We start from the raw sequence: 57,671 nt of genomic DNA, 5'->3' as shown, positions 1-57,671 counted from the left end.
AAGCAACATTTACAATTTCAATTTGGGAAGGATGAATACAAGTTTTCCCTGAAAATCCGTTGACCACATCTAGTTGCACTTCATTCCACAAAATAGCTTCAAAATCAGTAAAGGTATGTGTAGATTCTATGTGATTTGTCGGTCTAAAATAGTCGTAGACAGGACCAGAAATGACAAAATTATCTTCTTGTCGCATAAATGTATTTAAAATGGAAGTTAAACAATCTGCAATCAGTTTTATGTCATATACAGTCCGATCGCCCGGACGTCTTAAACTGAACAGGCTTGTAAAATCGGTTGCACCAACACGAATGGTTAAGATGGTGTCTTCAAATTGCTTGAATAACTTGTATAGATGTTGGAGTTCTTGTTCCCTAGTTTCCGAGTAAATTATTTCTTTTGTTTCTAAAATAGGGAGGGCATATAAATTGGTTGAATAATGTAGATTGATCGTCCGTAAACAAGCTAAAAATCTTTCTGCATTAGCAGCAGTACATTTTGGAAAAACGATTCCAGTAAATAGACCGATTGTGTGACCTAATTGTTCTGCTAGTTTTTGAAGTTGCTCTACATTTCTAATACGAAGGAATAGAAGGGGGAGTTCCTGTTCCAAGTTAACTCCTTTTTCAAAACCTTGGTCTATTAGTCGGAGCTCATGGATTACGTTGTTCTCTGCTTCGATAAGTTCAAAGTCGGCAATAGAATCTTCTAAACAAATAATTGTATTCGTTAAATTTTTTAAGTGAATGTTCGTTAATTTGGTTGTAATATTGGGCATGGAACCTGGAATATACAAGGTAGCTCCCAGTGCGATGCCTAATTTTTTTCTCTCGATGTTTCTAGAGAATTCTTTAGGTGGTACATGAAAAAAACGGTGTATTTCCTCCTCATGCACTCCTCTAAAATGTTTCATAACTTTCACTCCTAAAATATGAAGAAGGCGCTGTTAGGTTCACCCAGATTCCATTTTTGATATAGTTTTTGTAAAATAAAAAGCAAGGAAAAGTACCCTTGCTTTTTGTTCGTAGCGTTTTAGTTTAGGCCGAAGTCAGAAACTAATGCTCCTAAACCGCCTTGGTATCCACTACCGATTGCGTTGAACTTCCACTCGCCACCATGACGATACAATTCACCTACAACGACAGCAGTTTCAATAGAGAAGTCTTCCCCAAGGTCGTAGCGGATTATTTCTTCTCCGGAATCAGCATTTAAAATACGTACATAGGAGTTACTTACTTGACCGAAGTTTTGCCCACGTGTTTCTGCATCGTGAATCGTTATGCTGAATGCGATTTTTTCGATGGAAGCTGGAACAGTTGATAAGTTAACATTTACTTGCTCATCATCCCCGTCACCGTCTCCAGTACGATTATCTCCAGTATGGACAACAGCACCACCGGCACCTGTTGTATTATTGTAGAATACGAAGTCACTTTCAGAAGCACATTTTCCGTTGCTTCCAAGTAAGAATACAGATGAGTCTAAATCGAAATCATTACCACCGTCGTATTTGTTTGTATCCCAGCCTAATCCTATTGTTACATTCACTAAACCTGGGTTTGTTTTTGTTAAATCTACCTTTTGTCCTTTTGATAAGTTAATGCCCATTAATAAACCACTCCTTATAAGTATTTGTTTGCAATTGAACCAATGTCTAAATCAGATGTACCTTCACCGACAGCTGAGAATTTCCACTCAGAGCCGTGGCGGTATAATTCTCCAGGGAAAAGAGACGTTTTTCCAGCATAGTTTTCGGATAAGTTATAATGTACTAACTCTTCTTTACTGCCGTTATCCACGAGACGAATGAAGGCATTTTGAATAAGTCCGAAATCTTGCTTTCTTTGGCTTGCTTGATAAATATTCACTACAAACACCAATTTATGTACAGATGGTGAAATAGCATTTAAATTCACGTTAATTACTTCGTCGTCACCATCGCCATCGCCGGTGCGATTATCGCCGGAATGAACCACACTACCGTCTTGACTCGTTTTGTTACCAAAATATACTAGATTTTGTTTGGATAATAATTTTCCTTTTTCATCTAAAAGTATTACAGAAGCGTCACAGTCTATTTCAGCGCCACCACCAGAAGCACCGCCACCTAATAGTCCACCTAAAAATCCACCGCTTTTTTTCTTTTCTTTCACTACTGGGTCCCAGCCTAGACCAACCATAACACTTGATAAGGAAGATCTTCCTTTTGTTAGATCTATTTTTTGACCTTTTACCAAATTAATACCCATTCATATCCCTCCATTTAAAAATAGCCTTATAAATGATACGTTTTTACATGCAAAAAGTTTCAAAAAATAGAACTAATAATCCATTCTGATTTTTTGTTAAAGCAGTTAAAGAATGCTTTTCAAAATTTTTGACCTATTACTATTATTAACACAAAAAGAGTTAAACTTCACTTAATATGAAGTTGTTTTTAGTGATATATGTTGCTTAATTTACTTTTCTATTAGTAAGATGACGATAGAGGTTTAGGAGGTGACTATTATGGATGAGCGATTAAAGGATTTTCATCTACGGATACAGAAAATCGGTACCGTTGAACGTGAAGTAAATCGTGGAATCGAATTTGTTCTTGTAATTGAGGGTAATCTTATGATTGAAACGAGTAATAGAATTTATCAAATGAAAGAAAAGGATTTACTTGTCATTAATCGAAACGAGCTTTTTGAAATGAAGGGAAACAAAGAGAACAGCATTCTACGTTTTACTATCTCGGATTCGTATATGGAACAATCCTATAAAGAGTATCGACATCAACGGTTTGAATGCTTTTCACAAGAAATTGATATCGGTAGAGAAGCATTAATAGATCAGCTCCGTACATTCTTTGGTGAAATGGTTATCACATACTTCCGTAAAGATGATATTTATACAATTGAAATGCAAAGAATTGTGAGTGAAATACTTCTTATACTGATTCGTCGTTTCAAAGAGGAAGGAAATGCCTTGGGACAGTTAGATACGGAAGATGATAGACTTGTTCAGCTTATTGAATATATGGAGAGGCATTATCAAGACCCAATTACTTTAGAACAGATGGCTCATAAGTTATATATATCTCCTGGTTACTTATCGCGATATTTCAAGCGGAAAATGGGGGTAGGGTTTATTCGCTTTTTAATGGATATACGATTGAAACATAGTGTAAAAGACTTGCTTTATACATCAGATTCCATTGCATTTATCGCCATGAACAATGGTTTTCCAAACACAAAGTCCTTTACGAGTTTTTTTAAGGGAATTTATGAGGAAACGCCAAAAGTATATCGAGAACGTCATATAAAAGAGAAAGTAAATATTGATCATACAGCCAACATTAAAGGTGTTGAAACGCTTACAAATTTTTCAGCTATTTTTCTTCAGATAGGCTCCATGCTGGCTGAAACAAATAAAACATATAGCAATACAGAAACTCGTTACGAGGAGTTGCATATTGATGTATCAGTTCCATCAAGAGACAAAATTACACATCCAGATCATGTCTTAATCATTCGGGAATTAAAGGAGCTGTTAAAAGAGGATGTGCGGGAACAAATATTACTTGTTAAAGACGAATTACGACTTAGCTATATAGGTATTCAAAATTTAGTCAGTAATACTTCATTTCTTCCAACTGTTGAAACAGATGAAGCGATTGCCACTTCTTCTCCATATTTCAAAGCAGATATGGCGATTAACTTTCTGAAAAAACATGATCTTGCCATATTTAGTCGCGTCAGCTACCAGGATATCTCTACTGACGAAGCATCCTATTTTAAAAAATTGGATAGTTTTTTAAGACATTGTCTCCAAGTGTACGGCGAATCTTATGTTAGTAAATGGCATGTTCTCTTTTATGAGTCCTATTTTTCGGCGGTTCATCAAAAGGAACTGCGTCGTGTGTATACGAAATTATATAATAATATCAAAAAAATTGTACCTGGAATCCATATTGGTGTCTATTTGCCGTTTTCTTATGAAGAAGAAAGCACAAGTGATCGTCATGCGTGGATTTTACAAGAAGATGAACGCATGGATTTTATTGGTTTCGGTGCTAATCAAAAAGAAGTGATCGATTTTGAAGATACTAGTAATGACCGATTTTTGCTAGCGAAGGATTACATTAAAGAGAAGACGAATAAGGTAAAATATTATTTGAAGCAGCATCGCATCGACAAACCGCTCCATTTAATAACGTGGAATACGCTATCTGGAAATACCCGTTATACAAATGGTACGTTTTTCCGAGGAGCATTAGTGTTAAAAAGTGCATTGGATATTTCAAGCGATGTCCAATCTCTTGCGTTTTGGATTAACACCGAATTGCATGAAGTAGGTGATCAACATCACCGCATTCAATTGGAAGGGATGGAATTGTTTCATTACTTTAATGGGAAACGTCCGGCTTTTTATGCTATGTTGTTTGCAGAAAAACTATCTGGATGCATAATTGCACAAGGGCCAGATTTTATTATGACCGAGTATGAAAGGGGCTATCAATTAATACTAATGAATTGTATTAATGTAAACCCGTATTTCTCTATTGAAGATGCATTTTTAAAGCAGTTGAATAAGGATGTCCGTGTCATCATTTCAGGGGTGAAGCATGGCGAATATCAAATTCGAAAGTATACGTATGATAAAGATAATGGAGCGCTCTATACGAATTGGTGGAACTTGGGTAGTAAACATGGAGTAGATATAGAAATTGCTGAATATATTAATCGATTAAGTCATCCATCTTTGCAAATTTTTGATGAAACAATCGATGAAGATTGGTCTTTCTATTCATATTTAACGATCAACGCCATTCATTTTTTTGATATACGCAAATCTTATATGTAACAATTTTCATATAGTTGTTCCTGTGCACACCGGTAGATACTAGCATAGCTAGTGTCCACCGGTGTGCTTTTTGTATTTTAAGGAATTGTGAAATATATGGTTTTATAAACAGTGTGTCACTTTTTGGGGGAACGCGTCTTAAGGAAGTTAACGCTATGATTTCCGCCGGGTGAGCGATGAACCATCCCCGTCGCCACACGTTCGCCTGCGATCTATTCGCATATTGGACAAACTAACCTTTGAAGAAAGTCTCTTAGACCAAATATTACTCAAAGGTAAAATATTAACCACCTTTTTTGTACCTATCATTTCTCCAATCAAATTAATATCCACTTTTATAAAGAAACACATCAAAAAAGGCATGATAAAGAAAGGATTTTTCTTTTAGAATATAGCTATAGGAAAGCTTACCTAACAACTTATTAAAGGGCCTTTAATTATATTCTTAAGTATTTTGCATGAACCTGAACTTTTAACAAATAATCAATAAGATAGTGAAAAAAATTAAGGAGTGAGTATTATGGAATCAACCTACAAAGGTACAAATAAAATGATTACAGGTATTGTTTTTGGGGTATTAACATTTTGGCTATTTGCGCAAGCAATGGTTAACGTCGTTCCTGCGATACAACAAGATTTAGGAGTTTCGATGGGAACTTTAAATATTGCTATAAGCTTAACGGCATTATTCTCAGGTATTTTTATCGTAGCAGCAGGTGGTCTTGCTGATAAAGTAGGACGCAAGAAAATCACTAATTTTGGTTTAATTTTAAGTATTATCGGTTCACTTTGTATAGTATTGGCAAATGGTGCGACCTTACTCATTATTGGTCGAATTATTCAAGGGATATCAGCAGCATGTATTATGCCTTCCACAATTGCATTAGTGAAAGCTTATTTTGAAGGAGCGGACCGTCAACGTGCGCTAAGTTATTGGTCTATTGGCTCATGGGGTGGATCTGGTGTCTGTTCGTTGTTGGGCGGGGCTATCGCAACATATATGGGATGGAAATGGATCTTCATTTTCTCTATTATCTTCGCAATTCTTGCATTATGGTTAATCAAAGACACACCGGAAAGTAAAGCAAGAAATACTGGTAATTCGAAATTTGATGTTAAAGGATTAATTATATTCATTATTACTATGTTGGCGTTAAATATTTTCATCACACAAGGTGCTGAAATTGGTTGGACAAACTGGATTACGATTGTTTTAATAGCTGTGACAATTATTGGTGCAATTATCTTTGTAAAAGTTGAAAATGGTAGATCGAATGCGTTAATTGACTTTGGATTATTTAAAAATGCCCCATATACAGGTGCGACAGTTTCCAACTTCTTACTTAATGCCGTTGCCGGAACACTTGTTGTTGCAAATACGTATGTGCAAGAAGGTAGAGGATTCACATCTTTCCAATCGGGTATGTTATCAATAGGCTATCTAATTGCTGTTCTAGGTATGATTCGTGTTGGTGAAAAAATTCTGCAAAAAATTGGTGCGAAAAAACCAATGCTTTGGGGCTCATTCTTGACGTTAATCGGTGTTGGAGTAATGGGCTTAACGTTCTTACCAGACGTAACTTATACAATTGTCGTATTTATCGGTTTTGCATTGTTTGGTTTAGGTTTAGGGCTTTATGCAACACCATCTACAGATACAGCTGTATCGAATGCACCAGACGATAAAATCGGAGCAGCTTCCGGTATTTATAAAATGGCTAGTTCGCTCGGCTCAGCTTTCGGGGTTGCGATTTCTGCAACAGTATATGCAATGATCGCAGCCAAAAGTGGAGTTGATGCGGCTGCAACTGGCGGTATTATAGTAAATGTAATTTTTGCAGTCATTGCATTGTTATCAATTCTCTTCATGGTTCCTAATAATGCTGGTAAAAGTGAAGCTAAATAAGGGAGAGTGCAACTAATGAAAGAACAATTAATGAAAATGTTAGAACAACGAGAAGAAGAAATTATTCAAATTCGTCGCTACTTACACGAAAATCCGGAGTTGTCATTTAAAGAAGAAAAAACGGCCAAGTATATTGAGGACTTTTATAAAGGAAAAGATGTTGAAGTTCAAACAAACGTAGGGAATGGATACGGTATTATTGTAACGATTAAAGGGGCTAAACCTGGCAAAACAATTGGGCTACGTGCAGATTTTGATGCACTCCCAATTGTGGAAGAAACACCAGTCCCATTTAAATCGAAAAATGAAGGTGTTATGCATGCCTGTGGTCATGATGGACATACGGCGTATTTATTAGTATTAGCTGATTGCTTAATCCAATTGAAATCAGAACTTTCTGGAACGATTAAAATTATCCATCAACATGCAGAAGAAGTTCCACCAGGTGGGGCAAAAAGTATTGTAGAGTCTGGATTGCTTGATGATTTAGATGAAGTGTATGGAATTCATTTACTTCCAATGGGACCAGCAGGATTAGTTGGCTACCACGCAGGATTTTCATTTAACGGAAGAGCGTATATGAAATTGAAAATACAAGGTAGAGGTGGACATGGATCCTCTCCGCATTTAGCAAATGATGCAATTGTTGCGGGTGCTCATTTTGTTACGGCAGTTCAAACGATTATTAGTCGCAGATTAAGTCCATTTGAAATTGGTGTTATTACAATTGGTTCTTTTGATGGAAAAGGTACATTTAATGTCATTAAAGACAGTGTCGAGCTAGAAGGCGACATTCGTTATATGACTGTTGAAACGAAAGAAAAAATTGAAAAAGAAGTAAAACGAATTGTTAAAGGGTTGGAAGAAGAGTTTGGTGTCACTTGTGAATTAACGTATGAAACGGACTATCCGCCAGTATACAATAATCCTGAATTGACAGCGAAAGTGGCTGAGACGCTTAGAAATGCCAATGACCCACATATTAAAGAAGTGAAAGAATTCCCTGCACTAGCTCCATCGGAAGATTTTGCTTATTATGCAGAAAAATTCCCAGCATGCTTCTTCTATATTGGTTGTACACCTGAAGGGGTGGAAGATCCATATTTCAATCATCATCCTAAGTTCGATATAGACGAAGCATCCTTGTTAGTCGCAGCAAAAGCGGTAGGACAAGTTGTATGTAGTACGCAGGAATAAATAACAAAAGCGGAAACATCTATGTCTGCCCTGGCAGGCAAGGCGTGGAGTCTAGATGAAGAAATGCTTGATCTTCAAGTGATTGGTTTAATTGTTTCCTAAAAAATGAACAAGGCTATCTCAAAGTTAACTTTGAGATAGCCTTGTTTTTATAGCTTAGAAAAATTATAAAGTTATTGAGATATGGATGATTTTTTTAGTGGGATATAGTATGCAGTCTTTTCCGTTACGCGCAATAAAGGGATGTTGCGCCGTAGTGAGGCGAATAAAGTGTCCGCTGTGATTTTCACTGCAGCCGTACGCTTTCCGCCGGGTGAGCGATGAGCCATCCCCGCCGCCCTTGGGCGTACGTTGGGATGTCTCATTAGCCCACTCATCTGGCAGGAGTCGACGGCTGCGGCGAAAATCAAAAGAAATTGCCCAATTATCTATACCATCCGGTTAAAAAACAAAATTTAAACCAGTTTTTCCATTGCATTCATCCAATAAATGGCTTAGGGCAACCAACCGATGACTGGGAGCAACCAGTTCTACTACGAAAGCAACTAAATCAGCACGAGAGCAACCAAATTACTCGTGAAAGCAACCAATTCTCAAAGTGGCAAGTTTACTAGGATTGAGACGTCTTATTGGAATGGCGCATCCTATTAACCGCTAAGATTTTCACTGTCTGGCGGGCGACTTCCACTGGGTAAAGTGTAAATAAACGGAAAATACATATTTATCGGTGCAGACCAGTTGAAAAAACAAAAATTTACCCATTTTTTCCATTGCAAGTATCCAGTAAATGGCTTAGGGCAACCATCCGATGACTGGGAGCAACCGGTTCTACTACGAAAGCAACTAAATCAGCACGAGAGCAACAAAATTACTCGTGAAAGCAACCAATTCTCAAAATGGCTCTTTACTTGTTGTGGGACACCTATAATTCCGACATATTATAGGAAATATATGTCTTAAAGCTCGCCGAACACGCCTGGCCGGCATCTACTCGACCGGTTTGTCGTGTTCAGCTGCCTGATTGTCGCGTTCGCAGTGGATATTGTCTCGTTCAACCATTTATTGTTAATAAGGGATCTCAATAATCTAGCAATTTCCATTGATTTTCGCAGTAGGCGGCGACTCCAATGGAGGCCAACACGATGTTGGTCACGAAGGCGTTGCCACACGATGTGGCGTTCTTAGCCTTTGTTCCTCTGCCTGAGCATAATGAGACTTCACAACGTACGCGCAAGCGGCGGTGAAGGCTCATCGCTCACCCCGTGGAAAGCGTCCGACCTGCAGCGAAAATCCCAGCGGACACCTCATCCAACTCATTACCACGCAGTATCCTATACCGTAAACTTAGAAATTCTATGTTGTAATTCTTCTGCAAGATTAGCCAATGAAACGGCTGCGGCTGTAACTTCCTCCATAGAAGCTAATTGTTCTTCGGATGCAGCTGCTACAGAATTTGAACTATCTGCGGTTATTTTTGCAACATTGGACATCTCATGTGCATGGGTAGATACTTGTACCATTTGATCATTTATACTGTTCGAGACGTTTGTAATATTACTTACTTGTTCTTTTACGAGCTCCACGGAAGCCAGAATATCACGGAAAGTTTCTTCTGTGTGATGGGCAATTTCAAGCCCTGCATCCACTCTTTCTTTTACATCATTAATCGAAGCAACGGTCTTTTCAGTGTCGAGTTCAATTTCTGACGCAATGCCAGAAATACTAGAAACGGAATTTCTTGTTTGCTCGGAAAGCTTTCTCACTTCATCGGCTACAACGGCAAAGCCTTTTCCTGCTTCTCCAGCTCTTGCTGCTTCGATTGCTGCGTTTAGTGCAAGTAAATTTGTTTGTTCCGCAATATCGGTAATTAGTTGTAATACGTGAACAATTTCCTTGGTACGATCATTTAGTGTAATCAGTGCTTTATCTGTTTGCTCCACAGATGTACTGATTGATTTCATCTGTGAAACGGTTTCTTGAACGAACTTGGCACCCTGTTCTGTTTTTTCATTTGTCGATACAGAAAGTTCCATAACGGCCTTAGCTTGTTCCGCTATTTGGGTGACAGCATTGGAGCTTTCTTCTGCTGAACGCGCTGATTCATCAGACATGAACGTTTGCTGGTCTGCTCCATCTGAAACGAGTTGGATGGAAGAAGAGATCAGTTCCGTACCTTTCATCGTTTCATCCGCACTTGCCATTAACTCTTCTGCGGAAGCGGCAACTTGGTTGGAGCTATCAGAAACATGCGTAATGACATCCCTTAAGTTGATCGTCATTTGTTGGAAGGAGTTTTGTAAAGCAGCGACTTCATCACGAGTCGTAACGTTTATTAACTTGACAGCTAAATTTCCTTTTGCAATCTCTTCCGCATTTTGGGTAATTTGTTTGATCGGGTGAACAATCCGGTTCGTAAAAAAGAAAGTAGTTAAAATACTTCCGATTAAAAGAAATGCAACTGAAATAATCGAAATAGATATAATTCCATTAATCTTAGTTTGTAAGTCAGCCTGCATCATCAAATATTCAGATGTAATACTTCGTTTTAGTTCAATTACATCATTCATCATTCCTTTTGTTCGAAGAGATTGACGCTTTATTTCTGCAATATTTTGCGCATTTAATGCTTTATTTGTCTCTGTTACTATTTCCTCATATTTATAATAGAGTTGTTGCGAAATAGCCTGCTGGTCATTATTCGTTAAAGAAGGGCTTAGCAAATCATACAGCGATTTCATATTTGCTAAGTCGGTGTCGATATCGTTTTTATTGCTTTCGGAAATATTTAACGAGTATGCACTTAATGACTTTTGGAGACTTTTCGCTGTACTATTCAGTTCCTCTACTTTCACTAAAGCGTCGACAATTTCCTCGGTGGAAGACTTTAGTGCAGTTAATTGCGTAATATTATATCCAATAATGCAAGCAGAGAGCAGTAATGGGATAAGGGAAATCATTAATATTTTTTGTTTGAGTTTCATCTATTTTCACCTAAATTCCTATTATTGGATTGTAATCGATCCGTTTGAAATATCTTCTCGTAGTTTTTCGAGCTTACTTTGTTCAGCCGGCGATAGATTAATGACACGAATAGGAGCTAAATTTACCCCGTTTTCTTTAATACCTAACACTGTATTTTTTTCAGCAAGTTTTCCAGTATCAACAAACTCTTTTATCGTATTAAAGACAGCGATATCGACTTGTTTTAACATGGAAGTAACGATGCTATTTTCAGCCAAATAATATTGATCGCTATCCACTCCGAATGAATAAATACCAGCATTTTGAGCTTTTAAGATCGCTCCTACTCCTGTAAATCCAGCAGCCGGATAAATAAAATCAGCTCCAGCAGCAATCATATCTTTTGCAATACTTGCACCGAGCTTATCGTCACCAAAACTATTTGCATATGTAGAAAGTACTTGAGCTTCTGGATTTTGAGATTTGACACCTGCAGTAAAACCCTTCTCAAACTTTTGTATAAGTGGGGTATCCATTCCACCGATAAATCCGACGATATTACTTTGCGTCTTCATCGCAGCCAAAGAACCTAATAAGTAAGAGCCTTCGTCTTCTTTAAAAGTGACGTTATATATATTAGGCACATCAGATACGGAGTCGACAAGTACAAAACTCGTATCGGGATATTTAGGGGCAACCGTTTCCAATGCCTCTTGTAAAGAAAATCCTAATCCGATGATTAGATCATTTCCTTGAGCAATCAGCTCTTCCAGTCCTTGTTCATATGTTTTAGTATCCTTAATTTCCCGGTAATCAAAAGATATATTCAACTCGTCACGAGCTTGTTCCAATCCTATTAATCCTAAGTCAGAGAACGATTGGTCTCCTAACCCAGCATCTGAAAGCATAACTCCAACTTTCACTCGTTCACTTGCTTCTGAATTCTGATCGCTGTTGGAACATGCGGAGAGTAAGAGGGCGGTAATGATGAAAGTATATAACATAATGCGCTTTTTCATAAAATCATTCCTAACTATTAATATTTCTACCTAATATGTATCGTCAAAACATCATAGTTATTAATAATTGAAGGTTTCCTGGTGTTAAAAGTAATGAAACTTTACAATCTATTTACAAGTTCGAGATTCTATTTTAAGGCATAATAAAGGAGACTTTTCGCAAAGTCCCCAGTTTCATTATTAATGTTTCTTTAAAAATTCTACTAAATCCTCGTGGTTTTCTGGAGTCACGCCGTGTCCATCACCATAAGTTTTAAACGTCACATTTGCTCCAAGCCCTTCCAAATAATCTCTGCTTTCGACACCCCACTGCGAAGGGATAACATAATCATAATCCCCGTGTGAAATAAAGATGTTCAAATGATCGACAGGTCGCTTGCTATATTCTTCTTTCACAAAAGCCGGTATATAGCCGCTTAGCGCCACAACCTTGTTAATAGCATTTCCCATTGTTAATGCTAAAGTTTGTGAAAGGATAGCACCTTGGCTAAAACCTAATAACGTAATATTGTTAGGGTCAAGGTCATATTCTGCTATTGCTTCGTTGATAAATGATTGAATAAATGTAATGACTTTATCAAAGACATCACGATCAGGTTTCCCAATTTCCGCAATTGTAAAAAAAGCATATCCTGGATTGTGAACAATCGGACCACGTAAACTGAAAATATGGTGGGTTTCCTCGAAGCTTTTGACAAGCTGCGGTAAATCTTCTTCATTACTTCCCATACCGTGCAACAAAAAAAGTGCAGGCATTTTTTTTGATGTCATCTTTGGTGCTGAATGTTTAAATGTAAAAGGAGATTTCATGTCTTTTTCTTCCCTTCATACTAAAGTATATCTATTCTAACATATGCCTTTAGTTCTTTTGCATATAATAGTTTAGTGAGTCGTAGTATAGCAATAATAAAGAAAAGCAGATGGGGGATGCAGATGCGGCAATACGGTAGGGAAGAACTGCAATTGTTATTCCAAGTTTTGTTAGGACTGTTTTTAGTGTTTGGCTTCGCTTATTTTTTACGTGCAACTACTGAGCAATTTCCATGGTTATCTCTGATTGGATCGGCGGTTGGATTATCGATTATTGTATTTTTTTTGTCAGGGAAAAATTACCGCCCATTTTTAATTTCTTTAGTAGTTTTTTCGGTAATCCTAAGCGTGATCTTTAATTGGTATGCTATTTTTAATGTGCATTCATCATGAACTTTAATTAAAATGTAGCTTAAAACACTTCTCTTTGGATATCCTAAATGGATAAATGTATTACGATAATAGGAGTTGAAAATGTGAAAGAATTCAAAGTAACTTATTTTTTCGATGAAGAACATTATATCCGCAGGTTTATCCATATAGAATCCCAAGAAAAGGCGGAAGAGTTAATTCAAAGGGAACGAGAAAGCTATATTTCATTTACGGACAGTAGAGGGATTTACCATGAATTAAACACGAAAAATGTACGAGTTATTCAAGTATCGGAGTACCACCGGATAGATAAAAAGAAAAAAGTATCCGGACATAAGGAAACCCTCGACTGAAAGTTGTCACTTTCGTAGAGGGTTTTTTAGTGTTCAAGCAGTACTCCGTTTTCTTCCATACAAATGTACGATAAGTACACCTAAAATCGCAATGAATCCTCCAGCTATAGAAAGAACTGCGGGTAATTCTCCCAACCATAACCAAGCGATTACTATGGCAATAACCGGTTCTGCATAAAGTAGGCTAGATATTGAACTAGCTTTACTCATAGATAAAGCAATTGCCCATGTTAAATAGGCAATGGCAGTCGGGAATACCCCTATGTAAATTGCGGACAAATTGGCTTCTATTGTTGCGTGCCCGATGTCTTCAAGCAGTCCGGGAGCAAACACAAGAAAAGGAATGGTACCAGCCCAAGTAAAATAAGCAGTTAGTTCAATTGGATTGTATTTTAAGAGTAAGGACTTTTGGTAAACAAAAAATATAGAAGTCGCAATAGCAGCTATAATAACTAAAAACACACCGGGGGAGATATTAAATAATGAATCTCCAGTTCCTATTCCAATCATCAAGATACCAACAAATCCAAATCCTAAACCAAACCATCCAATCTTTCCTAGACGTTCTTTTAACACGAGTACGGCAATAATAGTTGTGAAAATGGGTGCTGAACCAATCAGCATGCCTGCAGTGCCCGCTGTAATAGTTAATTGTCCAAATGTTACACATATATGATATACGCTAATTCCAATCCAACTGAGAAGAAAAATTTTAAAAAGATCCTCTTTTTTCGGCAACTGAAAATTAATACCCGGCCAAAAAGCAATAATACCAAATAGGAAGGACGCAATAATAAAACGAAATAAAATCAAATGTCCAGCTGAGTATCCTCCGTGTAAACTAGCGCTTATAGATGCAAAACTAGACCCCCAAATAAAGACGGTAACCGCAGCTAAGATTAAAGCTTTCATATTCAATTTTCTACACCAAACTTTCTCATACTAAATAAACGAAGAACCACTTTAAGTTCCAGGATAAGCGTTAGCAATTAATCCTACAATAAAATTCATCATATAACAACTTAATAAAAAGGGGTGCGACATCCTATTTGTTTATTTGCTGGGCGGTCGTAGTTGTTAAATCATTTTTTTATACATATTTTATAGATGCAAGTGTCTACGAATGGGGGATTAGGCTTATAAAAACAATTGTATTTATTGGAAGTTACAAGTTTGGAACAAGTAAGGAAGCCTTGACGAGTGCAAGAGAAATGGGATATTACGTTGTTTTATTTACGGACAAGACAAGTAATCTAGATTTCTTAGAAGTTGATCAAATTGTAATTATGGAACACTTACTGGATGAACAGTTGATGGTGGCAGAAATAACAAAGATAAAGGAACATGGAAAACAAGTTTGCGCATGCATTAGCTTCATTGATCCGTATGTTTCCTATGCGGTCAAATTATCTAAGCAGCTTGGATTATCCCATGTCTCGGAAGAATCATTCGGTTTAATGGAAAATAAAATAAAGATAAGGGAAAAACTGAATAACCTCCCGATGACCCCCTTTTTTACAATTTTTCATCCAAATGATTCCCCAATAGATTTTAAAGAAAAATACAAAACCTCCTTTCCCTTCATCTTAAAACCACCTATTTCAAATGGCTCAAAGGATGTATTACTTGTTAAAACTAAAGAAAAGTTTGTAGACGCTTTAAAGTTTGTGCAAAAAAACCATCCAAATAGTCCCTTATTAATAGAGGAGTATATACAAGGAATACAGTATCTTGTGGAAATTTTAGTTTACAAAAATGAAATAAAGTTTGTAGGGATAGTTGAGCAGGAAGTCAAATACAATGGCAGATTTATAGTAACAGGTTATAAGTTTCCTGGAGTAATTAATATGGATGACTATCGTAGGCTATATGCTTGCATTTTAAGCATTGTAGAACAAACAGGTCTTTCGAATGGCTCTTGTCATGTAGAGATGAAACTTGCTCAAGGGCAATGGAAATTAATCGAGATTAATCCGAGAATGTCTGGTGGAGCGATGAACAGAATCATAGAAGAAGGAACTGGAATTAACCTTGTAAAGGAGATTTTAAAAATATATTTAGGCGAGGAGCCTAATTTAATAGAAGAGAGAAAAAAACATGTGTACGCAAGATATTTAACAATAGGCTCCCGTGGGAAGCTACTCAGAGTCACTGGTAAAGAACAGGCTTTAATGCATGATGGAGTCAAATATGTTCATATTAAACCTCTTGAAGGAAGAATACTTACTACCCCGTATTCAATGGGGAATCGGTATGCATGCATCATTGCTGCCTCAGATACAGCGGAGCAAGCAGAAGCAATTGCATTAGTAGCCGCGAAAGAAATAAAGTTTTACCTAGAACCTTTTTGAACGCCAAACTAGATCGATTGGGTAAACTTCCTAAGTTTAACTTCAGCGGAGTTGAACGAAGAGAAGCGGAAGCAAATACGCCGAGGCGTATTTGATTAAGGGAGTTGAAAAATAAATTGGGTGGCGAAAGAGAAAGTAACCATGGTTTATGTGATGCACTCTATGAATTGAAACTATTCCAGGATTTGTTAGAAAATTCGCGAACAAAATTTTTTGGACGTTTGATTGGCAAAATAGCAGGTACCGATACGATTCCCTTCCTCTTAATAAGCAAAAACGGTGACCCTTTAAGTTTCAGTAATAGGGATGAGTGTTTTGAAACAAGTTATTTTCGAATCGAGTCCATTGCTAGAGATACTTGCTGTTCAACAATTTCGTTACTGCGTCCACTAGATATTGAAGGCAATTTCACTAATTCATTTTGTGATGTAGTTAGATTAGAGAAAACGTCTATATGTAAGACCGTAGATTTGTCGCGTATCTGTGCTATTCAACTCCTGGACACTGAATTGTTAACAAGAAAAATTATTATTGAGCCGAAATGGTAATGACAGATCTTCACCCTATGCGTATTGGGGTGTTTTTTATTTTACTAGAAGTTTAATAAAACTGAACGTTTGTCCGTATGCAAAGCAAGGTGGATGAATTAAATAAATATATCATTGTACGAATATAAAGGAGAATATTAATGACAATAATAGGAATGCTACATCATCGTAGAGATCCCAAAACCGTCATAAAGTCATATGCATATGCAGCAGTAGCTATGGCGGAGGGAGTTGAATTTTATTATTTTTCACCTGGGACAGTGAATTTTGTGAATCGCTCAATTAGAGGTCAGGTTTATGAAAATGGCAGCTGGCAGGAGAAAGTTATGCCTTTTCCAGATGTTATTTATAACGCAGGTAGTCCTGAAAAATTAGCAAAATCAAAAGAAATTATTGATAAATTGAAAACGGAAATTCCATTTACCACCAACTCGATAGGGAACAAATGGAACATAAATGAACGACTAATGGAGGCAAAAGAATTTACAAATTATTTAATCCCTTCTGAAGTTGTAAAAAACGTAGAGACTTTTTTCAAATTTATTTCTTCATTTCAAAAAGTTGTTTTTAAACCGATTGATGGGAGAAAAGGAAAAGGGATTTACTTTATTTCCAAGGCAGATGAAGGTTTTGAAGTGAGGAAGAACTCCGAAAATGAGACTTATTCAAAAGAACAGTTGAATCAGTTTTTGAAAGAGAAACTATCAACAGGAACTTTCATTATTCAACCATATATACAATCAATCACTAAATCCGGCCAAGTATTTGATTTTAGGCTTCATGTTCAAAAAAATGGAGAAGGGAAGTGGGTAATAACTACAATTTATCCACGAGTTGCTCCAAACGGATCTATCATCCCAAATATTAATAATGGTGGCTTCACTAATTATTTAGATCCATTTTTATTACAGGAATTTAAAGAAGAAGCATTTGATATTAGACAGATGCTTGAGCACTTTTCTTTGTCATTAGCTAAACATTTAGATCATATACAAATGGTAAAGTATGGAGAAGTTATTGATGAAATAGGAATCGATGTCGGACTAGACGAAAATTTAAAAATTTGGATTTATGAAGTAAACTGGCGCCCAGGTTGTCCCCCTGCTTTTTATTTGGAATTGGATGTAGTGATACATTCCATTCAATATGCAAAGTTTATAGCGGAAAATCAAACGAAAATAAAAACAGAAATTAACAAAATAAAGAAGAAAAGGATGGAAGAAAAAGGAGATATTCCAATCATTGCGATAACGGGAAGTGCTGGTAAAACAACGTCTAAGGCATTCCTGGCATCGATATTGTCTAAAAAATGGAATATTTTCGAGTCCAAAGATTACTGGAATACAACAGAGCATACAAAAAAACATGCAGCAGAAATTAATGACGCTCACGAGGCTGTTGTATTAGAGTACGGTATGGCATATCCAGGGGTCATTACGGAACATTGTAGCATTATTAAACCTAACATTAGCATAGTCACCAATATCGGACTTGCACACGTCGGAAACTTTAATAGTGATATTAAAGGGGTTGCTCATGCGAAATCCGAACTAATCCACGGGATGGATCAAGAGGGTATACTTGTCGTAAACAAAGATGATGAAAACTCTAAGTATTTGGAGACCCAGCAATTCAAAGGGAAAATAATAACGGTTAGTACAAAATCACCAGCTAACTATAGAGCCTATAACATCCAATATAAAGAGAACGGAATGAGTTTCAAAATGAGATTACAGCGGCAAGAAATTGAGCTATTTATCCCTATTTTAGGTGAGCATCATGTATATAATGCTTTAAATGCAATTGCTGTAGCTGATTATTTAGGATTCACACCCATGGAAATTAAAGCCGGGCTGATTTTTAGAAAACCGCCAAGAAGATTAACAATCTATAATTGTCGTGACAATATTACAGTAATTGATGACACCGTTCACTCCCATCCTCAAGGAGTACGTGCTGCACTTGATGTTTTATCTAATATAGGTAAACAACGAAAAATAGCTATCATTGGACAGATGAGGGAGCTAGGAGAGTTAAGAGAGGAAGAATACCGAAAAGTCGGCGATTACGTACATGAAAAGGGGATAGACATTTTAATCACCTATGGATTTAGAACGGAAGAAATTGGTGCTCAGGCAAAAGTAAAAGGATTTTCTCCTTCGAATATATACCATTTTACAAAGAAGGAAGAATTACATGCCTTATTGGAAAAACTGGTGAAGAAAGATGACACCATTTTAATCAAAGGAGCAAGTAAAACGAATATGTTTGATACTGTTAAGTTTTTAGATGAAACGTTTAAAGAATAATACTACAAAATACCCGAATAAACCCTCTTCTTAAAGAGGGTTTATTCGGGTTTATATTAACTAAAATAGATAAAAAAGAGCACCTATAAGGTGTTCTAGGTGTCATTCCCCTTTTAAGTGGAAAGTAATTTCCTTTGCTGCGGCATTTGCTTGGTTTTTAGCTTCTTCCAAACTATTACCAGTTGCAATTACATAAGCGTATCTATGACCCATTGACGTCGGAGGGGTTAAAAGCGTTCCTTTTCTAGGCTTCACGTAAACTTCTACTACTCCAGGAAACCTTTTAGCCCTTCCTCTCCCAGTTACTTTTTCTAATATTCCTTTCGTCGTGACAATAACGTATTTCGTAAATACATATGTCTTATGTTTCGGTAATAAATCAGGACTTTCCCCTAAAAACAATTTTAATGTCTCTTCGACTAAACTAAATCCAAATGCCGCTTGAATCATTTTGTTCATGGCACCTCCGGAAATCCTTGGGTTAATCTCAATGAGTTTCCAACCATTTTCAGATAAACGGATTTCCAAATGTAAGGCACCGTTTTCAATCCCGAGTTCTGTAATAATGGACTGAAGAACCTGTTCAATCTCTGTTCTAATCGATAAAGGAACATTAGCGAGCACACCATAACCTGTAATAATGAATCGCTTGTTCTTTGTGACTTCTTGTTCAATAATTCCTACGATATGTGCTTTTTGTTTATGAATGAGTGCCTCAACTAAATATTGATCTCCTTCTATATATTCTTCCACCATTATTCTATTATACGGGTCCTTAATCCGAAGATTCTCAAAGTATTTTTTTAATTGTTCTTTTCCTCTAGCTAAAAGCACGTCTTTAGATCCTGTTGAGTTTGAGGACTTTATAATGATTGGAAAATGGAGCTGTTCACATATCGTGTTCATAGGGAACGACTCGTTTGGTCTGATCAAGAGGAACTTAGGGGAATAAGGTTGATTTCTCAAAGATAGCCGTGTTTTCTCTTTGTTTTCCATTATTTCAATGGCTTTCGACGAAACATAATTGTGGCAAAATTCATCACAAAGAATGGATGCAGTATGAACAAATGAATCAATAAAACTGACTATCGTTTTAATATCGACACCTGTTGCCTGTAACTTGAAAATTTCCTCTCTCATATTATCCAGATTGTTCGTATTTACAGAAACCATTTTGTGGATATCTGTGTACTCCTCTCTTTGCTGGATTTGCTTTTCATTGCTAGTGAAAAGAACAGTAAAGTATCCCAAATGCTCAGCTGCTTTAATCGCTTCCCTGCTGGATCCAGATTTATTTGTATTTATAAAAATAATTGCTTTCAAACGACTCACTCTCTCCTAAAAACTTTGTTAAATACGTTTCTTTTTATATGTATGACATGCTCTAACTTTGAGGTAGTTATGTATCACGTAATTATGTGTCATTTATACAGTCAACAACATATAAAAAAACATATTATGTATATGAAGGGAGTGTGAATATAAAATGAAACCCCATCCAGTCGGCTTTATAAGAAAAATAATTTCCGGTGAGTTGGTTAAAGGGTCTGATGAAGTAACAGTCAATCATGGAGCGTATCGGTTAAAACAAGTGAAAAAGCAAAATACAATCCTTTTTACAAGTATCAGAATTATCGGTTGGAAAGGCTTGGAAAACTTCTTTCCTTTAGTGATCGCAACGGAGTGGAAATATCGTCCAGATGAAATCCCTGAGAATGTAACAATCATTCAAGTAACTAATGTTGACGAAGCATATTGGAAATTTGTACGTTACTACCGAAGCCAATTTCAAATCCCTGTTGTAGCCGTTACGGGAACTTCAGGAAAAACAACAACAAAAGAAATGATTAAGCATATTCTTTCAGCGGATAGAAAAGTTACTGCTACAAGTCTTACTAGTAATTCTAGAACAGCAAACTTGCAATATCTATTGAACATAGAAGGGGATACCGAAGCTGCTATTTTTGAAACAGCTGTTGGTTCTCCAGGGGATGTATTAAATGCAGGGGAATATTTCAAACCTACAATCGGAATCATTACAAATATAGGAGCACATCACCTCAATTATTGCAAAACGCTAGAAGGCTATATTGAAGCGAAAGGTGAAATGCTTCAAATCGTTAATCCGACAGGTACATTAATCATTAATAGGGATGATAGCAATACAAGTAAAATTGATATGACCAGTTTTCGAGGGAACATTATAAAAGTTGGAACTCATAGGAATTGCCATTTTCGAGCGCGTAATATTGAGTACGGTCAGGACGGCATGCAATTTAGTGTTAGGCATAAGAAAAGAGATTATCAAATGTTCGTGCCTGGGCTAGGAGTACATCAAGTGTATAACGCTCTTGCAGCTATAGCGGCTGTTTATGAAATGGGAGTAAATATTCCGGAGGCTGCAATTCGTTTGAAAACATTTGAGAAATTTGAAAAGCAACTTGAAGTGATTGATGGTATAAACGATTCTGTGATTATTGATGATACATGGAGTATTACAACGACATCATTGGAAGCTGCATTAAAAGTATTAACCGAAATTGGAAAAGGCAAAAAAAAGATGGCAATTATAGGAACAATAACAGATTTGGGTTCTTGGGGCTACACTATTCATGAACAAGCGGGAGAACTAATCTATCAGACAGGAGTGGATGTGCTCGTTACGATTGGAAAGCATGCGAGCATAATGGCTGAGTACGCAGTAAAAAAAGGTTTTAGCTCTCCGGTATATACATTCAGGAATGAGTTTCTCGTTATGGACTTATTAAAGCATATTGTGGACTCCAATACAGTTGTTCTGATAAAAGGTGATATGTACAGTAAATCAATACATGAAATAGCTTCAAAATTAAGGAGGAAAGATTAATTTTTGGAGATGGACAAACATTAGGAATAAGTGTGAAGTCTCGTGACATATCATCCATGTTTAATAGAAAAAAATAAAGTTACTCTTCATGTTATATAAGGGAAGGAGGGGGAATAATGAAACCTTTACGTGTGAGAGAAATCCGAAAATTGTTGCAGGGTGAACTAATTAGTGGAAATGAATTTTGGAATGTGAATAATGCGATTTACTATAATCGACATGAGCTCACTAAGAGAAATTCGCTAATGTTTGTAGACAGAAATGATTCTATTAACTGGCATGAAATTAATAATAAGGGACCTTCCCTTGTGATTTCAGATAAGCCTACCACAGAATTAAAAAATGCTTTGTCGGATACTACCGTCATCAGTGTAAAAAATATCGTGCTAGCTTATTGGAAGTTCATGGATTATTATCGAAATCTTTTTCAAATACCAGTAGTTGCAATAACGGGTACATGCGGAAAAACAACTACAAAGGAAATGATTAAACATATTTTAAGTAAAGATTGGAATATCCAAGCATCTATTAGCAGTAAAAATGAACCGCGTCAATCTTTTCCGTATTTAACTGGCATTGATGAAGATACAAAAGCGGCTGTTTTTGAACTTGGATTAGGAAACACGGGGAATATTAAACATCAATGTATGATTTATCAGCCGACAATAGGAATTATTACAAATATCGGCGTTCATCATCTCGATGGTTGCGGAAACCTAGCAGGATATATAAAAGCAAAGTCAGAAATAGTGGATGGTATAAAGCAAAACGGCACATTAATTTTAAATGCGGATGATGCTAATACTAAAAAAATTCCTTTGCATTCATTTAAGGGAAAGATAATATATTTTGGAGTTAGTAATAAATCTCATTTTCGTGCTTCTAACATTAAGATAGAAAAAAACGGGATGAAGTTTCAAATTCATTTTTCAAATAAAAAATATAACGCTTTTGTTCCGGGTTATGGAGAACATCAAGTGTATAACGCACTTTCCGCAATTGCAGCTGTAAATGAAATGGGAATGGATATGAATGAAGCCATTTCACGTATAGCGACCTATAAAAATATGACAAGACACCTAGAGTTTTCAAGTGGAAAAGGTGGAAGTACTATTATAGATGATACTTGGACAAATAATCCTACATCAGTCGAAGCTGCATTAAAGGTACTGGATTCCATTGGGCAGGGGAAAAATGTCATCCTTGTACTTGGCGATATTAAGCGATTAGGAAATTTTGAAAAGAAGTATCATCGTGAAATAGGAAGTATGGTTGCGAAAAGAAACATTCATACACTTATTACAATAGGCAGCAAAGCAGAGGAAATAGCAAATCAAGCAAAGGAAGACGGGACAAAGGCAACGGTCCATATATTTAAAGATGTCAATGGTGTCATGGATGTTTTAAAACCGATTCTTGACAGAAACTCGATTTTACTGATAAAAGGTCCAATGTCAAGCCGAGCAATGATTGATTTTGCCGACAGTTTGAAAGAAGATGATTGATTGAATAAAAAGAAGCATTCACGCAATATGCGTTGAATGCTTCTTTTTGAAAAGCCTTATCTTAAAGAATGCGACGAGCCATTTTATAATTATTATTAGCCCAAGTAGAGTTTAAGTTTTCTTTTACAACACTACCATTAGTTTGCATGCGAATATATTGATTGTCTCCAATATAAATCGCAGATTCAGTAATTTTAGTTCCTCCATTAGTGAAGAAAATAAGATCCCCTTTTTGCAAATTACTCTTTTGTACGGCACTGCCTACTTGAGCTTGTTGGCTAGCCATTTTACTTTTTAAATCAATTCCCTGTTGATCAAACACATAGTAAGTAAATCCAGCACTAGTAAATGATAAAGAATTTTCATCGTATCCGTATGCGAATGTCGCCTTTCCGATTAAACTAGAGGCAAGATTGATTACTTTATCTGCTGGTAATGCACTTGTTTCTGGCGCTTTTATTGATGGCGATGCGCTCGTTTCTGGTGCTTTTATTGATGGTGATGCACCTTCTGTAAGTACACGTTTTGCAGTAATATAATGTTGTTCATAATAATCGACAAATAAAACTCTTGTTAAAATCCCATTTGAATTTGGAATAATAATTCGATGATCCCCTGCGTATATTGCTACCATAGTTGGCGTATTGGATCCCTTCGTACCGTTAAAGAAAACTAAATCACCTTTTTTTAGGTTAGCTTTGGAAACAGTTGTGCCTTTATTCATCAAATCTTTTATATTTGTTGTGCCTAATTTGATATCATTTGTTTTATACACATAGTCGATGAATCCAGTAGCAGTAAAACGTAATGATGATTCATTATTGACGCTACCCATTGTTGCTTTATCTATTAAACTATAGGCTTTTTCGACAATTTTATCGCCTTTAGTTGCTGGATTGGATGACATAAGCGTTGGTAGAACTCTTCTTGCTGTTATATAGCTATCTTTATAATACGGCTTGCTATCTAGGTCTGTAATGACAATTTTTTGTGTAGGATCAGCCATTTGTATAATTTTATTGTCCCCGATGTACATACCGACGTGGTTAGGAATATTCCCACCTTTACTATCGAAGAATAGTAAGTCACCTTTTTGTAGTTGGTCTTTAGCAACAGCAGTTCCTTGTTGCATCATATAGTCTTCATTATAAGTTGCAAGATCTACACCATTTTGTTCGAAAATGTACATAAGGAAGGTTGCACATGAAAATTTATAAGGAAAAGTGGGTTTGTACTCTGTATTGCTGTAAGTAGCTTTACCGATTAAACTTTTTGCTGTTTGAATTAATTGATCAGCCTTTGCTTCTACTGCTTGTTGGTTATTTTGACTATTAATAGTTGCAGCTGAGGCCTCTATTGGATGAAAAACAGTAGGAGAAACCCCTAATGCACTAAAACCGATTACGACTGATAATGTAGTTGTGACGAATTTTTTTTTCATCATGTACCTCCTGAATTTTTTATGTGGCTTTCACTGCACTGATTTTAGCATGTAAAAGTATAGCTACTTCTAGGTAGATTATTCCACAAGCCAATGCAACATGGGGTAAAGCCTTGCTAATAAAGGGTTTGCTTGGATATTTTACAGTTTGATTACAAATGTTTCAAACATGTATAAAATGAGCGTAAGAAATAGTGCATGTAGTTTGATAACATATCAATTTCCTAACATCAGAAAGGGTGGGGAGCTTGGTGAAAAAAGTGAAAGAAGGCATTTGGTCAGGGCGTACAGATCATTTTTAAACTAGTACGCGATATCTCCCCATACTCTTTGCATATGATGTTGGGAAGGGGTGTATGATGAACGATTATATAAATATGTTTAAGCAATTTTTACCGCCAACTGCAAAGGTATTGGAATTGCAGCTGCCTGATAAGAAAGCGGCAGTAATAGTAGCGGATATTGATGGAGACCATGTGGATGAGTTAATAGGTGCATTTCGGTATCAAGAGAAAAACTATATGTTGATTTTGAAAAACAGAAACAATCAGTGGCAGCCGCTAATTATGATAAGTGGAAGCGGTTATGGGATATCAGATTTGTTAGCTGTCCCACTTACAGACACTGGTGTAAATACGCTGATTATCGGGTGGCAACAAGGTAGTATGTGGTCACAATTGAATTTATTGCAATGGACAAAGGATGGTTTTGTCTGGTTACCAACCAACGATATTGTTTACAGTAAGTTGGAAGCAGAAGATATGGACAAAGACGGCAAGTATGAACTGGCTATTTGGACGCATGATACTGGTGAAGCGTATAAAGTAGAAGTTTATCGTTTGGATAAAAGCGGTCTTGTGCAGGCAAAAGACGTCTATCCTTATTACTTTAAAAAAGTAGCAGCCTACTATGAAAACTTATTGAAAACAAATGATTTCTCTTATTATTGGTACTACTTGGCAGATGCGCAAATGAAAGCGGGAGATTTGGATCAAGCTCTAGTTTCTATTGATAAAGCTTTAACTTTTCCGTCTCCTTACCCATCAAAAGAAGTGCTTACAGAAAAAAGACAAAAAATATTAAATCATCAAGGAACAACAAATCCACATAACCAAGTTGTAATAGATTGGGCGATGGGGGACGTGACAGGTGATGGCGCTCAGGATACTGTCTATCTTACCGGAGAAAAGACCGAGGGAAGTCCGTTTTGGAGAAATATTACGCTCGTTATACTGAATGGGAATACGAATATGTATGAAAGAATCTCTTTAAAAGAAAATATGGGATATAATCCAACCATTTTTCTTGGTGATTTTACGGGAAATCATGTAGATGATATACAAATAGTGATTGATACTGGGGGAAGTGGCGGAACAGTTTACGCCTATGTTTTCGCATTTTTGGATGGGAAAATGAAACAAATATTTGATACGGATGTATACAATGAGCATTCGAAATATGAAGTACATTATCGAGACCATTATAAAGCAACGGTAACTAGCTCGAATCCCCAAAAGGAATACACATTGGATTTAACATATAAAGGGGAAGGGTATCTTTCGGAAATTTATAATAAAGATGGTAAGCTGAAAGAACCGATAGAAGGATGGGTAGATCCAATAAGCGGCTTATATCCCATAGATTATGCAAGGGACGGTACGTATGAGCTTCTTTCCTATCAAGAAGTGGCTGGCCGATACCACGCGGATGGACTGGGATTTGTGCAAAATGAATGGAAATGGAACGGACGGGAATTTGTAGTCAATCGGCAGACTGTGTCTATTTTTGGTAAGGATTTAAATACTTAGTTGAATAGGTAATTGAAAATTAGCCCCTTTTCTTGGATGGAGGGGTTTTTTTCGTAGCTTAGGAAACTATAAAAATTTAGATATGTGGATATCTTTTTCAAGTAACGTAAGGTATGGCATGGCATTCTTTATATTGTACGTGACACAGGGACAGTGCGTCGTAGTGAGTTGAATAAAGTGTTCGCTGGGATTTTCGCTACATGCAGCGAAAATCAATGGAAATTGCACAATTATCAGTGCCGGTCTGCTAAAAAGACAAAGTTTTATCCAGTTTTTCAATGGAGGAAATCCAATAAATGGCTTAGAGCAACCAAACGATCATTGAAAGCAATCATTACTAGCTTGAAAGCAACCAAATCAGCACGAGAGCAACCAAATTGCCTATGAAAGCAACTAATTCTTAATATAACAAGTTTACTTGAAGTGAGACTACTATGATTTCGGTGCATATTATAGGAATAATATGCACCGAAATCGCCGGGCTAGCATCTGCTAGCCCTGTTTGTCGTGTTCATAGCGGATACCTTAAGTAGGAGTTGCGTCATTCCATTCATCGTTCCTATTTGCTAAATATTGCCGAAGACAGGTAGCTCTAGCGCTTTTTTTCATTTTATTCAAAACAAATTTGTTTTGTTTGAACGATTGGAAATGGGGAACTATAAAACTTATTATCTTTAAGGAAAGGAATAACTTTATGTGGAAAAAACCATGGATTGTGACGCAGGAATGGCATCATGTATTGTTTCTTCATTGGCCTGTTTCACCCGAACAAATACGTCAACACATCCCTGCCGAACTAGAACTCGACTTATATGAAGGCAAGGCATGGATTGGCATAGTATTTTTCCAAGTGAAAGGAAATCGTCCTAGATGCATACCACCATTACCTGGATCACGTAAGTTTTTGGAACTTAATGTTCGTACATATGTTACTTACAAAGGAATAGCTGGTGTCCATTTCTTCAGTTTAGATGCGAATCATCCTTTCATAGTAAAACTGGCGACTTTAGGTAACTTTTTACCATATCGAAATGCGGAAATAAATTTTAAAAAACATAAAAAAACATTTTCAATTTATAGCAAATATGATAATGAAAATCTCCTTACTACATTTGAATCGGCAGCGGGATATATGGAAAATACTCAGCTCAACACATGGCTCACAGAAAGATATTGTTTATGGACGAAAACGAAAGGACGGCTATTTCGCGTTGATATAAGCCATTCACCTTGGAGACTGCAAAAAGTAACTGGCCTAGTATACGAAAATACAATGGCGCCTTATATTTCGGATAATTACAAGGTAAAACGCCCACTCGCTCATTATTCTAGACTTAAAAAGGCAAGATTTTATCCTCCAGTTTTAGAAAACTAAAATGAATAAATAGTAAAAAACAAACGCATACTACTTTCGAGTAGTAAGATATTAAAGGAGGATTTAAGATGAATAAATTGCTTCAAATTTCTATGATCATGCTTCTTGTTGGATCATTAGCAGCGTGTGGAACAAATAAAAAAGACGATGATGTGGCTAACAATAGCGCAACTACTACGGATAATGCAACGGGCACTGGCACGGACACAACGACGGATGAAACTGCCACAAATGACGACGCAAATGGTAACGAGGGTCATAAAGTTGAATTAGCTGATGATGTTGCTGACAAAATCACAGGAATGGAAGAAGTAAAAAGTGCCAATGTATTCGTAACAGATAACAACGCATATGTCGCTGTTGATTTGAAAGATGGAGTAAACGCGAGTGAAGAATTGGAAACAAAAATTGCCGATGAAGCTAGAGCGACAAACGGAACCTTTAACAATGTGTATGTAACAACGAATCCGGACTTCTCAAAGCAATTCAATGAATACGGCGAGAAAATCAGAGCAAATGAACCAGTAGAAGGTTTTTTTAAAGAGTTTTCCGATACAGTAAAAAGAGTATTTCCTGATGCACACTAACTAGGTAACGAAATGTGGTGGTAATCATTACCGTTGATTTTAATTTTAAATAGGTATACTATATAAATACAAGCTGCATTGTACGTATGGATATTAAGTTTTAACCTTTATGCTGTAACAGGGAGTTTTATATAGAAGCTGGAATGACAAGCCTTATTCTCTTTTGACAATAAGGACGTGCAAGATAGCTTTTGCGAACACCCACTTTGAGGAGTGGTGGTTTAAAACTTTCTTATTAAAGTACGGCAAAGGCGGCTTATTTAAAAAGATTATTATAGCAAGGTTTATAGAGCACTCCTTCCAGAAATGGTTGGGGTGTTTTTTTTGAAGGGGAGAATCTATATAATTTTTCTTGAAATAAGTCGTACATTCAATACAATCAAATAGTTTATTAATGGCAATGAACTGAAAATAAAAAAGTGTCGAAAAGTTAACCTTCGACATTTTTTATATGTTACAGTATGCAGAGTTTAGAAATAAACAGTTACCAACTTACCCTACTTTAGTTTTTAAATAGTGAATAATTGTATCAGTAACTTCTTTTGTAGTAGCTCGACCTTTTAAATCACGCGTTTTGACGCCTTGCACTAAGCTATACTCTATTGCTTCAAGTAAATGATCACCTAGTCTAGTATATCCTAGATAATCTAACATTAGTTTTCCGGTCCAAATTTGGCCTAATGGGTTAGCGACCCCTAAACCAGCTATATCAGGAGCAGAACCATGCACTGGTTCAAACATGGAAGGAAATTCATTAGTTACGTTAAGATTAGCTGCTGGTGCAATGCCGATGCTTCCCATAATTGCTCCACCAATATCTGTCAAAATGTCACCGAACAAATTGGAAGCCACGATCACATCAAACTTGGAAGGCTTCATAATCATATATGCTGCCATCGCATCGATATGAACACTATTTTGATCTAGCTGTGGATAGTTGGCTACGACATCATGGAAAACATCGTCCCAAAAAGGCATACTATGAGAAAGGCCGTTTGATTTTGTTGCGCTCGTCACTTTTTTACTTCTTTGATTGGATAAATCACATGCGTAACGCATTGCTCTTTCTGTGCCTTTCCGAGTGAAAACAGCATTTTGAATGGCTATTTCATCCGCGTCTGAGTGAATTCTACCACCGCTATCTGAGTACTCCCCTTCAGAATTTTCACGTACAACAATAATATCGAATTCTCCAGGATTTTTTAATGGTGAATCAAGTCCTTTTAATAGTTTTGCAGGGCGGATATTAATAGTTTGTTTAAGTCCTCTTCTAATTTTTATGAGTAATCCCCAAAGTGAAATATGATCAGGAACTAGTTCAGGCATACCCACTGACCCCAGAAAAATTTGATCGAAATTTTTTAGAATTTGGAGACCATTTTTAGGCATCATCTCGCCATTTTCTAAATAGTAATCACAACCCCAAGGTAGTATTTCCCATTCGAATTTTAAATTACCATCTAATTCCGCTAAAGTATCCAGTACTCGCATTGCTTCAGGTACTACTTCTTTTCCAATACCGTCACCTGGTATTGTAGCGATTTTATAAGTTTTCATTTAAAAACCTCTTCCTTTTAATGGAGATTGATATTTTCATAATGAACGCCCATCTTTAGGTAGATGAGGGTATACAATAACCTTTATTGTATCTAATTGTGTTTCACAAGCCTTTTCCATCGCAGCACTAATATCATCAAGAACATAAGTAGATGTAATAATATTTCCAATAACATCTTTTAATTCAGTTAATATATTTATGGCTAACGGAAATGTATTGGCATATCTATAAACAGTTAACAAATCGATTTCCTTTTGTAACATAGTCGTTAAATCTAACGTAACGTTTTGTTGGTGTGGAAACCCAATGCTAACTAATTTACCGCCTTTTTTAAGAGAGGTGATAGCTGTGGCAAGCGCTTGTTCTGCTCCCGAAGTTTCAAGTACCAAATCAAAATAGTCTTCTGCTATTTCTTGTTTTGCTACTTCAATCGTTTGAGTAGCCCCCAAACTTTTTGCTACTTCTAGCTTATGTTTGACAATATCTGTTACTGCTATTTCTTCTGCATTAAAATAACTTGTCGCTGCAACTGCCATTAACCCAACTGGTCCCATGCCCATTATTAAGACTTTCATTCCAGGTTTTAAGTTTGCGCGATTTAAGGCATGAATACCTACAGAGAGGGGTTCTGCTAAAGTAGCCTCTTCAAAAGTTAAAGAATCGGGTATCAAAAATACATAATCTTCTGGATGGCTGATATATTGTCGCAATGCTCCCTTATAAGGAGGAGTAGATAAAAATATTACTTTATCACAAAGGTTATATTTCCCGCTTCTGCATTTTTCGCATATTCGACATGGAACACCTGGTTCCACAGCGACTCTATCACCAATCGAAAACTTAGTTACTTCGCTACCAATTTTGACTATAGTTCCTGCACATTCATGACCTTGAATATGGGGGTATTGTACGGTTCTTTTTCCGATATGCCCGTGTTTATAATAATGAATATCAGACCCGCAAACACCAACGGCATTTATCTTTATTAATACTTCATTAGGAGAGATAGATGGGATTTCTTCATAACCAACTTCCACTTTAGATATTTCTACTAAATTTGCGACTTTCATTTCTAACGTGCTCAATTCATATCACCCCAATATTGGTTTATTTTCATACTTAAGTAGAACCTTTCCGCATTTTTTTTCTTCACATAGTTGGAATGCAGAATCCCATTCTTCTAAAAGCATCGTATGCGTAATAATTGGTTTCAAGTTAATTTTATTTTGCTCGTATAATTTTATTACTCTTTCCCATGTTTCATAAGAATGAGCGAGAGATCCATATACTTGTAATTGTTTGTATAAGATAAGATCGTAATCCATCGTAAAGGCTTGGCCGGCTATTCCGACTTGGATATGTTTTCCACGATTTTTTAGTTGTTTAAAGCATTCATTGATCGCGATAGGAACACCCGTGCAATCTACCGTAATGTCTACTCCTAAACCATTTGTTTCTAATGCAACAATCTCTGATAAATTTTCTTGTTGGACATTAATAATTCTATCTGCTCCTAATTCCTGGGCAATTTCTAAACGTTGCACATCAACATCCGTACCTGTAACAAGTATCTTGCAACCCTTCAAAGCTAATAAAGACAGACAAATAAGCCCAATTGGACCCGGTCCAGACAATAAGACCACATCGCCACTCTTGATATCTGTTAATTCTTCAATTGCTTGGACTCCACAAGCTAAAGGTTCTGCTAATGCCCCTTCTTGAAGAGATACATGGTCAGGTAATTTATAGACAACATGTTCTTCTATTGTTAAATATTTGGTGAAACTCCCATTTACACCATGTCCCATGCCACGGCRGTGCTTACAAAACATATAATAACCCGTTTTACAATGAATACATGTTCCGCAAGTACGCTGAGTGGATCCCAACACTGCCACACGATCACCGACAACCACATTAGTTACATCAGGACCAGTTTCAACTACTACTCCCGAACATTCATGACCTAAAACGACTGGTGGATAACTTTTAAATGTATCATGAAATATATGTAAATCTGTTCCACAAATTCCGGTGTAAGCAACTTCTATTTTCACTTGGTCAGTTTTACATACAGGTTCTTCAATGGTCACAATTTCAATATTTCCAACACCTGGTTTTGTTTTTTGTAGCGCTTTAATATAGATCCACTCCTCGTAAAATGTTTTTTTATCTTTTAGGAAGTTATAAGTAGATGGTATGCCGGTACTTAAGGATAAAACGCACTAAAGAGGCTTTATGAAGCGACCACAAGGATTTTCTCCAACAGCGAAAATCTTTGTGGTCACTACTTGTTAAGCACTATTCCTATACCGCACCCACAAGGCACTCATTAACAAGACACGCCAAAAGACTAGTAATGTTTATTTATTCCATTCCAATTGAAATGAATTTTACTTCTAAAAATTCCTCAATCCCCCAAAGTCCACCTTCACGACCTAATCCACTTTCTTTAAATCCACCAAATGGGGCTTGTGCTGTAGAAGGTACACCATCATTTAGTCCAACAATTCCATATTCTAATTTCTCGGAAATATGGATTGCTTCGGAAAGTTTTTCAGAAAATACATAGGCAGCTAAACCAAATGGCGTATCATTTGCTCGTCTAATCACTTCATCTACTGTTTTATATGTTGTAATTGGGGCAAGGGGACCAAATGTTTCTTCATACATACATTCCATGTCGTCGGTTACATTAACCAAGACAGTTGGCGTTAAGAAGAAACCGTTTGAATTTGTAATTTCTTCGCCACCAGTAATAATTTTAGCGCCTTTATTCACAGCATCTGCTAACTGGGATTTCACTTTATCGACTGCATTTTGGTCAATTAAAGGTCCAATATGGATACCTTCTTCCATACCATTACCGACTTTCAGCTTCTGTACTTCATCTTTAAAAATATTAGTAAATTCTTGGTCAACACTTTCGTGAACATAAATACGATTAGCACATACGCATGTTTGACCAGCATTTCGAAACTTCGATTTAATCAAATGTTCAGCAGCTAATTTCAAATTTGCGTTTTCTGTAACGATAAAAGGCGCGTGCCCGCCAAGCTCTAATGATAATTTTTTTACATTATGGGAAGCTTGAGCCATTAACTTTTTTCCAACTTCTGTAGAACCGGTAAATGTAATTTTACGGATTCTACTATCATTCATCCATTCACCAACGATTGCACTTGAGTTACCAGTTACTAGATTAAGTACGCCTTTTGGGATACCTGCTTCATGTGCTAATTCAATTAGTTTTATTGCAGTTAACGGTGTTAAAGAAGCTGGTTTTATTACTGCTGTACATCCTGCTGCTAGTGCCGGCGCTACTTTTCGTGTAATCATTGCAGCTGGAAAATTCCATGGCGTAATAGCTGCAATCACCCCAACTGGTTGTTTTGTTACGAGTAAGCGCTTAACCACACTTGAAGACGGAAGTGTTTGACCATAAATACGTTTTCCTTCCTCTGCATACCAGGAAATAAAGCTATTTGCATAATCGACTTCACCAATTGCTTCTGCTAATGGTTTACCTTGTTCTTTCGTCATAATTTCCCCAATAATTTCCTTGTTCTGATCGACTAAATGAAACCATTTATATAATAATTCTGAACGTTGACCAGCAGTTAATGCAGACCAAAATTCCAATGCTGCAAAGGCAGCGTCCGTAGCCAATAAGGCTTCTTTTTCATTGCCGTTTGGTATGCTACCGACCGTTTCTTGTGTAGCGGGGTTTATAACGTCAATTTGATCAATGGTTGTAACTGCTTCGCCATTAATAATCATATGTCCTTTTATAGTCATTAATAGTTCCTCCTCTGAATATTTAAAATATATTGATTAATTAAGATTATAGATAGTAAAAAGAAAAAAAGTCAATGTGAAAATATTTGTAAGAATGAAATGTTAACAAGATTGACTTGTATAATATGTTATTATGGCTAACTATTAGAGATAGAAACTTATTCTACGAAGTTTATGGGGAAAGATTATTTACGTTTACTCAACAAATGAACTAAACTGTGAAACGGAGGGTAAGCTTTAAAACTAATCTATGAGGAGAATTGTTATGAAAGTCAATATTTACGATGTTGCTAAGGCAGCCAATGTCTCAATTGCTACGGTATCCAAAGTTATTAATAATACCGGTCGAATAAGCGATAAGACTAAAAAAAAGGTGAACGATATCATTAGAGAATTGGATTACAGACCAAGTTTAATTGCCTCTGCTTTAATGGGGAAAAATACTCGAACGATAGGGTTTATCCTTCCGGATTTAGCAAATCCATTCTTTTCAGAGTTGGCTAGATACATAGAAGATAAAGCCAATGAATATGATTATAATGTTGTAATTTGTAGCACAGATTATTTAAAAGAAAAAGAGGATATGTATATTTCCTTATTGATGCAAAAAAATGTGGATGGCTTTATTTTAGCTTCAGGTTTTGAACATTTTGAAACGGTTCAAAAATTAATGGATGAGAAAGTACCGGTCGTAATTGTAGCTAGAAATTATCCTGATGTACCAGTCAATTTAGTAGCCATTCATGATTATGAAGCAGGGTATCAAGCAACTTCATTTTTAATTCAACAAGGACATCAAAGAATTTCGATTATTGCTAGGGATATTTGGAGTAATAGAGAAAGGTTTAGAGGTTACTCGGATGCAATGAAAGATCATCATTTACCCATTCCATCGGAAGTTTATTATGCAAAGGAATCGACCATTCAAGCAGGAATTGATAGCTTGCACCAGATAATGCAAGAATCAAAAATAGCTCCTACAGCCATTTTTGCTTGTAATGATATGATGGCGATAGGAGCTATTAAAGCAAGTCAAAAAATGGGATTAGTTGTTCCAGATGATATATCTGTGATGGGGTTTGATGATACTCTCATAGCTCAAATCATTAATCCGGCTTTAACAACTATTGCTCAACCTAAAAAAAAGATAGCAAATGAAGCAGTGAATTTACTTATGAGTGCAATAGATGGGGATACTCAAAATCACACGATTATTCTAAAAACGGAATTAATTGAAAGGGACAGTGTAAAAAAAATTTAAAATTATAGTTGAAAATTCGGAAAAATTGATTTATATTAATTTGCAGGAAGGTTAAGCGCTTAACTTGAGTGGAGGTGATTATTATTTTAAATGGAAATGCTATTATCATCCAATCTGGAGGGCCGACAGCTGTTATAAACAGTTCTTTGGTAGGGATTGTAGAGGGAATTTTGGAATTTAATAACCCAAATATGAAAATTTTTGGAGCAAAGGGTGGATTGAAAGGGTTACTGAACAATTCTTTAGTACGTTTGGATACTTTGACAAAAGAAAAACTAAGGACAGTTAAATATACTCCCGGTGCTATGCTAGGAACATGTCGTCTGAAAATAGAGGAATTTCATCTGCATAAAATAATCGAAGTATTTGAAACGTTTAATATTACCCATTGTTTTTATATAGGTGGGAATGGATCTATGTATATTGCGGAGCAAATAAGTATCTACGCAATGGAACTAAATTATCCACTTTGTACTATCGGTGTTCCTAAATCTATAGATAATGATTTGGATAGAATTGATCACTCTCCTGGATATGCGAGTGCTGCAAAATTCTTAGTAGCATGTACGGAAGATATTACGTTGGATATCGTCAGTTATGAGTCGCCTAAAAAGGTGACGATTATGGAAACGATGGGACGTAATACAGGATGGCTGGCAGCTTCATGCTCTCTAGCGGAACAGAAGTCTTCAAATTGCAAACAATTAATATATATCCCAGAGAGCCCGTTTAGTTTGAGTAATTGTCTAGAAGCTATTGAGCATAATTATAATAATAATTATCATACTTTACTAATTGTTTCAGAGGGAATTAGAGATGAGCAGGATGAGCTCATTATATCAAAAACATTACAACTTGATAGTTTAAATAGACCAAAGTTGGGCGGGGTATCCTGGTTTTTAAAAGACGAAATTGACAACAATTTAAATATTGGAACTCGCTGTATAGACACGAGTATCTGGCAACGAAGTAGTTCTAGATACATTTCTTTAACAGATGTGAACGAAGCATACAATTTAGGGTACGAAGCATGGCAAGTAGCGCTAAATAACGGAAACAACGTAATGGTTACGCTTTCTAGATTAAATACATTAGAATATAAGGTTGTATATAGTTCCGTTCCTTTAAGTAAAGTCGTTGGAATTGAGAAAAAAGTTCCGGTACATTGGTACGACGAGCAAAAAAAGGAAATGAAAGAAGGCTTTCTAGATTATATTAACCCATTAGTTAAAGGTGATATCTTTATGCCTGAATTTGACCTAGAACAGCAGCATATCAGTATTTTATGATATTTAGTTGAGATTTGAGGTTGAGCTTATAAATGAATAGGATGTAAAAAAATTCAACGTGTAATGGAATTTATTTTTTTCCTAATTTGGTTAAGCGCTTTCTTTAGAGATAATGAGGAGGATTTATATGTCAAGTAACAGTACATTGTTAGAAGAAAAATCAAAAGCTGCTCGAAAAAGTTTATTAAAGGTTGTTCATCATGCAGGTGCTGGTCACATTGGAGGTCCACTATCTGCAATTGATGTATTAACAGCGCTTTACTTTAAAGAAATGAATGTTGAACCAAATGATCCATATAAAGTTGATCGTGATCGTTTTGTTTTGTCAAAGGGACATTCAGCTATAGGTTTATATGCTGTACTAGCAGAAAAAGGTTATCTTGATCAAAAGGAACTATATACTTTTGACTCTTTAAATTCAAGATTACAAGGTCATCCAGATATGAAAGTTTTACCTGGTATTGAAATGTCGACAGGATCTCTAGGTCAAGGTATTTCGGCAGCGGTTGGAATGGCACTAGGTGCGAAAGTACAAGATCAATCATTTAGAACTTATTGCATGATTGGTGATGGTGAGTCCCAAGAAGGGCAAGTATGGGAAGCCGCATTTATAGCCTCAAAATACGAGTTAGATAATCTTGTAGTAATTTTAGATTACAATAAACTTCAACAATTTGGTTGGGTAGGAACAAATACCGAAAGAGCTGTTCCAAATGACTTGGTAGAAGAAAAATGGGAGTCCTTTGGTTGGAATGTTATTCGAATAGATGGGCACTCATTTAAAGATATTTTGGAAGGCTTTAGACAGGCGAAGTCTGTAAAACAAAAACCGACGATACTTATTGCAGATACAGTAAAAGGTAAAGGAATTAGTTTTATGGAAAATAATTATTTATGGCATTCTAGAATTCCTACAGACGAAGAATTATCATTGGCATTAAAAGAATTAGACGAAAGTGGTGACTTATAATGCAAGCTTCTCAACTTAAAACGGCATCAATGCGTGATAGTTTTAGCGAAACACTTTATCAGCTAGCTGTAAACGATCCTAGAGTTTTTGTATTGGACGGAGATTTGGCTACTTCAACTAAAATTGAAAAGGTAGCGAAAGAATGTCCACAAAAGTTTTTACAGATGGGGATAGCAGAACAAAATATGTTAAGTGTTGCTGCCGGTCTAGCAACAACTGGACTTCAGCCATGGGCAGTTACCTTTGCTGCATTCATGTCAAAGCGTGCTTTAGATCAAATACAAGTGCAAATTGCTCAACCAAAATTAAATGTAAAAATGATTGGTGCTTATAGCGGATTGTTGACAGGGGTAACAGGAAAAACACATCAAGCGTTAGAGGATATTGCGATCTTTAGAAGTTTAGCTAATATGACGGTTTTAGCACCAGCAGATTCAGTTGAAACAGCCAAAATGATGGAATGGGCAAATCAATATGATGGACCAGTATATATTCGATTGGCTCGAGATAACTATCCTATCCTATTCGATGATTCGTACGTTTTTGAGCCAAATAAAGGAGTTGTTCTAAAAGAGGGAACGGACTTAACGATTATCTCTACTGGAACTGCGACAAGTCGCGCTATTGAAGCCGCGAAAATATTAAAAGAAAACAATATATCATCTGCGGTAGTTCATTTACCTTCAATAAAACCAATCGATCAAGAACTAATTATCGAAATGGCTGTAAAAACGAAAGCAATTGTTACTGTAGAGGAACATAGCGTTTATGGAGGTTTAGGTGGTGCGATAGCAGAAATATTAGCAGCAAATGCACCAACTCCTATTGAATTTGTAGGTGTGAAAGATCGTAATTCAGAATCTGCTAGTAATGAAGCTTTGTTGGAAAAATATGAAATTTCTACAAAATATATTGTTGAAGCGGGACAACGAATTTACTTGAGAAAAAATAGTTTGTCTAGCTGATTAATTGAAAATAAAAATTGAATTTTATAACTTCACTTATTATATGGAAGTGAAAATTTTTATCAGACATTATTTCTTTTTTACAATATTTTTCATTGGTGGATAGTCCGGTTATTTCAAAAAGTATGTGTGTAATTGTTTTTAAAATGTGCTATAAACGTTAGATTGAAGTCTAAAGAAGTTATTTTAAGACAGATTTATCTGTTTGAAGATATAATTTTTATTTCACAAAACACGGGGGGATATGGATGAAGAAATTTTTAGTTTTACTGATCGTTCTAATGGTTGGTTTTATGGCAGGTTGTAGTTCTGAAGAGGGGGAAGCTAAGGAACAGGGCAAAGGGGAAGCAGGGAATGATGGTGATCAAATAATATTAGATTTAAGTATTCCAGAACCTGAAGATGCAAAATTCGGGTTGACGGCAACGGCATTCAAAGAAGAATTAGAAACATTAACAGATGGTCAAATGACAGTAAAAATTCATGGGAACAACTCCCTTGGTGGCGAACGTGAGGTATTTGAGTTAATGGGCCTAGGTTCCGTAGATATGGCTATTCAATCTGCGGGTCCTATGGGGAATTGGGTTCCAGAATTTAATATTTTTGACTTGCCATTTCTGTTTGATAATACAGAGCATGTGTATAGTGTGTTAGATGGGACAATTGGTGACGAATTAAGTGGAAAGTTTGAAACAGCTACAAATGTAAAGATTTTAGGCTGGGTTGAAAACGGTTTCGTAGCAACTACCTCAAATAATAGCATCAATAGCGTAGAAGACGTTAAGAAAATGAAAATTCGTGTTCAAGAAAATGAAATTCAAATTGATACATGGAAAGCATATGGTGCAGAGCCAACACCGATGGCGTGGACAGAAGTTTTTACAGGGTTACAACAAGGTGTAATTGATGGACATTCGAACTCCGCAGCTACTATTAAGTCTTCTAAAATTTACGAAGTACAAGAGTATGTAGCAGAAATTGAAGATCGCTTTAGTGCAGCACCAATTTCAATAAGTACAGCAACATTCGATCGATTAACTGAAGAGCAGCAAACAGCTGTATTAAAAGCAGCAGAAGTAGCAGAAGTAAAAGGTAGAGAATTTAACAAACAAAAAGTTGAAGAGGCATTTGAATTTTTAAAATCAGAAGGAATTACAATTACATCTCCTGATAAAGAGTCATTTAAAGCTAGTGCAGAAAGTGTTTATACTAAATGGGCACCAAAGCTTGGCGAAGACCTAATAGACAAAATTCGCAATACACCTTATTAAAACGTTCTAACTTTTACCTAAGCGGGATTAAATTATTTTGATCTCGCTTATAGGTAAATCGATTTTAGTCAATGTAAAGTATTAGTTTTATTAAAAATTGAAAGCACTTACATTTATAGTATGTGATTTTTTGTGTAAATTTTTTAGTTAGTTTCATAATCCGAAACTGAATTATGAAATCGATTTAATTAGCAGTAGATGAGGTTATTTTATGAGTACATAAGGAGTGTGGTGAATTGTGGAATCCGTTTTAAGAACTTACTTACGCTTTATAGATCGATTAAACAAAGTAATGGGTTATTTATTAACTCTTTTATTAGCTGTAATGACAGCAATTATTTTCTGGCAAGTGTTTTCTCGTTTTGTTGTAGGTTCTTCTTTATCTTGGTCAGAAGAACTATCTAGGTTTTTGATGATTTTCATGATTTTAATTGGTTCTTCTATTGCTCTAAGAAAAAATGAATTAATTGCAGTAGAAATCTTATTAGAAAAAGTAGAAAATTTATCTAAAAAGGTTGTTGTTATAACTATCCATGTTATATCGATAGTATTTTTTCTCATTTTAATCAAATACGGTTCTTCTATGGCACAAAGTTTTAGTAATCAATTTGCACCAGGATTAGGTGTATCTATGAAGTATATTTATTTAGCGTTACCACTTGGTGGTGTATTGCTTCTATTAAATTCTTTAGCTTGTATAGTGGAAGAAATCATTGGGAAGGAGGGAAAATAAGTGTTAATTGCATTCTTTGTTTCATTATTTGTACTTATGTTTTTAGGAGTACCTATAGCAATATCACTAGGATTGTCAACGGTTTTGGGGATATCCCTTCATGAAACCCTTCCAATGGAAATTGTTCCTCAGAGAATTTTTGTTTCACTAAATTCATTTCCGCTAATGGCCATTCCATTCTTTATATTAGCTGGAAACATTATGGGTATTGGTAGTATGTCTAAAAGACTTGTTAATTTTGCTAGTTCTCTAGTAGGTCACTTCTCAGGTGGACTTGCTATGGTTGCTATTGTAACGTCTATGTTTTTTGCTGCAATTTCTGGATCGGGGGCTGCAACTACTGCTGCGATTGGTTCCATTTTAATACCGGCGATGATCGCTAAAGGCTACAAAATTGAGTATGCCGCAGCCAATCAAGCAGTAGCTGGTGCTTTAGGGATTATTATACCGCCGAGTATTGCTATGATTCTTTATGGCGTTGCAGCAGAGGTATCTATAGGTGACCTATTTATAGCTGGGATTGTTCCTGGGATGCTAATTACTTTTTCTTTATTAGTTAGTGCAATTATTATTGCAAAAAGAAATGGTTATGTAGGGGAAGAAAAACAGAGTTTCCCAAGTATACTAAAAGCTTTTAAAGAAGCTGTATTGGCAATCTTAATGCCACTGATTGTTTTGGGTGGAATTTACACTGGCATATTCACACCGACGGAAGCTTCGGTAGTAGCCGTTGTGTATTCACTAGTTGTAGGTATATTTATATATCGAGATATAACTCTACCACAATTAGGAAAAGTGTTAAAAGATAGTGCAGTAAATAGTTCCGTTATTATGTTAGTAATTGGTGCAGCAGGTTTGTTTGGATTTTTCATTGGTATTAATAGTGTTCCAGATATGATCTACGAATCGATTTCATCATTGGTTACAAGTAAATATGCGTTCTTATTCCTTGTTAACGTTTTATTATTCATTGCAGGTATGTTCTTAGAGGGCGGTGCCGCAATACTAATTTTAGTTCCATTATTGCTTGGTACTGCAGTTAACTTAGGAATTGATCCTGTCCATTTTGGGGTTATTATGGTGTGTAACTTAGCTATTGGATTAGTAACGCCTCCTGTTGGAATTGATTTATTTGTTGTCTCCAAGTTAACCAATATTAGTATTATGCGAATTGCCCGATATGCAATCCCACTTATTTTAATATTGATTTTAGATGTACTCATCATTACATATGTTCCGATTTTATCTACTTGGTTACCATCATTATTGGAATAAAAGTAAGGTCTTAATATTGGAAGGATGGTAGGAATGAAGAGGATGAGTACTTTTAAAAGATTAGCAGTTGTGGGTGCTGGTACGATGGGTTTGGATATTGCTAAGTTTTTCGTTGCAAAGAAATGCCAAGTTGTTTTAATAGATAAAGAGCCAGATAGTCTTGAAAGAATTGAGTTGTTTATAAAGCAAAATTGGTCAGAGGATGAATGCTCAAGATTAGTACTTCAAACTGGTCTTCAACAATTAGATGATGTATCACTTATCGTTGAAGCCATTCCTGAAAATGAACGATTAAAAATGGAATTATACAAAGAGTTAGAAGGACAATTACCTAATGAAGTTGTTATAGCAACAAATACTTCTGGAATACCAATTAATAGATTATCTAGTGAATTAGCATTTCCAAGTAGATTTGTCGGCATGCATTTTTACATGCCGGCAAATATAATACCAATTGTAGAAGTAATAAAAGGAAATCATACTTCGACCCAAGTAGTTGAAGAAATAACGGATTGGTTAAAAGCATTGGGTAAAATACCAGTTGTTATCAATAAAGACATACCAGGTTTTATTGGAAATAGACTTCAACATGCAATGGCAAGGGAAGCAATTTCGTTATTAGAAAATGATATTGCTTCTGCTGAAGATATTGACTTAGTAGCGCAATATGCTTTAGGTATACGCTTGTTATTAAACGGGCCTTTAGCACAACGAGATTTAAATGGGCTAGATATCCATCTAAATGCGGCTAGTTATTTATATGCCAAGCTAGAAAATCGAAAGGAACCATCTAAACTTCTCCAAGAAAAAGTGTCCGCCGGTGACCTCGGTATTAAAACAGGTAAAGGATTTTATGGGTGGGAACTGCCTGAAAAAGAAATTCGACAGCAAAATAATCAAGATTTAGAATCATTAGTCCAATGGCTAAAAGAGCAAGATTTGATTGAATATAAATAATCAATAGGAAAGGAAGAGTGATTTGAAACTGCACACATCTACCTTTAATAGTTTATTGGCAACGAATTTAATTTTTGGTGAGGGTTGTGTAAATAAAAACTTACCACTAATTATCCAAGAGCAGGGGCATTCAAAGATTTTTATTGCCACAGATCCAGGAATTGTGTCTTCTGGTATTTTGGATAAGGTTATTAATGTACTTGATGAACATAGTATTTCGCATGAAGTATTTTCCGATGTAGAGCCAAATCCACTGGATGCAACTGTCATGAAAGGAATGACAGCTTATATAGAAGGAAAGTGTGAACTAATTATCGCATTGGGTGGCGGAAGTGCGATGGATTTCGCTAAAGGAGTAAGTGCAGTCGTTGGTAATGGCGGACATATTTTAGATTATAGGCGAGGAAAGAGAACGTTGCAGATGAAATGTCCTACTATTATTGCAATACCAACAACTGTTGGAACAGGATCAGAAGTTACACCTGTGTCCGTTATTACCGACCCACAAGCAAAAAGAAAATATATTATCGCATCACCACATATTCTACCGCAATATGCGATGGTCGACCCAACTTTAACATATACTTTACCAGCGCATATTGTTGCTTCTACTGGTATGGACGCATTAGTTCATGCAATTGAATCTTATACTTCAAATGCAGCAAATCCTTTTTCTGAAGCTTTTTCAATACAAGCTATTAAAATGTTAGTAAAGAATCTTCCATCTAGCTATAAGGACAACGACGATCGTGAGGCACGCGCACAGGTGCATTTAGCCAGCACATTAGCTGGATTTGCCTTTAACTACGGGAAACTAGGCATAGTGCATTCCTGTTCACATCCGATGTCAGCTAGATATGGGGTTCCACATGGCATAGCAAATGCTATAATTTTGCCATATGTTTTAGAGTTTAATAAGGTAACTAATATAGAAAAGTTTGCTGAAATAGCAAGGGTTTTTGATCCTTCTCTTAATGATGTAAGTGATGAAGAGGCAGCGAATCATGTTTCAAATGTTGTTCATAGGTTCAATGCACAACTAAATATTCCTTCAACGTTTAGTCATCTAAAAATAGACTTTACGCATTCAATGATTGAAGAATTAGCAAGAGATGCAATGGATGATGTAGGAACTTTTCCGTTTAATCCAAGGAAAGCAAACTTGAATGAAGTCGTTTCAATTTATCAACAAGTATTAATTTAATATAAATATTATACAGAATGGGGTATGGATATGTATATTAATGGCGAATGGATTAAATCAAATAATCAGCTAGAAGTCCGCAATCCTTTAGACCAATCAATCGTTGGCGAAGTAGATTTAGTTGGTTCTAAGGAAACAGAGCGAGCTATTCAGGCCGCATCGGAAGCATTTCCGAAATGGGCAAAACTTACCGTAGACCAACGTTCTGAGTACTTACAAAAAGTAGTTCAGCTTTTAATCGAAAAAAAAGAACATTTAGCTGAAACAATTACCAAAGAAATGGGGAAAGCTATTGTTAATGCTAGGGCTGAAGTAGATAGTACAATTGCCTATTTTAAATGGTTTGCGGAAGAGGCTAGAAGAGTGAATGGAGAAATTATTCCCGCATCTAGTAGCAGTAAAAGAATTTCAGTTATTAAGCAACCAGTAGGTGTTGTAGCAGCTATTACTCCTTGGAATTTCCCATTATCTATGGGAGCAAGAAAGTTAGGTCCGGCACTTGCTGTAGGTTGTACAGCCATTTTACGACCATCAAGGGAAGCACCTCTTTCTTCATTAGAATTATTTAAAATATTTGACGAAGTTGGTTTTCCTAAAGGTGTAGTTAACTTGGTAAATGGTAGTTCGGATGAAATAGTTGGTACTTTGATGGACAGTAAAAAAGTACGGAAGATTACGTTTACTGGATCAACTAATGTAGGGAAAATATTGATTAGAAAATCTGCTGATACGATTAAGCGAGTATCAATGGAATTAGGCGGCCATGCACCGTTTATTGTATTTGATGATGCAGACATAGATCTAGCTGTAGATGGGGCAATTAAAAGTAAGTTTAGCTCTGCTGGACAGCAATGCGTTTGTGCAAATAGAATCTATGTTCAGGAAAGTATTTACGAAGAATTTGCTTCGAAATTCTCAGAAAAATGCCAGCAATTAATTGTTGGAAACGGACTTGATGAAAATACTAATATCGGTCCTCTAGTTAATCAAGATGCAGTAAAGAAAGTTGCAGCTCAGGTAGAGGACGCACTGAACAAAGGTGCAACTTTACTATGTGTAAATGAAAAGTTAGAAGGCTCACTTTATGAAAATGGAAGCTTTTATCCACCAACAGTTCTTGGGAACGTAACTGAAGAGATGATTATTACTTTTGAGGAAACATTTGGCCCGATTGCTCCTCTTATTAAATTTACGACTGAGGAAGAAGTTATTCAAAAGGCTAATAATATTGAGTTCGGTTTAGCGTCATATTTTTATACAAATGACCTAACGAGAAGTCATAGAGTGGCGGAGCAGCTTGAATATGGCATGGTTGGAGTTAATGATCCATATCCGTTTGTTGTACAAGCTCCATTTGGTGGAATAAAAGAAAGTGGGCTAGGACGCGAAGGTAGTAATCACGGGATAGATGATTATCTAGATTACAAGACTATTTCTTATCAACTAAGGGATTAAAGAGGACAGAGAAATTGTGGTATAAACAAATTAATCTACATATGTGGACTAAAGTTCATAGTTAAAATAAAAGCGAAGGGCTATGTAAACCCTTCGCTTTCGCTTATTTCAACCCAATATTCGCCTTAACATCCACTTCCGCATACTTTTTCAAATCTGCCCGTGCTCCAACTAAAGTGCCTACCCAGCCAGCAACAAAACCAGCCGGAACGGATATAATGGCAGGATTCGTTAATGGGAATAATGCTTCTCCCGTAAAGAATAAGGAACCATCGGCAGCCCATACGTTTGGGCTCAATAATACGAGAACGAGTGCAGTTACAAGCCCAGTAATAATCGCAGATAAAGCACCTGTTGTATTAAAGTTTTTCCAATAGATCGTATAAATGATTACTGGTAAATTAGCACTTGCTGCAATACAGAAAGCGAGAGAAACTAAGAACGCGACGTTCATTGTTTGTGCACCTAAAGCTAAAAGAATAGAGACTACAGAAACTCCAACCGAAGCAAGGCGAGCTGCATTCATTTGTTCTTTTTCAGTTACTTTACCTTTTTTGATAATTTGCCCATACAAATCATGTGCAAATGCAGAAGCACCTGATAACACTAGTCCAGCTACAACAGCTAGGATTGTAGCAAATGCAACGGCCGAAACGAATGACATAAGCAAGTCTCCACCTAAAGCTTGTGCAAGGAGAGGCGCTGCCATATTACCGGCAGGATTTGCTGCAATAATTGTTTCGGAGCCTACGAATGCAGCTGCACCAAATCCAAGGAAAATAGTTAGTATATAGAATGCTCCAACAATCCATGTTGCAAACACAACAGAACTTCGAGCGGTCTTTGCATCTTTTACCGTAAAGAAACGCATTAAAATATGAGGTAAACCAGCAGTACCTAATACTAATGCAATCATCATGGAGATTGTATCCAACCCATTTGTATATTTTACACCAGGATGTAAGTATGCTTCACCATGGGCTGTTGCAGATTTCATTTCTGTAAACATACCAAAAATATTAAAGTTGAATTTCCACAATACAAGGAATGAGATAATGACAGTACCAACCATTAATAAAACGGCTTTAATAATTTGTACCCAACTAGTGGCAGCCATTCCACCCCATAGTACGTAGATGGTCATCATAATACCAACAAGTAAAACGGCGATCCAATAATCGATTCCTAATAAAAGTTGAATAAGTGCGCCTGCACCAACAAGCTGTGCAATCATATAAAATAAAACAATTGTTAATGTACTAACAGCGGCAGCAGCACGAATCTTCTTTTGGTCAAAACGGGCCATAATCATATCAGCTAACGTATAGCGACCTAAGTTTCGAAGTGGCTCTGCAACAATATATAACACAACTAAGTAAGCTACTAAATAACCAATACTATAAAAGAATCCATCGAACCCAAAAAGTGCAATAGCTCCGGCTATTCCCAAGAATGATGCAGCCGATAAATAGTCTCCCGCAATAGCAATTCCGTTTTGCCAACCGGATAAACCACCGCCGGCTGTATAAAACTCACTTGCAGAATTTGTTCGTTTAGAAGCGAGATATGTTACGAATAATGTTAGTGCGACAATTCCTACAAAGAACGATAATCCTATTGCATTCATTCATAGCCACCAGCCTTTTCCTTTTCAAAAATCTCATCTGCATCTCGGTCAAATCCATTTGCCTTGCGGACGTAAATCATACATAATGTCCATGTCATAATGAATAATGCGATGGAGTATACCCATACCCACGCCACATCCCCAAATGCGTTTGTATTTAATATCGTAGTATAAGAAGTCAAAATTGGTAACGTGATATAGCATAATAGAAAAAAGATTGCGATTGGTAAAATAAATTTTCTTTTTTTCGTTTTTAATGATTTGAACTCTGGGCTTTCTGCAATTGCTGCATAATTCGGTGCTGGAAAAGTTTTATCCTTCTGAGTAGCCGTCGGACTGAAATCGCTTTCCAGTTTTTTTGCCATTTTTCATTCCCCCTATAAAGTGAAAGTTATTTCTGAATATTCTGTTCTGTGATGTAAATTAATGATATTAAAATATTAATAGGATAGCAACTAAAAATTCACAAAATGTACAAATTTAATATTATTCTACTAATAGCTAGTTGAGTAAGGTGTTTAGGTTCATTCGTTTTCACTGTATTGTCAGTTCTTTTTTGCTCATTTAGGGGTATAATAAAAGTAATGCAGAGTACCCGATTTTTTATAAATCGAGATGGGTACTCTTTTGTTTTGTTAATCACTCAACCTTATAGAAAGGGGGCATGTACATGAGACAAGTGTCAATCCCAGTAACAACAATGCGCTGTAATCTAGTGGTGACGAATAAAGCACGCAGTGGAATCCAGGAATGGGCAGCTGATGAACATGCCTTTTTTAGAATGCAACCATCATTTAAAGTGCATATAGAAAAACGTACAGTAAATGCCCATGGAAATACGCCAGTTTCACTTTACTTCGATAATGTTTCGAACGATGCTTTAACTGAAAAAATAGAAGGTCGGGTAGGAGTTATGGAGTGTGTACTGCAAAACGACGGATTACTAGCAACTGGCTTTTATGTACGGGGGACAAGAGTTCCGGTAAAGACAAATAGACGTCTTTCTGTGGATTTGCAATTTGTTACTGCTCGTAATAATGGAGCAGGAATGCCGATTCAATTACACACTAGCATACGAGAATTACCCGTAGCAGAAGAAAGATCAGAGTATGTGAAAAAAAGAATTTCTAGTTGGGAAGGCTATTTGAAAATACAAGAACGAAACGCCGATATTGCGGACATAAGGGCAGCCTGTTCCAAATTTGTATTCAATGAAGACTTCACTAGACTAACGCTCATCGGGAGTAATGTGAAAGAAAATGAGTGGAATAAATTAAAAGGACTTAGCACCTCCATAAAAGGGTTTCAAAATGATATAGGAGAAGTGTTAAAAGTAGATCGTGTAAAGAAAACAATAGAGATTGAGCTGAAACCTAGATTTCAAGAAATGGCAAGACGAAATCAGTGGCACCCCAAATGGAAGGAAGCGGTGTTTAGCAACTTTTCCACATTGAGCCAAATCCGAAGACTTCGAAAAGGATTTGAAGATTTACAAAACGGTCTTGCTGCAAATGCTAATTTAGAGACAATTCTATTTGAAAAACGTCCAACCATACAAGTAGCAACTAAGCAAAAGAAACTAGAATTTCATAATCAGTTAAATGAGTTTCAACAAGAAGCAGTGATTGGTGCAATGTCTGCAGAGGATTTATATGTCATCCAAGGTCCACCGGGAACAGGGAAAACTACCGTTATTTCTGAAATTTGCCAGCAAAATGCAAAAGCAGGACTTAGAACGCTAGTCGCCTCCCAATCAAATCTTGCCGTTGATAATGCACTAAGTCGACTACTTTCCAATAAGGACATCCGCATATTACGGTTTGGCCGAACGGAAAGCATTGAAGAAGAAGGAAAAAGATTTATCGAAGAAAATGTTGGTGGGTATTGGAAAGACCAAACATTGAAAGCTTTGCAAGAAGAAATTAGTAGCCATCCAATAAAAGAGAAACAATTAATAGACGAAATCACCCTTTATAAGGAACAAACCGTAACCCTTGGACAGCAAGTAGAACTGCTAAAAGAGAAAATAGAACGAAAACAACTGGCTAAAATGGAATTCGAAGAAAGAATGAAGGAAATTAAAGAGCTGAAAAAACGTTTAATTCTACTAAAAAAAAACCGGGATGAACTAGAAAAAAATTATGCCCATTTGAAACAAATAACCGATGAATGCTCAAACGACATCGAACAGATGGAACAATTCAGCAAGGCTAATCCTACAATGGAAGAGTTACAAGAAAAGATAGAACAGCTTCGATTAGAAATAGACCAAACAAACAAACTAATAATCTACCAACATGCACTACAAGACAGTAGGAATGTAGAGGGGTTATTAATAGAAACGAGAAACGCATATCAAGATGCACAATCTAAAGCTAGTCGTTTGGAGCAATTTTCAAGTGAACTACATTCCATTTCTAAAATCGATTTGCTCAAAACTCGTATGAGCGACTTTGAAATCACTCCTTCCTATATGTTAGAGAAGCAAATAACTAATTTGGACAACCTAATTGAAACCATCATCTCTTTTGCTGAATGGGACGAGTTAAATAAACGACTACTATCTGCTATTGGATACATAGAAGGTTTATTAAAAAAGAATCATGTATCGCTTGAGACTGTAAAAAGCCATGTAAATAGTAGTGGAGTAATATTTGACTCAACGTATTCTGTGAAAGAAATTCATCAGTTCATTGACAGTATGAAACGCCTGTTAACATCAGGATCAGCTAATATCGAGCGGTTAGAGGTCTATTTAGAAGGCTTAAATGTAAGAAAGAAATTCGTTTGGAAACAAGGAGCCATCTTACAAAAAGCTAAATCTGATTCGGCGAACTTATTCATTTCGATTAAAGCAGAACTTTTGGAACAGGTAAATCAAGATAAACAAATGGCCCAACAATTGCAGAGTGAATGGAAAAACAAAGGAATTCTCCAAAATGATGAACTGCAACAATTGCAAAGAAAAGTGGCCGAACTACACAGCCAAATAGGCACTTTAAATAATACTTCCGATTTACAACAGTTAAAATTACAATTGGAAGAAAAAGAAAACGCCATTATAAAATGCAATAAAATTAAAGACACACTTGCACAAAATACTGCTCAACATGAAGTGAAAAAGAACGAACTCAAAGTTTCAAGCGAACGGCTAGAGGAAGTCTTAAAGCAACTAGAACAGAATAAGCAAGAAACGAAACAAGTGAATTCGGAAGGAATAGAGCAAGAAAAACAATTAAAATCATTAGAAGAGTTGTTACGACAAAACCCTGAAGAAGCACGTGAAAAAGCCTTAGTAGAAATTGCTGAATTGGAAGAAAAGATAAGGACTACACAGCAAGCGAAAGATCGTCTACCAATAGACCAGTCACTTCAAAGGGAATGGTTTACACTGCTTTCAGAAGCAAATGACCATGACTTAGATGAGATACGAAAACTGTATGTACGTCATGCAAATGTTATTGGAACAACATGTGTAGCATCTGCTCGGAAAGAGTTTATGGACAATTATCCTACTTTTGATGTTGTTATTATCGATGAAGTATCAAAAGCGACACCACCAGAGCTATTACTCCCAATGTTAAAAGGAAAGAAAATCATTTTAGTGGGAGATCACCATCAACTACCTCCACTTGTTGGAGAAGATACATTGGAAGAAACACTTCAAGCTATTTTAGAGGAAAGTGACAGCTTTGAAGAAAAAGATGAATTGAAGAAGCTTTTGAAAGAGTCCTTGTTTGAACGACTATTTAAAAACTTACCARAGACAAATAAAACAATGCTAGCTATTCAATATCGAATGCATGCCAACATTATGGAAACCATTACCCCATTTTATGAGGAAGAAAATTATCGCCTGCAATGTGGTTTAGTAGACTCGGATGCAATGCGTGATCATTCACTTGATTCGCATTATGTAAAACGGCAAGATCATCTGTTATGGCTAGATATGCCAAACGAAAAGCAGTATTTTGAAGAACGAATGAAAAATGGGAAAAGCCGTTTTAACCAGGCTGAGCTCGATGCGATAAAAGATGTTTTAATGGACTTAAATCGAGCGACTGAGATTGCTAAAAACGAAGGCAGACTTGCAAAAGACGAAAGTAAAAGTATTGGGGTTATTAGTTTTTACGGAGAACAAGTAAAACGAATTGACCGTTTAATACAACAAGAAACAAACTTTCAACATTTAAACTTCCGAACAGGAACAGTAGATAAGTTCCAGGGAATGGAAATGGATGTCATCATCTTAAGTATGGTCCGCAACAATCAAGACAAGAGTGGCGATATCGGATTTGCCAATGACTATAGACGACTGAATGTAGCGCTATCCCGAGCGAGAGAATTGCTCGTATTAGTCGGAAGTGCAAATATGTTCACTACACGTGCCAAGCAAAAAGATTCTAGAGATATGTATAGTCGATTGCTTCATACCGTCAAAAAACAGAATGGTTACCGAGACCAGCGTGGCCAAAAGAAAAAGTAGTATAGAGGGTATATATCATATGCAAAACTTAGAGAAACGCTTAAAAAATGAACTACAACAAAACAATAAAATAAAAATCTTGCATTCATCTAGATGGAGTTTGCCGATTCATTCTATAGAAGTTGCCTACAAGCCTGTGAAAAGGACCAAAATGGATGTCCTCATGAAAATGATGCTCATTGCATTTCAAAAAGCAGAAATCACAGAAGCAGCGCAATTAAGTGAGCTATTACTTGTAGAGCAACTTTTCGTAGAGGATTTAATCAATATTATGGGCAGAACTCGTTTAATAGAGAAAAAAGATGGTTTATTTGCTTTAACATCTAAGGGAAATCAACAGCTTGAAGATGGAATTTTTGAAGAGGAACAAGAAATGGTTTCACAGATTGTTCTATACAGTACTAGTCACCAAGCGTTTTTATCCGGGGATATTAAACCTGCCATGAACGGAGAGGCCGAGCTTCCTACTTTTCGATATGTAAAAGAAGGCTATTTGGATGAAGAACTTTATTTTGAGAATGAGCAAGTGATCGATGCACTTCAAACTAAGGGTGTAGAAACGGCTGAAGGGGATGAACAAGTAGTTATATCCGAGATTCAGTCGACGACAGATCTGTATGTCGATGATATTCCATGTTTTGAGTTTATTCTTCATAATAAAGAGGAGAATATTTTCTATGCCCGTGTTTGGAATACATTACTTGAAAGATGGGATGAAGTATTGGAAAACATGTTGAATGAAAAAGAGCGTTTGAAGTGGAGAGAAAAATATTCGTCATAAATGAATGCGCAGGTAGAAAATAGGCCATTTTCTACCTGCGTTTTTATTTAATCTAAAGAAGTATTTTCTTTGTAATACTCTTCAATCGGCACAAAGAGACCGACTCTTCCATGCTCTTTATGGTCCATGGTGGCAAATACGACGCCAATTACTTGACCCTTATTATCTAAGACAGGGCTGCCACTATTTCCTCGATAAACCGGTGCTTCCATCATCATAACAGGTACATCCCAATCACTAAGCTGATAGTAATCAATAATTTTACCTTCGTTTGCAATGCCAGTGAAGCTCAAAGGATTCCCGATAAACGTAATAGGATTCCCTACCTCATAAGTTGGCTGTTGAGCAAGGTCAAGATGAGGCAACTTTTCTCCATCAATTTCTAGTACAGCAATGTCTATTGAAGGATATGTATGGACAACATTTGCTTTAAAACGACCGTCCTCTGGGAAACCAACAGTTACAGTATCATTTCCTTCGATGACATGGTAATTTGTTAAAATTGTCCCGCCGCTAGCTATTGAAAATCCGGTTCCTTTGCTATCATCCGTTAATACGATGACAACTGACTTTTTATATAGTGCAATATCCTCTTGGGCTGATAATCTTGCAGAAGTTTTTATAAATTCAATTGCTGGGATGGAATATATTTGAAAGATCACTGCAAATGTATTGACGAATAAAACATTGGCCATTATCCAAAAAATCCATCTAGGAAAGCGATGTCTCGGTTTAGGATTGTTCTTATTTTGTGCTTCCTTAGCCAGTGCTTCTTGTTGTGCCTCTAACACAAATTGGAGGAATTCTTCATTTACTATTTCCTCATTAAGATCTTCGTCTTCCTGTTTAATCTCTTGTTTTTTTTCATACGGATGCATGTACTCACCTCTAAATTTAAAAACATATCATTAGATGTATTATACACAAATGAGAAAGACCTAGGTTAAGCGTGGTTTATTATTTGTCTGGTGATAATTATTCATTTTCATGTCTTTCACGTAAATTACCTAGCTCGTTAATAATTCCCTTTATCAAAACACGATCAATTAGTAATAGTAAAAAGTACATAGTATTAATTGGTTTTGAAGTTTAAAGTCGCTATCTAGTTCATGAATATAACAAATAAATAGTCTTAAAAGAACGTTATACTAAACGAAAGTCGGATAGACTAATTACCCTTTTTCAGTTTGGTAGGCCTAAATAATTATTTTTCAAAAAAGTTACAAAAATGAGCCAGCTTAACATAAAGCTGAATTTCTTTATGAAACCAGTTATACCAATAATTCTATGCAATTTATACTTATCCCGGTTATTTGATTTTATAGACCTTATACCTACTCATTAAAAGTTGTAAAATAGTAATTAACTATTAATTTTGAAAATTCAGGTATAATTCGACATGACTAGACAAAATTTGGATATCAACTCCTCTATACTTGTAATCACAACTAGAGATCCATGAATGACACCATTGATTCTGTTTACCTAAATGACTATTTGGGAAAGGAGGCGAAGGTGTTTTTGTATGGCTTTTTTTAAGCGTTCCAAAAAAAGGCTATCAGATTTTCGCTAGGTACTAAAATCGTTGGAAAATTCAAAGGAGGAAAGAAGATGGGGAGGAAAAGTAGTTCAAACAAAGCACTAAGTATTGCGGCTAGTTTACTAATGACGTTTACGCTAGTTGCACCCAATGTTGTTAGTGCAGAAACAACGAATAAGCTTCACCAATCTTTCAGAGAAGCTAGCTCACAAACAATTTCTGTGACTGAAAAGTTGAGTAGCCGATTACTGGAAAATTTCAAAGAAGATGAAAAGGTAACATTCCTTATCAAATTCAAAGAAAAAACGGATGCAGAAGCGATAGCAGCTGAAGCTCGCAAAAGTGCAGAAGATGCAAATTTATCTGCGCACAATACGAAGCTCATTCAGCGCTCTGCTGTTGTATCCGAATTAAAGACAACTTCTCTTGAATCACAACAATCAGTAAAGCAATTCTTAGAACTGGAAGCGGCTAAAGGGAATGCTAAAGACATAACATCGTATTACATCGTAAATGGGATGGCTGTAACGGCAACGAAAGAGGTTGCTGAAAAAATCGCTACGTTCCCTGAGGTCGAAAAGGTTTTACCGAATGAAACCCGTCAATTATTTACGACGAAAACAGAAAATGCCGTTGTTCCTAAAGCGGAAATAGCAAATATTGAGTGGAATGTGGAGCGTGTTAAAGCACCAGATGTCTGGGCAATGGGCGTTGACGGAACGGGAACAGTTGTAGCAAGCATTGATACTGGTGTCCAGTGGGATCACCCAGCTTTAAAAGAAAAATATAGAGGCTACAATAAAGCGACTGGACAAGTTACCCACGATTTTAACTGGTTTGATGCGACAGCTGGACGGGCTACTCCATATGATGATATTGATCACGGAACGCATGTAACAGGAACGATGGTTGGTAGCGAACCAAATGATACGAACCAAATTGGTGTTGCTCCTGGTGCTAAATATATTGCAGTAAAAGCATTCTCGGCAAACGGTGGGACAGACGCTGACTTACTAGAAGCGGCACAATGGATTTTAGCACCGACAGACGCAAACGGAAATGCACGCGTCGACATGGCCCCGGATGTTGTGAATAACTCTTGGGGAGGCGGTCCTGGTCTTGATGAGTGGTACCGTGAAGTTGTAATAAATTGGCGTGCGGCAGAAATTTTCCCTGAGTTCTCTGCTGGAAACACAACGCTTACTAACCCTGGTGGAGCAGGATCGGTTGCAGCACCTGCAAATTATCCTGAGTCATTTGCAACTGGTGCAACTGACATCAATAACAAAGTGGGAAGTTTCTCACTCCGCGGCCCTTCACCATACGCTGAAACTAAGCCAGATATCTCAGCACCAGGCGTGAACATTCGTTCATCCGTACCGGGTGGTAATTATGAAGGTGGTTGGAACGGTACATCTATGGCAGGTCCTGCTGTATCAGGCGTGGCAGCACTTCTTCGCCAAGTGAACGCAAATTTGACAGTTGATGAAATGGAAGAAATTCTTCTTAATACAGCAAATCCGTTGACTGACACGCAGTATCCAACAACTCCTAATCATGGCTATGGATACGGATTAGTTGATGCTTATGAAGCGGTATCTTCTATCGCTACTGGACTTGGGACACTAAAAGGTCAAGTAACGCAACAAGGCGACGATAACGAAGCGCCGGTATATGAACATTCGGCACCTAGTGAAACGTATGCAGGAATGGATTTAGAATTGACAGTTGCAGTTAGTGATAATATCAGTGTTTCATCAGTCGTATTAAATTATAAAGATGCAAATGGTGCTTGGCATGCAATCGAAGCCGGACATAAATCTGGTGATTATAAATCTGGAGAGTACGGCGTAGTAATTCCAGGTGACATCATCACGGGTGACGCATTTACGTACAAATGGACAATCAATGATTTCGGAAATAACGAAGTAAATAGTGAAGAATACGTTGTAGAAGTGAAGCCAGGAATTTCAGTTGGCTACTCAGAAGACTTTGAAGCACAACCTGTTGGCTGGCATTCTTTTGGGGATGCAAACAGCTGGGAATGGGGCGTACCAACATCAGGTCCTGGAAATGCTGCATCTGGTGAAAAAGTGTATGCTACAAACTTAGCGGGCAATTATGATAGCAGAATGAATGCTACATTAGTAATGCCTCCAGTTGATTTGCCGGAAGGGAACTCCTATTTACAGTTCAAACAATGGCATAACTTTGAGCAATCTTCAACCGGAAGAGCTTGGGATTATGGTCATGTGTTCGTTTCAACTGATCAAGTAGAGTGGACACAATTACTGATGATTCAAGGTGCATCAAATGGTTGGATCGATGCGGAAGTGGATCTATCAGCATATGCTGGTCAACGTATCTATATCGGTTTTAACGCCTTTTCTGATGGAAGCGTTGTAAGAGAAGGATGGTATATCGATGACGTTGGACTTGCTGATGTTTCACAAACAGGCAAAGTTGCTAAAGGAAAAAATAACAACAATGTAGATAATGGAACTAATAAGGTTGAAAAAATTAATATCGGAAATGGCCAAGATAAACTGGCTAAAAAAGAAGATATTGATCCAACGACAATCCGTCCTGTATTACCAGTTAAAGAAGCACCACCAGTAGTAGAAAAAACTGCGAATCCTACACTTTTACCATTAGGTGCTCAAGTGAGTGTGCTTGAATCAGGACGTTCGGTTTATACAAACCCTGCTGACGGTTCTTATTCACTGACTCATGGTGCAGGAACATTCACAGTAAAGGCGGAAGCATATGGATTTACCTCTGAAGAGCAATCCGTTTCCATTGAAGCAGATGGAACATCAACTGCGAATTTCACTTTAGATGAAGTTGCACAAAATGCAGTGAGTGGTGTAATTACTGATCAATCGACAGGTGAAGGGATAGGGGGAGCAACCCTTTTACTCGTGGAAGATGCGAATGTCACACCAGTTGAAACAGACGCGGCGGGTAATTATTCACTTACTGCATATGAAGGTGATTACACACTAAAGGTAATTGCACGTGGCTATCATAGCCAAGAAGTGGATATTACAATTGGTTCAGAAGCAATCACACAAAATATTGCGCTTGAGCCATTTTACACATATCCAGGTGGAGAAATCGGTTACGACGATGGTACTGCTGAAAATGCACGTGCTTTCAACGCTGCTGGCAATGCCTGGGCAGTAAAAATGTCACTACCTGAAGGGAAAGAAAATGGTATTGTAACGGATGGCGTATTCCGTTTTTGGGATACTGAATGGCCGGTACCTGGTGGAACAGCGTTTGCTGTAGAAGTGTGGGATGCAACAGGAACTGACGGGACTCCAGGTAAGAAGCTTGCTGGTCCAATCGATGCAACAGCACTGCGTAATGGTGAGTGGACGGTTGTAGATTTAACCGATCACAATATTATTGTAAACGGTGATTTCTTCATGGTATACCGCCAAACGTTTGCAAATCCAAACACTCCAGGCCTTGCAACAGATGAGAACGGGACAAACGCAGGTAGAAGTTACCAAGGGGTTTCTGGTGCTTGGTCACCATCACCAGTAGCTGAAGGGAACTACATGATTCGTGCTCGTGTGAGTTATGAAGTTCATGGTCCGGTTATTACTACACCGGCAGCGAATACTGTAACAAGTGAAAAATCGATTACAGTAGAAGGAACTGCATCACCGACAACTACGATTGAGTTGAAACAAAACGGTGAAATTGCAGGTTCAGTTATTGTAGGAGAAGATGGTAAATTTGCAATTCCAACTGAATTAACAGAAGGATTAAATGAATTTACAGCGGTTTCCATTCTTGATGGTCGTGTAACAGGCGAATCTACTCCTATTAGCGTTATACTAGACACATTGAAACCTAAACTTACAATCGACAGCCCCAAAGATGGAGAAAAAACAAATCGTGAATCAGTAACGGTTGAAGGAACTATAGTGGATGTAAACCTTGACACTGTAAAAGTTAATGGACAGAATGCGGCAGTAGTTGATGGCAAGTACTCTAAACGTGTTCTTCTGGAAAACGGCGCAAATGAAATTAAAGTGGTCGCTAAAGATAAAGCAAACAATAGTGTATCCCAAAAAGTCACGGTAACAGCACAATATGATGCACCTGCTATTGAAAATCTAATACCGGCTGAAGACTTATATTTAGCAACGGGTAAAAGCGTAAAAATTGAATTTGATAGTGCACCTGGATTGAAAGCGACATTCGTTATTCATATGCCGCTAACAAATCTAG

General features: G+C 36.7%; 42 protein-coding genes and 1 other RNA gene (2 of these 43 cut by a window edge). 27 read left to right on the top strand and 16 right to left on the bottom strand.

What is annotated here, in order from left to right; translation table 11 throughout:
- The 3 genes from AC1DFT_RS05465 to AC1DFT_RS05455 form a co-directional block, all read right to left on the bottom strand.
- On the bottom strand, window positions 1–913 hold the 5' portion of the coding sequence (locus tag AC1DFT_RS05465) for an HpcH/HpaI aldolase/citrate lyase family protein (protein WP_477918179.1). It extends 248 nt beyond the left edge of the window; the window shows 913 of its 1,161 coding nt (coding positions 1–913); its start codon is at window positions 911–913; its stop codon lies off the left edge, out of view.
- 119 nt (window positions 914–1,032) lie between these two features.
- Entirely contained in the window at window positions 1,033–1,608 is a 576-nt protein-coding gene (locus AC1DFT_RS05460) for a TerD family protein (protein WP_477918178.1), read from the bottom strand.
- A gap of 14 nt (window positions 1,609–1,622) precedes the next feature.
- Window positions 1,623–2,249, bottom strand: a complete 627-nt coding sequence (locus AC1DFT_RS05455) for a TerD family protein (protein WP_477918177.1) — start codon at window positions 2,247–2,249, stop codon at window positions 1,623–1,625.
- 259 nt (window positions 2,250–2,508) lie between these two features.
- On the opposite strand from AC1DFT_RS05455, the gene AC1DFT_RS05450 reads away from it, so the two are divergent.
- The 3 genes from AC1DFT_RS05450 to AC1DFT_RS05440 all read left to right on the top strand — a co-directional run bounded on the left by AC1DFT_RS05450 (window position 2,509) and on the right by AC1DFT_RS05440 (window position 7,951).
- Window positions 2,509–4,848, top strand: a complete 2,340-nt coding sequence (locus AC1DFT_RS05450; RefSeq protein WP_477918176.1) for a helix-turn-helix domain-containing protein — start codon at window positions 2,509–2,511, stop codon at window positions 4,846–4,848.
- A gap of 520 nt (window positions 4,849–5,368) precedes the next feature.
- Window positions 5,369–6,754, top strand: coding sequence for an MFS transporter (locus AC1DFT_RS05445; protein ID WP_477918175.1), 1,386 nt, complete (start codon window positions 5,369–5,371; stop codon window positions 6,752–6,754).
- A 15-nt stretch (window positions 6,755–6,769) separates the two neighbouring features.
- Window positions 6,770–7,951, top strand: a complete 1,182-nt coding sequence (locus tag AC1DFT_RS05440) for an amidohydrolase (RefSeq protein WP_477918174.1) — start codon at window positions 6,770–6,772, stop codon at window positions 7,949–7,951.
- A gap of 1,331 nt (window positions 7,952–9,282) precedes the next feature.
- On the opposite strand, the gene AC1DFT_RS05435 is transcribed toward AC1DFT_RS05440, so the two are convergent.
- From AC1DFT_RS05435 to AC1DFT_RS05425, 3 genes are all read right to left on the bottom strand, one after another.
- The gene (locus AC1DFT_RS05435; protein WP_477918173.1) at window positions 9,283–10,932 is read right to left on the bottom strand and encodes a methyl-accepting chemotaxis protein; all 1,650 of its coding nucleotides are present in this window, start codon (window positions 10,930–10,932) and stop codon (window positions 9,283–9,285) included.
- A 21-nt stretch (window positions 10,933–10,953) separates the two neighbouring features.
- Complete coding sequence (locus AC1DFT_RS05430; protein WP_477918172.1) at window positions 10,954–11,931, bottom strand: BMP family lipoprotein; 978 nt, start codon at window positions 11,929–11,931, stop codon at window positions 10,954–10,956.
- Between the two features lie 180 nt (window positions 11,932–12,111).
- On the bottom strand, window positions 12,112–12,741 hold the full coding sequence (locus tag AC1DFT_RS05425) for an alpha/beta hydrolase (protein ID WP_477918171.1): 630 nt from the start codon (window positions 12,739–12,741) through the stop codon (window positions 12,112–12,114).
- 123 nt (window positions 12,742–12,864) lie between these two features.
- Here AC1DFT_RS05425 and AC1DFT_RS05420 point away from each other — a divergent pair, with 123 nt between their 5' ends.
- Entirely contained in the window at window positions 12,865–13,134 is a 270-nt protein-coding gene (locus tag AC1DFT_RS05420; protein ID WP_477918170.1) for a hypothetical protein, read from the top strand.
- 83 nt (window positions 13,135–13,217) lie between these two features.
- Window positions 13,218–13,466, top strand: a complete 249-nt coding sequence (locus tag AC1DFT_RS05415) for a hypothetical protein (RefSeq protein WP_477918169.1) — start codon at window positions 13,218–13,220, stop codon at window positions 13,464–13,466.
- A 33-nt stretch (window positions 13,467–13,499) separates the two neighbouring features.
- On the opposite strand, the gene AC1DFT_RS05410 is transcribed toward AC1DFT_RS05415, so the two are convergent.
- Complete coding sequence (locus AC1DFT_RS05410) at window positions 13,500–14,378, bottom strand: DMT family transporter (RefSeq protein WP_477918303.1); 879 nt, start codon at window positions 14,376–14,378, stop codon at window positions 13,500–13,502.
- A gap of 137 nt (window positions 14,379–14,515) precedes the next feature.
- Between AC1DFT_RS05410 and AC1DFT_RS05405 the strand changes: the two genes are divergently transcribed.
- The 3 genes from AC1DFT_RS05405 (at window position 14,516) to AC1DFT_RS05395 (ending at window position 18,674) form a co-directional block, all read left to right on the top strand.
- Window positions 14,516–15,817 carry an ATP-grasp domain-containing protein gene (locus AC1DFT_RS05405; protein ID WP_477918168.1) on the top strand — a complete coding sequence of 434 codons (1,302 nt, stop codon included), beginning with the start codon at window positions 14,516–14,518 and terminating at the stop codon, window positions 15,815–15,817.
- Between the two features lie 104 nt (window positions 15,818–15,921).
- Window positions 15,922–16,365 carry a CotY/CotZ family spore coat protein gene (locus tag AC1DFT_RS05400; protein ID WP_477918167.1) on the top strand — a complete coding sequence of 148 codons (444 nt, stop codon included), beginning with the start codon at window positions 15,922–15,924 and terminating at the stop codon, window positions 16,363–16,365.
- Between the two features lie 140 nt (window positions 16,366–16,505).
- Window positions 16,506–18,674 (top strand): YheC/YheD family protein, encoded by a 2,169-nt coding sequence (locus AC1DFT_RS05395; protein WP_477918166.1) that lies wholly within the window; start codon window positions 16,506–16,508, stop codon window positions 18,672–18,674.
- Between the two features lie 102 nt (window positions 18,675–18,776).
- Here the strand turns inward: AC1DFT_RS05395 and AC1DFT_RS05390 are convergent, their stop codons facing one another.
- Complete coding sequence (locus AC1DFT_RS05390) at window positions 18,777–20,006, bottom strand: ATP-grasp domain-containing protein (RefSeq protein WP_477918165.1); 1,230 nt, start codon at window positions 20,004–20,006, stop codon at window positions 18,777–18,779.
- 154 nt (window positions 20,007–20,160) lie between these two features.
- Between AC1DFT_RS05390 and AC1DFT_RS05385 the strand changes: the two genes are divergently transcribed.
- Window positions 20,161–21,540, top strand: coding sequence for a Mur ligase family protein (locus tag AC1DFT_RS05385; protein ID WP_477918164.1), 1,380 nt, complete (start codon window positions 20,161–20,163; stop codon window positions 21,538–21,540).
- Between the two features lie 116 nt (window positions 21,541–21,656).
- Entirely contained in the window at window positions 21,657–23,045 is a 1,389-nt protein-coding gene (locus AC1DFT_RS05380) for a UDP-N-acetylmuramoyl-tripeptide--D-alanyl-D-alanine ligase (protein WP_477918163.1), read from the top strand.
- 61 nt (window positions 23,046–23,106) lie between these two features.
- Here the strand turns inward: AC1DFT_RS05380 and AC1DFT_RS05375 are convergent, their stop codons facing one another.
- Window positions 23,107–24,486 (bottom strand): C40 family peptidase, encoded by a 1,380-nt coding sequence (locus tag AC1DFT_RS05375; protein ID WP_477918162.1) that lies wholly within the window; start codon window positions 24,484–24,486, stop codon window positions 23,107–23,109.
- A 971-nt stretch (window positions 24,487–25,457) separates the two neighbouring features.
- Here AC1DFT_RS05375 and AC1DFT_RS05370 point away from each other — a divergent pair.
- The 4 genes from AC1DFT_RS05370 to ssrS all read left to right on the top strand — a co-directional run bounded on the left by AC1DFT_RS05370 (window position 25,458) and on the right by ssrS (window position 28,518).
- Window positions 25,458–26,294, top strand: a complete 837-nt coding sequence (locus tag AC1DFT_RS05370) for a hypothetical protein (RefSeq protein WP_477918302.1) — start codon at window positions 25,458–25,460, stop codon at window positions 26,292–26,294.
- Between the two features lie 694 nt (window positions 26,295–26,988).
- The gene (locus AC1DFT_RS05365) at window positions 26,989–27,669 is read left to right on the top strand and encodes a YqjF family protein (RefSeq protein ID WP_477918161.1); all 681 of its coding nucleotides are present in this window, start codon (window positions 26,989–26,991) and stop codon (window positions 27,667–27,669) included.
- A 68-nt stretch (window positions 27,670–27,737) separates the two neighbouring features.
- Window positions 27,738–28,256 (top strand): YhcN/YlaJ family sporulation lipoprotein, encoded by a 519-nt coding sequence (locus AC1DFT_RS05360; protein ID WP_477918160.1) that lies wholly within the window; start codon window positions 27,738–27,740, stop codon window positions 28,254–28,256.
- A gap of 67 nt (window positions 28,257–28,323) precedes the next feature.
- Window positions 28,324–28,518, top strand: a non-coding RNA gene (gene ssrS, locus AC1DFT_RS05355) — 6S RNA.
- Between the two features lie 230 nt (window positions 28,519–28,748).
- Here ssrS and AC1DFT_RS05350 read toward each other — a convergent pair.
- From AC1DFT_RS05350 to AC1DFT_RS05335, 4 genes are all read right to left on the bottom strand, one after another.
- Entirely contained in the window at window positions 28,749–29,813 is a 1,065-nt protein-coding gene (locus AC1DFT_RS05350) for a tartrate dehydrogenase (RefSeq protein WP_477918159.1), read from the bottom strand.
- 36 nt (window positions 29,814–29,849) lie between these two features.
- Window positions 29,850–30,899 (bottom strand): NAD(P)-dependent alcohol dehydrogenase, encoded by a 1,050-nt coding sequence (locus tag AC1DFT_RS05345; RefSeq protein ID WP_477918158.1) that lies wholly within the window; start codon window positions 30,897–30,899, stop codon window positions 29,850–29,852.
- A 6-nt stretch (window positions 30,900–30,905) separates the two neighbouring features.
- Window positions 30,906–31,907 (bottom strand): zinc-dependent alcohol dehydrogenase, encoded by a 1,002-nt coding sequence (locus tag AC1DFT_RS05340; protein ID WP_477918157.1) that lies wholly within the window; start codon window positions 31,905–31,907, stop codon window positions 30,906–30,908.
- 274 nt (window positions 31,908–32,181) lie between these two features.
- Window positions 32,182–33,612, bottom strand: coding sequence for an NAD-dependent succinate-semialdehyde dehydrogenase (locus AC1DFT_RS05335; RefSeq protein ID WP_477918156.1), 1,431 nt, complete (start codon window positions 33,610–33,612; stop codon window positions 32,182–32,184).
- Window positions 33,613–33,877: 265 nt separating this feature from the next.
- Between AC1DFT_RS05335 and AC1DFT_RS05330 the strand changes: the two genes are divergently transcribed.
- The 10 genes from AC1DFT_RS05330 (at window position 33,878) to AC1DFT_RS05285 (ending at window position 44,992) form a co-directional block, all read left to right on the top strand.
- The gene (locus AC1DFT_RS05330) at window positions 33,878–34,873 is read left to right on the top strand and encodes a LacI family DNA-binding transcriptional regulator (RefSeq protein ID WP_477918155.1); all 996 of its coding nucleotides are present in this window, start codon (window positions 33,878–33,880) and stop codon (window positions 34,871–34,873) included.
- A 74-nt stretch (window positions 34,874–34,947) separates the two neighbouring features.
- Window positions 34,948–36,162 carry a diphosphate--fructose-6-phosphate 1-phosphotransferase gene (locus AC1DFT_RS05325; protein WP_477918154.1) on the top strand — a complete coding sequence of 405 codons (1,215 nt, stop codon included), beginning with the start codon at window positions 34,948–34,950 and terminating at the stop codon, window positions 36,160–36,162.
- 127 nt (window positions 36,163–36,289) lie between these two features.
- Entirely contained in the window at window positions 36,290–37,132 is an 843-nt protein-coding gene (locus AC1DFT_RS05320) for a transketolase (RefSeq protein WP_477918153.1), read from the top strand.
- Window positions 37,132–38,097 carry a transketolase family protein gene (locus AC1DFT_RS05315; protein WP_477918152.1) on the top strand — a complete coding sequence of 322 codons (966 nt, stop codon included), beginning with the start codon at window positions 37,132–37,134 and terminating at the stop codon, window positions 38,095–38,097. The genes AC1DFT_RS05320 and AC1DFT_RS05315 overlap by 1 nt, the downstream gene beginning before the upstream one ends.
- A 248-nt stretch (window positions 38,098–38,345) precedes the next feature.
- The gene (gene dctP, locus AC1DFT_RS05310; RefSeq protein WP_477918151.1) at window positions 38,346–39,368 is read left to right on the top strand and encodes a TRAP transporter substrate-binding protein DctP; all 1,023 of its coding nucleotides are present in this window, start codon (window positions 38,346–38,348) and stop codon (window positions 39,366–39,368) included.
- A 238-nt stretch (window positions 39,369–39,606) separates the two neighbouring features.
- Complete coding sequence (locus AC1DFT_RS05305) at window positions 39,607–40,101, top strand: TRAP transporter small permease (protein WP_477918150.1); 495 nt, start codon at window positions 39,607–39,609, stop codon at window positions 40,099–40,101.
- The gene (locus AC1DFT_RS05300; protein ID WP_477918149.1) at window positions 40,102–41,376 is read left to right on the top strand and encodes a TRAP transporter large permease; all 1,275 of its coding nucleotides are present in this window, start codon (window positions 40,102–40,104) and stop codon (window positions 41,374–41,376) included.
- A 42-nt stretch (window positions 41,377–41,418) separates the two neighbouring features.
- The gene (locus AC1DFT_RS05295) at window positions 41,419–42,333 is read left to right on the top strand and encodes a 3-hydroxyacyl-CoA dehydrogenase NAD-binding domain-containing protein (protein WP_477918148.1); all 915 of its coding nucleotides are present in this window, start codon (window positions 41,419–41,421) and stop codon (window positions 42,331–42,333) included.
- A 22-nt stretch (window positions 42,334–42,355) separates the two neighbouring features.
- Window positions 42,356–43,537 (top strand): iron-containing alcohol dehydrogenase family protein, encoded by a 1,182-nt coding sequence (locus tag AC1DFT_RS05290; protein ID WP_477918147.1) that lies wholly within the window; start codon window positions 42,356–42,358, stop codon window positions 43,535–43,537.
- Between the two features lie 30 nt (window positions 43,538–43,567).
- Window positions 43,568–44,992: an NAD-dependent succinate-semialdehyde dehydrogenase gene (locus tag AC1DFT_RS05285; protein ID WP_477918146.1), complete on the top strand. Its 1,425-nt coding sequence runs from the start codon at window positions 43,568–43,570 to the stop codon at window positions 44,990–44,992.
- A gap of 103 nt (window positions 44,993–45,095) precedes the next feature.
- Here AC1DFT_RS05285 and AC1DFT_RS05280 read toward each other — a convergent pair whose 3' ends face one another.
- Entirely contained in the window at window positions 45,096–46,619 is a 1,524-nt protein-coding gene (locus AC1DFT_RS05280; RefSeq protein WP_477918145.1) for a solute symporter family protein, read from the bottom strand.
- Window positions 46,616–46,984 carry a DUF485 domain-containing protein gene (locus AC1DFT_RS05275; RefSeq protein ID WP_477918144.1) on the bottom strand — a complete coding sequence of 123 codons (369 nt, stop codon included), beginning with the start codon at window positions 46,982–46,984 and terminating at the stop codon, window positions 46,616–46,618. The genes AC1DFT_RS05280 and AC1DFT_RS05275 overlap by 4 nt, the downstream gene beginning before the upstream one ends.
- 305 nt (window positions 46,985–47,289) lie before the next feature.
- On the opposite strand from AC1DFT_RS05275, the gene AC1DFT_RS05270 reads away from it, so the two are divergent.
- Both AC1DFT_RS05270 and AC1DFT_RS05265 read left to right on the top strand, forming a co-directional pair.
- A complete protein-coding gene (locus tag AC1DFT_RS05270) occupies window positions 47,290–51,105 on the top strand; it encodes an AAA domain-containing protein (protein ID WP_477918143.1) in 3,816 nt (1,271 codons plus the stop codon).
- Between the two features lie 19 nt (window positions 51,106–51,124).
- Window positions 51,125–51,886 carry a hypothetical protein gene (locus tag AC1DFT_RS05265; protein WP_477918142.1) on the top strand — a complete coding sequence of 254 codons (762 nt, stop codon included), beginning with the start codon at window positions 51,125–51,127 and terminating at the stop codon, window positions 51,884–51,886.
- Between the two features lie 47 nt (window positions 51,887–51,933).
- Here the strand turns inward: AC1DFT_RS05265 and AC1DFT_RS05260 are convergent, their stop codons facing one another.
- Window positions 51,934–52,764 carry a S1C family serine protease gene (locus AC1DFT_RS05260; RefSeq protein ID WP_477918141.1) on the bottom strand — a complete coding sequence of 277 codons (831 nt, stop codon included), beginning with the start codon at window positions 52,762–52,764 and terminating at the stop codon, window positions 51,934–51,936.
- 733 nt (window positions 52,765–53,497) lie between these two features.
- On the opposite strand from AC1DFT_RS05260, the gene AC1DFT_RS05255 reads away from it, so the two are divergent.
- Window positions 53,498–57,671, top strand: partial view of a S8 family serine peptidase gene (locus AC1DFT_RS05255; protein ID WP_477918140.1) — the 5' portion only. It continues 278 nt past the right edge of the window; 4,174 of the gene's 4,452 nt are visible here — the first part of the coding sequence; its start codon is at window positions 53,498–53,500; its stop codon lies off the right edge, out of view.

It is taken from the genome of Psychrobacillus sp. 05T411 (assembly GCF_056396485.1).
Note: the sequence above shows the minus strand (reverse complement) of the source record. Positions and strands in the feature narration are given on the sequence as shown.

What these genes read in the sequence shown, in the direction of transcription:
- dctP (WP_477918151.1), top strand. Translation starts at nt 38,346, where the DNA reads ATGAAGAAATTTTTAGTTTTACTGATCGTTCTAATGGTTGGTTTTATG.
- AC1DFT_RS05360 (WP_477918160.1), top strand. Translation starts at nt 27,738, where the DNA reads ATGAATAAATTGCTTCAAATTTCTATGATCATGCTTCTTGTTGGATCA.
- AC1DFT_RS05350 (WP_477918159.1), bottom strand. Translation starts at nt 29,813, where the DNA reads ATGAAAACTTATAAAATCGCTACAATACCAGGTGACGGTATTGGAAAA.
- AC1DFT_RS05455 (WP_477918177.1), bottom strand. Translation starts at nt 2,249, where the DNA reads ATGGGTATTAATTTGGTAAAAGGTCAAAAAATAGATCTAACAAAAGGA.
- AC1DFT_RS05380 (WP_477918163.1), top strand. Translation starts at nt 21,657, where the DNA reads ATGAAACCTTTACGTGTGAGAGAAATCCGAAAATTGTTGCAGGGTGAA.
- AC1DFT_RS05460 (WP_477918178.1), bottom strand. Translation starts at nt 1,608, where the DNA reads ATGGGCATTAACTTATCAAAAGGACAAAAGGTAGATTTAACAAAAACA.
- AC1DFT_RS05375 (WP_477918162.1), bottom strand. Translation starts at nt 24,486, where the DNA reads ATGAAAAAAAAATTCGTCACAACTACATTATCAGTCGTAATCGGTTTT.
- AC1DFT_RS05315 (WP_477918152.1), top strand. Translation starts at nt 37,132, where the DNA reads ATGCAAGCTTCTCAACTTAAAACGGCATCAATGCGTGATAGTTTTAGC.
- AC1DFT_RS05320 (WP_477918153.1), top strand. Translation starts at nt 36,290, where the DNA reads ATGTCAAGTAACAGTACATTGTTAGAAGAAAAATCAAAAGCTGCTCGA.
- AC1DFT_RS05435 (WP_477918173.1), bottom strand. Translation starts at nt 10,932, where the DNA reads ATGAAACTCAAACAAAAAATATTAATGATTTCCCTTATCCCATTACTG.
- AC1DFT_RS05430 (WP_477918172.1), bottom strand. Translation starts at nt 11,931, where the DNA reads ATGAAAAAGCGCATTATGTTATATACTTTCATCATTACCGCCCTCTTA.
- AC1DFT_RS05385 (WP_477918164.1), top strand. Translation starts at nt 20,161, where the DNA reads ATGAAACCCCATCCAGTCGGCTTTATAAGAAAAATAATTTCCGGTGAG.
- AC1DFT_RS05440 (WP_477918174.1), top strand. Translation starts at nt 6,770, where the DNA reads ATGAAAGAACAATTAATGAAAATGTTAGAACAACGAGAAGAAGAAATT.
- AC1DFT_RS05445 (WP_477918175.1), top strand. Translation starts at nt 5,369, where the DNA reads ATGGAATCAACCTACAAAGGTACAAATAAAATGATTACAGGTATTGTT.
- AC1DFT_RS05295 (WP_477918148.1), top strand. Translation starts at nt 41,419, where the DNA reads ATGAGTACTTTTAAAAGATTAGCAGTTGTGGGTGCTGGTACGATGGGT.
- AC1DFT_RS05370 (WP_477918302.1), top strand. Translation starts at nt 25,458, where the DNA reads ATGAAAGCGGGAGATTTGGATCAAGCTCTAGTTTCTATTGATAAAGCT.
- AC1DFT_RS05265 (WP_477918142.1), top strand. Translation starts at nt 51,125, where the DNA reads ATGCAAAACTTAGAGAAACGCTTAAAAAATGAACTACAACAAAACAAT.
- AC1DFT_RS05260 (WP_477918141.1), bottom strand. Translation starts at nt 52,764, where the DNA reads ATGCATCCGTATGAAAAAAAACAAGAGATTAAACAGGAAGACGAAGAT.
- AC1DFT_RS05280 (WP_477918145.1), bottom strand. Translation starts at nt 46,619, where the DNA reads ATGAATGCAATAGGATTATCGTTCTTTGTAGGAATTGTCGCACTAACA.
- AC1DFT_RS05330 (WP_477918155.1), top strand. Translation starts at nt 33,878, where the DNA reads ATGAAAGTCAATATTTACGATGTTGCTAAGGCAGCCAATGTCTCAATT.
- AC1DFT_RS05450 (WP_477918176.1), top strand. Translation starts at nt 2,509, where the DNA reads ATGGATGAGCGATTAAAGGATTTTCATCTACGGATACAGAAAATCGGT.
- AC1DFT_RS05395 (WP_477918166.1), top strand. Translation starts at nt 16,506, where the DNA reads ATGACAATAATAGGAATGCTACATCATCGTAGAGATCCCAAAACCGTC.
- AC1DFT_RS05365 (WP_477918161.1), top strand. Translation starts at nt 26,989, where the DNA reads ATGTGGAAAAAACCATGGATTGTGACGCAGGAATGGCATCATGTATTG.
- AC1DFT_RS05285 (WP_477918146.1), top strand. Translation starts at nt 43,568, where the DNA reads ATGTATATTAATGGCGAATGGATTAAATCAAATAATCAGCTAGAAGTC.
- AC1DFT_RS05410 (WP_477918303.1), bottom strand. Translation starts at nt 14,378, where the DNA reads ATGAAAGCTTTAATCTTAGCTGCGGTTACCGTCTTTATTTGGGGGTCT.
- AC1DFT_RS05335 (WP_477918156.1), bottom strand. Translation starts at nt 33,612, where the DNA reads ATGACTATAAAAGGACATATGATTATTAATGGCGAAGCAGTTACAACC.
- AC1DFT_RS05420 (WP_477918170.1), top strand. Translation starts at nt 12,865, where the DNA reads ATGCGGCAATACGGTAGGGAAGAACTGCAATTGTTATTCCAAGTTTTG.
- AC1DFT_RS05275 (WP_477918144.1), bottom strand. Translation starts at nt 46,984, where the DNA reads ATGGCAAAAAAACTGGAAAGCGATTTCAGTCCGACGGCTACTCAGAAG.
- AC1DFT_RS05425 (WP_477918171.1), bottom strand. Translation starts at nt 12,741, where the DNA reads ATGAAATCTCCTTTTACATTTAAACATTCAGCACCAAAGATGACATCA.